Origin of the sequence: Burkholderia sp. LS-044, assembly GCF_004803625.1 — a bacterium.
Taxonomy (GTDB): Bacteria; Pseudomonadota; Gammaproteobacteria; order Burkholderiales; family Burkholderiaceae; genus Burkholderia; species Burkholderia cepacia.
Genome location: NZ_SSWO01000015.1, coordinates 113,511 through 170,378, shown reverse-complemented (window position 1 = coordinate 170,378; position 56,868 = coordinate 113,511). Strand labels below are relative to the sequence as shown.

At 65.1% G+C, this 56,868-nt stretch carries 51 protein-coding genes and 2 pseudogenes (1 of these 53 cut by a window edge); 20 read left to right on the top strand and 33 right to left on the bottom strand.

The genetic code is table 11. From position 1 onward, the window contains the following. Window positions 1-386, bottom strand: the 5' portion of a protein-coding gene (locus tag E9536_RS31215) for an Lrp/AsnC ligand binding domain-containing protein (protein ID WP_059696097.1). The gene continues 115 nt to the left of window position 1, outside the view; only the first 386 of its 501 coding nucleotides appear in the window; its start codon is at window positions 384-386; the stop codon falls past the left edge of the window. 191 nt (window positions 387-577) lie between these two features. On the opposite strand from E9536_RS31215, the gene E9536_RS31210 reads away from it, so the two are divergent. Then, window positions 578-1,594, top strand: a complete 1,017-nt coding sequence (locus E9536_RS31210; protein WP_136471966.1) for a 1-aminocyclopropane-1-carboxylate deaminase — start codon at window positions 578-580, stop codon at window positions 1,592-1,594. A 352-nt stretch (window positions 1,595-1,946) separates the two neighbouring features. Here the strand turns inward: E9536_RS31210 and E9536_RS31205 are convergent. The 7 genes and pseudogenes from E9536_RS31205 to E9536_RS31175 all read right to left on the bottom strand — a co-directional run bounded on the left by E9536_RS31205 (window position 1,947) and on the right by E9536_RS31175 (window position 12,491). Then, window positions 1,947-4,951: pseudogene (locus E9536_RS31205) on the bottom strand (ATP-binding protein). Window positions 4,952-5,031: 80 nt separating this feature from the next. Beyond that, a complete protein-coding gene (locus E9536_RS31200; protein WP_059696104.1) occupies window positions 5,032-5,691 on the bottom strand; it encodes a response regulator in 660 nt (219 codons plus the stop codon). 338 nt (window positions 5,692-6,029) lie between these two features. Next, a complete protein-coding gene (locus tag E9536_RS31195) occupies window positions 6,030-6,218 on the bottom strand; it encodes a hypothetical protein (protein WP_081066157.1) in 189 nt (62 codons plus the stop codon). A 119-nt stretch (window positions 6,219-6,337) separates the two neighbouring features. Then, window positions 6,338-9,415 carry an ATP-binding protein gene (locus tag E9536_RS31190; protein WP_136471964.1) on the bottom strand — a complete coding sequence of 1,026 codons (3,078 nt, stop codon included), beginning with the start codon at window positions 9,413-9,415 and terminating at the stop codon, window positions 6,338-6,340. A gap of 398 nt (window positions 9,416-9,813) precedes the next feature. Continuing rightward, window positions 9,814-10,839 carry a hypothetical protein gene (locus tag E9536_RS31185; RefSeq protein ID WP_136471962.1) on the bottom strand — a complete coding sequence of 342 codons (1,026 nt, stop codon included), beginning with the start codon at window positions 10,837-10,839 and terminating at the stop codon, window positions 9,814-9,816. A gap of 116 nt (window positions 10,840-10,955) precedes the next feature. Then, a complete protein-coding gene (locus tag E9536_RS31180; protein ID WP_027789930.1) occupies window positions 10,956-11,783 on the bottom strand; it encodes a hypothetical protein in 828 nt (275 codons plus the stop codon). 120 nt (window positions 11,784-11,903) lie between these two features. Beyond that, a complete protein-coding gene (locus E9536_RS31175; RefSeq protein ID WP_027789931.1) occupies window positions 11,904-12,491 on the bottom strand; it encodes an SEL1-like repeat protein in 588 nt (195 codons plus the stop codon). Between the two features lie 358 nt (window positions 12,492-12,849). Here E9536_RS31175 and E9536_RS31170 point away from each other — a divergent pair, with 358 nt between their 5' ends. From E9536_RS31170 to atsR, 3 genes are read left to right on the top strand one after another with little or no spacing between them, the layout of a single operon-like run. Then, window positions 12,850-13,722, top strand: a complete 873-nt coding sequence (locus E9536_RS31170; protein WP_027789932.1) for a helix-turn-helix domain-containing protein — start codon at window positions 12,850-12,852, stop codon at window positions 13,720-13,722. Window positions 13,723-13,771: 49 nt separating this feature from the next. Then, entirely contained in the window at window positions 13,772-14,275 is a 504-nt protein-coding gene (locus E9536_RS31165; RefSeq protein WP_027789933.1) for a molybdopterin-dependent oxidoreductase, read from the top strand. Continuing rightward, window positions 14,272-16,092 (top strand): hybrid sensor histidine kinase/response regulator AtsR, encoded by a 1,821-nt coding sequence (gene atsR / locus E9536_RS31160; protein ID WP_136471960.1) that lies wholly within the window; start codon window positions 14,272-14,274, stop codon window positions 16,090-16,092. The genes E9536_RS31165 and atsR overlap by 4 nt, the downstream gene beginning before the upstream one ends. 65 nt (window positions 16,093-16,157) lie before the next feature. Here the strand turns inward: atsR and E9536_RS31155 are convergent, their stop codons facing one another. Next, a complete protein-coding gene (locus E9536_RS31155) occupies window positions 16,158-16,577 on the bottom strand; it encodes a secondary thiamine-phosphate synthase enzyme YjbQ (protein WP_059696117.1) in 420 nt (139 codons plus the stop codon). A gap of 10 nt (window positions 16,578-16,587) precedes the next feature. Continuing rightward, a complete protein-coding gene (locus tag E9536_RS31150; protein ID WP_006485487.1) occupies window positions 16,588-16,914 on the bottom strand; it encodes a thioredoxin family protein in 327 nt (108 codons plus the stop codon). 226 nt (window positions 16,915-17,140) lie between these two features. On the opposite strand from E9536_RS31150, the gene E9536_RS31145 reads away from it, so the two are divergent. After that, the gene (locus tag E9536_RS31145; RefSeq protein ID WP_136471958.1) at window positions 17,141-17,842 is read left to right on the top strand and encodes a flavin reductase family protein; all 702 of its coding nucleotides are present in this window, start codon (window positions 17,141-17,143) and stop codon (window positions 17,840-17,842) included. Between the two features lie 145 nt (window positions 17,843-17,987). Here E9536_RS31145 and gcvA read toward each other — a convergent pair whose 3' ends face one another. After that, window positions 17,988-18,920: a transcriptional regulator GcvA gene (gcvA, locus tag E9536_RS31140; RefSeq protein WP_060086076.1), complete on the bottom strand. Its 933-nt coding sequence runs from the start codon at window positions 18,918-18,920 to the stop codon at window positions 17,988-17,990. A gap of 138 nt (window positions 18,921-19,058) precedes the next feature. Here gcvA and E9536_RS31135 point away from each other — a divergent pair, with 138 nt between their 5' ends. Both E9536_RS31135 and E9536_RS31130 read left to right on the top strand, forming a co-directional pair. Next, complete coding sequence (locus E9536_RS31135; RefSeq protein ID WP_136472015.1) at window positions 19,059-20,261, top strand: MFS transporter; 1,203 nt, start codon at window positions 19,059-19,061, stop codon at window positions 20,259-20,261. Window positions 20,262-20,275: 14 nt separating this feature from the next. Further along, the gene (locus E9536_RS31130; protein ID WP_060174189.1) at window positions 20,276-21,172 is read left to right on the top strand and encodes an oxidoreductase; all 897 of its coding nucleotides are present in this window, start codon (window positions 20,276-20,278) and stop codon (window positions 21,170-21,172) included. Window positions 21,173-21,357: 185 nt separating this feature from the next. Here the strand turns inward: E9536_RS31130 and E9536_RS31120 are convergent, their stop codons facing one another. Beyond that, window positions 21,358-21,930, bottom strand: coding sequence for a YbhB/YbcL family Raf kinase inhibitor-like protein (locus tag E9536_RS31120; protein ID WP_059696124.1), 573 nt, complete (start codon window positions 21,928-21,930; stop codon window positions 21,358-21,360). 472 nt (window positions 21,931-22,402) lie between these two features. On the opposite strand from E9536_RS31120, the gene E9536_RS31115 reads away from it, so the two are divergent. The 3 genes from E9536_RS31115 (at window position 22,403) to E9536_RS42245 (ending at window position 24,428) form a co-directional block, all read left to right on the top strand. Beyond that, a complete protein-coding gene (locus E9536_RS31115) occupies window positions 22,403-22,735 on the top strand; it encodes a DUF2322 family protein (protein ID WP_124533798.1) in 333 nt (110 codons plus the stop codon). A 743-nt stretch (window positions 22,736-23,478) separates the two neighbouring features. Further along, window positions 23,479-24,219: a hypothetical protein gene (locus tag E9536_RS42250; protein WP_247873539.1), complete on the top strand. Its 741-nt coding sequence runs from the start codon at window positions 23,479-23,481 to the stop codon at window positions 24,217-24,219. A 20-nt stretch (window positions 24,220-24,239) separates the two neighbouring features. Continuing rightward, window positions 24,240-24,428, top strand: coding sequence for a hypothetical protein (locus tag E9536_RS42245; RefSeq protein WP_247873538.1), 189 nt, complete (start codon window positions 24,240-24,242; stop codon window positions 24,426-24,428). Between the two features lie 358 nt (window positions 24,429-24,786). Here E9536_RS42245 and E9536_RS31105 read toward each other — a convergent pair whose 3' ends face one another. From E9536_RS31105 to E9536_RS31065, 8 genes are all read right to left on the bottom strand, one after another. Next, on the bottom strand, window positions 24,787-25,452 hold the full coding sequence (locus E9536_RS31105; protein WP_168799599.1) for a hypothetical protein: 666 nt from the start codon (window positions 25,450-25,452) through the stop codon (window positions 24,787-24,789). Between the two features lie 59 nt (window positions 25,453-25,511). Beyond that, window positions 25,512-25,946 (bottom strand): hypothetical protein, encoded by a 435-nt coding sequence (locus E9536_RS31100; protein WP_226190594.1) that lies wholly within the window; start codon window positions 25,944-25,946, stop codon window positions 25,512-25,514. A 119-nt stretch (window positions 25,947-26,065) separates the two neighbouring features. Continuing rightward, the gene (locus tag E9536_RS31095; RefSeq protein WP_136471956.1) at window positions 26,066-27,202 is read right to left on the bottom strand and encodes a hypothetical protein; all 1,137 of its coding nucleotides are present in this window, start codon (window positions 27,200-27,202) and stop codon (window positions 26,066-26,068) included. A 35-nt stretch (window positions 27,203-27,237) separates the two neighbouring features. After that, entirely contained in the window at window positions 27,238-27,723 is a 486-nt protein-coding gene (locus E9536_RS31090) for a hypothetical protein (RefSeq protein ID WP_124533792.1), read from the bottom strand. Further along, window positions 27,714-28,400, bottom strand: a complete 687-nt coding sequence (locus E9536_RS31085) for a pilus assembly protein (RefSeq protein ID WP_155637470.1) — start codon at window positions 28,398-28,400, stop codon at window positions 27,714-27,716. The genes E9536_RS31090 and E9536_RS31085 overlap by 10 nt, the downstream gene beginning before the upstream one ends. Then, window positions 28,397-30,565, bottom strand: coding sequence for a TcfC E-set like domain-containing protein (locus E9536_RS31080; RefSeq protein ID WP_060086068.1), 2,169 nt, complete (start codon window positions 30,563-30,565; stop codon window positions 28,397-28,399). Before E9536_RS31080 ends, E9536_RS31085 begins: the two co-directional genes overlap by 4 nt. Window positions 30,566-30,799: 234 nt before the next feature. Then, window positions 30,800-31,324, bottom strand: coding sequence for a CS1 type fimbrial major subunit (locus tag E9536_RS31075; protein ID WP_124533790.1), 525 nt, complete (start codon window positions 31,322-31,324; stop codon window positions 30,800-30,802). Window positions 31,325-32,107: 783 nt separating this feature from the next. After that, the gene (locus E9536_RS31065; RefSeq protein WP_311767168.1) at window positions 32,108-33,085 is read right to left on the bottom strand and encodes a POTRA domain-containing protein; all 978 of its coding nucleotides are present in this window, start codon (window positions 33,083-33,085) and stop codon (window positions 32,108-32,110) included. Between the two features lie 308 nt (window positions 33,086-33,393). Between E9536_RS31065 and E9536_RS31060 the strand changes: the two genes are divergently transcribed. Then, window positions 33,394-34,026, top strand: a complete 633-nt coding sequence (locus E9536_RS31060; RefSeq protein ID WP_136471954.1) for a LysE family translocator — start codon at window positions 33,394-33,396, stop codon at window positions 34,024-34,026. A gap of 48 nt (window positions 34,027-34,074) precedes the next feature. Here E9536_RS31060 and E9536_RS31055 read toward each other — a convergent pair whose 3' ends face one another. The 3 genes from E9536_RS31055 to E9536_RS31045 form a co-directional block, all read right to left on the bottom strand. Further along, window positions 34,075-34,746 carry a YebB family permuted papain-like enzyme gene (locus tag E9536_RS31055; RefSeq protein ID WP_091925017.1) on the bottom strand — a complete coding sequence of 224 codons (672 nt, stop codon included), beginning with the start codon at window positions 34,744-34,746 and terminating at the stop codon, window positions 34,075-34,077. Between the two features lie 144 nt (window positions 34,747-34,890). Next, window positions 34,891-35,460 (bottom strand): hypothetical protein, encoded by a 570-nt coding sequence (locus E9536_RS31050; protein WP_091925020.1) that lies wholly within the window; start codon window positions 35,458-35,460, stop codon window positions 34,891-34,893. 228 nt (window positions 35,461-35,688) lie between these two features. Beyond that, on the bottom strand, window positions 35,689-36,147 hold the full coding sequence (locus tag E9536_RS31045) for an Lrp/AsnC family transcriptional regulator (protein ID WP_006749370.1): 459 nt from the start codon (window positions 36,145-36,147) through the stop codon (window positions 35,689-35,691). A 125-nt stretch (window positions 36,148-36,272) separates the two neighbouring features. Between E9536_RS31045 and E9536_RS31040 the strand changes: the two genes are divergently transcribed. From E9536_RS31040 to surE, 3 genes are all read left to right on the top strand, one after another. Then, entirely contained in the window at window positions 36,273-37,007 is a 735-nt protein-coding gene (locus E9536_RS31040) for an AzlC family ABC transporter permease (RefSeq protein ID WP_136471952.1), read from the top strand. Further along, window positions 37,000-37,308 (top strand): AzlD family protein, encoded by a 309-nt coding sequence (locus E9536_RS31035; RefSeq protein ID WP_059523777.1) that lies wholly within the window; start codon window positions 37,000-37,002, stop codon window positions 37,306-37,308. Before E9536_RS31040 ends, E9536_RS31035 begins: the two co-directional genes overlap by 8 nt. Window positions 37,309-37,513: 205 nt before the next feature. Further along, on the top strand, window positions 37,514-38,293 hold the full coding sequence (gene surE / locus E9536_RS31030) for a 5'/3'-nucleotidase SurE (RefSeq protein ID WP_059696144.1): 780 nt from the start codon (window positions 37,514-37,516) through the stop codon (window positions 38,291-38,293). A gap of 209 nt (window positions 38,294-38,502) precedes the next feature. Here surE and E9536_RS31025 read toward each other — a convergent pair whose 3' ends face one another. The 8 genes and pseudogenes from E9536_RS31025 to E9536_RS30990 form a co-directional block, all read right to left on the bottom strand. Continuing rightward, window positions 38,503-39,324 carry an SDR family oxidoreductase gene (locus tag E9536_RS31025; RefSeq protein WP_136471950.1) on the bottom strand — a complete coding sequence of 274 codons (822 nt, stop codon included), beginning with the start codon at window positions 39,322-39,324 and terminating at the stop codon, window positions 38,503-38,505. 14 nt (window positions 39,325-39,338) lie between these two features. Continuing rightward, window positions 39,339-39,808 (bottom strand): annotated as a pseudogene (locus E9536_RS42240) (MFS transporter); the annotation flags it as partial. Window positions 39,809-39,863: 55 nt separating this feature from the next. Further along, window positions 39,864-42,527 (bottom strand): GH92 family glycosyl hydrolase, encoded by a 2,664-nt coding sequence (locus E9536_RS31015; protein ID WP_136471948.1) that lies wholly within the window; start codon window positions 42,525-42,527, stop codon window positions 39,864-39,866. Between the two features lie 67 nt (window positions 42,528-42,594). Beyond that, window positions 42,595-45,054, bottom strand: coding sequence for a GH92 family glycosyl hydrolase (locus E9536_RS31010; protein ID WP_136471946.1), 2,460 nt, complete (start codon window positions 45,052-45,054; stop codon window positions 42,595-42,597). A 328-nt stretch (window positions 45,055-45,382) separates the two neighbouring features. Beyond that, window positions 45,383-45,850, bottom strand: coding sequence for a cupin domain-containing protein (locus tag E9536_RS31005; protein WP_027789984.1), 468 nt, complete (start codon window positions 45,848-45,850; stop codon window positions 45,383-45,385). A 240-nt stretch (window positions 45,851-46,090) separates the two neighbouring features. Continuing rightward, the gene (locus E9536_RS31000) at window positions 46,091-47,443 is read right to left on the bottom strand and encodes a pyridoxal-dependent decarboxylase (RefSeq protein WP_136471944.1); all 1,353 of its coding nucleotides are present in this window, start codon (window positions 47,441-47,443) and stop codon (window positions 46,091-46,093) included. A gap of 25 nt (window positions 47,444-47,468) precedes the next feature. Further along, on the bottom strand, window positions 47,469-47,768 hold the full coding sequence (locus E9536_RS30995) for a metalloregulator ArsR/SmtB family transcription factor (protein ID WP_021160594.1): 300 nt from the start codon (window positions 47,766-47,768) through the stop codon (window positions 47,469-47,471). Window positions 47,769-47,942: 174 nt separating this feature from the next. After that, a complete protein-coding gene (locus E9536_RS30990) occupies window positions 47,943-48,830 on the bottom strand; it encodes a LysR family transcriptional regulator (RefSeq protein WP_124533776.1) in 888 nt (295 codons plus the stop codon). Between the two features lie 132 nt (window positions 48,831-48,962). On the opposite strand from E9536_RS30990, the gene E9536_RS30985 reads away from it, so the two are divergent. Further along, a complete protein-coding gene (locus E9536_RS30985) occupies window positions 48,963-50,000 on the top strand; it encodes an aldo/keto reductase (RefSeq protein WP_124533774.1) in 1,038 nt (345 codons plus the stop codon). A gap of 34 nt (window positions 50,001-50,034) precedes the next feature. Here the strand turns inward: E9536_RS30985 and E9536_RS30980 are convergent, their stop codons facing one another. Next, window positions 50,035-51,699, bottom strand: coding sequence for an ABC transporter ATP-binding protein (locus E9536_RS30980; RefSeq protein WP_136471942.1), 1,665 nt, complete (start codon window positions 51,697-51,699; stop codon window positions 50,035-50,037). A 198-nt stretch (window positions 51,700-51,897) separates the two neighbouring features. On the opposite strand from E9536_RS30980, the gene E9536_RS30975 reads away from it, so the two are divergent. The 3 genes from E9536_RS30975 (at window position 51,898) to E9536_RS30965 (ending at window position 53,888) form a co-directional block, all read left to right on the top strand. After that, a complete protein-coding gene (locus tag E9536_RS30975) occupies window positions 51,898-52,200 on the top strand; it encodes a metalloregulator ArsR/SmtB family transcription factor (protein WP_048021417.1) in 303 nt (100 codons plus the stop codon). Between the two features lie 61 nt (window positions 52,201-52,261). Beyond that, entirely contained in the window at window positions 52,262-53,257 is a 996-nt protein-coding gene (locus tag E9536_RS30970; RefSeq protein WP_059696161.1) for a zinc-dependent alcohol dehydrogenase family protein, read from the top strand. A gap of 154 nt (window positions 53,258-53,411) precedes the next feature. Next, the gene (locus E9536_RS30965) at window positions 53,412-53,888 is read left to right on the top strand and encodes a GNAT family N-acetyltransferase (RefSeq protein WP_124533772.1); all 477 of its coding nucleotides are present in this window, start codon (window positions 53,412-53,414) and stop codon (window positions 53,886-53,888) included. 186 nt (window positions 53,889-54,074) lie between these two features. Here the strand turns inward: E9536_RS30965 and E9536_RS30960 are convergent, their stop codons facing one another. Continuing rightward, complete coding sequence (locus tag E9536_RS30960; RefSeq protein WP_059696165.1) at window positions 54,075-54,800, bottom strand: class I SAM-dependent methyltransferase; 726 nt, start codon at window positions 54,798-54,800, stop codon at window positions 54,075-54,077. 193 nt (window positions 54,801-54,993) lie between these two features. Between E9536_RS30960 and E9536_RS30955 the strand changes: the two genes are divergently transcribed. Continuing rightward, a complete protein-coding gene (locus tag E9536_RS30955; RefSeq protein ID WP_124533770.1) occupies window positions 54,994-56,001 on the top strand; it encodes a hypothetical protein in 1,008 nt (335 codons plus the stop codon). A gap of 257 nt (window positions 56,002-56,258) precedes the next feature. Further along, complete coding sequence (locus E9536_RS30950) at window positions 56,259-56,846, top strand: DUF4410 domain-containing protein (RefSeq protein ID WP_059587098.1); 588 nt, start codon at window positions 56,259-56,261, stop codon at window positions 56,844-56,846. Window positions 56,847-56,868 lie beyond the last annotated feature (22 nt).

Below are 56,868 nucleotides of genomic sequence, written 5' to 3'. Positions count from 1 at the left end.
TTGTCGCGCGTGCGGACCAGCATGAAGTAGTCGAATTCGCCCGTCACCACGTGACACTCGACACACCCCGACACTTTCTGCGCGGCCTTCTCGAATTCGGCGAACGCCTCCGGCGTCGAGCGATCCAGCACGAAGCCGATCACGACCAGCATCCCGGCACCCAGCGGCTTCGGGTCGAGCAACGCGACGATGCCGCGAATCAATCCCATCTCCTTCAACCGCTCGACGCGCCGCAGACACGCCGGCGCGCTCAGCTTCACCTTCGCGGCAAGGCTCACGTTCGAAATCGACGCATCCTGCTGCAACTGCCGCAGGATCGCCCGGTCGATGCGATCGAGCGCCGGCGCGGCGTCAGCCGGGGATGCGCTACCGCGATCTAATTTCATTGCGTCTCCCATCCATTTTGCGAATCAAAATTATCTCGACTATCCATATCTCATCGATAACGTAGGTCCTCACCATTTATTTCGCAAGCTCATTTCGCGCCGTCCTGCCTATCATTTTTCCATCGGGACACGGCGTGCGAGCAGCACCCGACCGATCCGGTTTCCTGCCCACCTTCCCTCGGAGCTTGTCGATGAACCTGCAACGTTTCCCCCGTTATCCGCTTACGTTCGGCCCGACCCCGATCCAGCCGCTCAAGCGCCTGAGTGCGCATCTCGGCGGCAAGGTCGAGCTGTATGCGAAGCGCGAGGACTGCAACAGCGGCCTCGCATTCGGCGGCAACAAGACGCGCAAGCTCGAATACCTCGTGCCCGACGCGCTCGCGCAAGGTGCCGACACGCTCGTGTCGATCGGCGGCGTGCAGTCGAACCAGACGCGCCAGGTCGCGGCCGTCGCCGCGCATCTCGGGATGAAGTGCGTGCTCGTGCAGGAGCATTGGGTCAACTACGAGGATCCGGTATATGACCGCGTCGGCAACATCCAGCTGTCGCGGATGATGGGTGCCGACGTGCGGCTCGTCGCCGACGGTTTCGACATCGGCATTCGCCGCAGCTGGGAAGAAGCAATGGAAAGCGTGCGGCAAGCGGGCGGCAAGCCGTATCCGATACCGGCCGGGTGTTCCGAGCATCCTCTCGGCGGGCTCGGGTTCGTGGGCTTCGCGGAAGAAGTGCGGGAACAGGAAGCGCAGCTCGGCTTCAAGTTCGATTACATCGTGGTCTGCTCGGTCACGGGCAGCACGCAGGCGGGGATGGTCGTCGGCTTCGCGGCCGACGGACGCGCGGATCGCGTGATCGGCATCGACGCGTCGGCGACGCCCGAGCGCACGCACGAGCAGATCACGCGGATCGCACGGCACACGGCCGAGCTGGTCGGGCTGGGGCGCGATATCGAAGCGAAGGACGTGGTGCTCGACACGCGCTATGCCGGGCCGGAATACGGACTCCCGAACGATGGCACGCTGGAGGCGATTCGTCTGTGTGCGCGGCTGGAAGGCATGCTGACCGATCCCGTCTATGAAGGGAAATCGATGCATGGGATGATCGACAAGGTGCGGCGCGGGGAATTCGAGCCGGGGTCGAAGGTGCTGTATGCGCACCTTGGCGGGGTGCCGGCGTTGAGTGCTTACGCGGAGATCTTCCGCAACGGCTGATGGGTATCCGAAGTCGATCCGGCGCGCGATGGGCCAATTCCACGCAATGATGCAGCCGCCTCCGGCATCCGCCGGCGGCGCAGTCATGCCGGATAACCGGTTGTCGAGCGCCGTGCCGTTCTGCGCGGCGGCGTGCGGTGCCCGCGTGTCGCCTCGCTTGCGGCACGGCGGCCTGTCGGACCATCGCCGCGCCCATCATGGCGTTCGCGCGTCAGTCCATGAATACGATCGACCGGCGAGCGCGTACCTCTCGACGATCCAGTGCGCACGACTGCGCAGCGTCCGCGGTCGTCGGCCGTCCACGTCGCAAGCCTCTCCCGCCGTCGCGCCGGCAAGCACGGCGTCGTTCCGTTCAATCGCCGGGCAATCTCGACAGCGCAGCCTCCACCTCCACGCGCATCGCCGGCCATTCCGGCTTGAGCGCATCGACACCGCCCGCGGCCAGCGCACGCTCGCCTCTCGCGCACGCATCGCTCGCGTCTGCGTCGCCGGCCAGCGCGAAGCCGCCTCGCATCGAATGCAGCTCGCCCTTGAGGCAATCGTCGTCGCCGCGCAGCAATGCGGCGTCGATCGTCGCCAGCGAGCGCAGCGTCGCGGCACGCAATTGTTCGCGCATCTCTTCCGTCATCAGCGGCACCTGCCGGTCGTCGCGATCGACCGCGTGCAACGCCGTCGCGCCGCGCCCCCCGTGGCGCCGCAACACCGCATCGAGTGCATCGATCGACAGCGGCTTGAGCACGACCTCCGCGACGCCAACCTGCGCGCACCGCCGACGATCCTCTTCGGTCGCGTGCGCGGTCATCGCGATCACGGGTACCGTCGCCCCCTGCTCGCGCAGGAAGTTCGCCAGCGCGAAGCCGTCGAGTTCGGGCATGCCGAGATCGGTCAGCACGACATCGAACGACTGCGAAAAGTACGCACGCATCGCCTCGACGCCGTTCGTGACGATCGTCGCATCGTAGCTCAGCGCATCGAGCTGATCCCGCAACAGCACGCGGCTCGCCGGGTGATCTTCCGCGACGAGCACACGCAGCGGCACGCCGCCGTCCGGGCGCGTCGGCCACGCTGGCGCCGTGGCGGGTTCGTCGTCGAACGCAACGCGCCATCCGGACGGCGCCCTCGCCAGCGGCAGCGATGCGGTGAAGGTCGTCCCCGCACCCGGTTGGCTGTCGACCGTCAGCGCACCGCTCATCAGGCGCGCGAGACGTCCGCAAAGCGGCAGCCCCAGCCCCGTGCCGCCGAAGCGCCGGTAAATCGACGGATCGCTCTGCACGTACACATCGAACAACGCCGGTAGCGCTTCCGCAGGAATGCCGATGCCCGTGTCGCGCACCGAGATTTCGACGCCGTGCTGCCTGCCGGAAGCGACGGCCGGTAGCGCGTCGATCGTCACGCTGCCATGCTCGGTGAACTTGATCGCATTACTGACAAGGTTCGACACGATCTGGCGCAGGCGGGTCGGATCGCCGACGTAACCGTCGGCCAGCCCCGGCGCAACACGGCATTCGAGTACGAGCCGTTTCGCTTCGGCGAGCGGACGAAAGATCGCCGCGACGTCGAGCAGCACGGCACGCAGGTCGAATGGCACGGCTTCCAGCACCATCTGGTTGGATTCGGCCTTCGACAGGTCGAGCACGTCGTTGATCACGCGCAGCAGTGCGTCGGACGACGACATGACCGTCTGCAGCCGACGCTGTTCGGTCGATGGCAATGCCGCACGCGCCATCAATTCGAGATTGCCGACGATCGCGTTCAGCGGCGTGCGAATCTCGTGGCTCATCGTCGCCAGGAAGGTCGACTTCGCCTTGTTCGCGTCGTCCGCGGCTTCGCGTGCCTCGCGCAGCTTGTCCTCGGCCTGCTTGCGCGCGGTGATGTCGGTCAGCGTACAGAGCAGTACATCGACGCCGCGATAGCGGGTACGGACGATGTGCGCGGCAAGGTAGGCCGCCCCGCCATCGGCGCGGTCGACCGACAACTCGTGCGTGACGACGCGCGGCTTCCGACCGCCCGCGATACTGTCGCGGTATGCCTGCCAGATGCGCTTGCCGAGCGACGGCGCCATGCCGGTGCCGCCATAAGCCTGTGCGGCCTCGTTGCGCGCCATCGTGTCGCCGTTGGCCAGCGCCAGCAGCATGATGCCGGCCGGCGCCGTGCGAATCAGCGTGCGGTTCAGCGCCTCGCTTTCGATCAGCCGGATCGCGCGGCGGTTGGCAGGGCGCAGCGCGCGCCGGTCGAACATGACGATCGCGAACCACACCGTTCCGATCGCGAGCAACGCGAGACCGGTTGCGACACCAAGGCGGACGGCCACGTCGTCGAACAGGCCGCGCCACGAATACGTCGCGGTCAGCACCTCGCGGAACCCCGGCATGCGGTCGCCGATGACGATACTCGTGCCGACACGGTGTGCGGCGGCCCGCTCGCCACCGGCCGCGCGCGCATAATCGAGCGCGCGGGCGGTCAGCGCGGGGGCAGCCTGCCGGCCGGTCAGGACATTCGTGTTCGAATCGACCAGTGCATAGTCATGGCCGGAGGACGAGGCGCGCAGGATGTCGTCGATCTCCGGCCGCGCGACGACGACAAACCATGCGACCGGCTTGCCCTGGCTGTCCCGCACCGCCTGCGCGAACCGCAGCACGGACCGCCCGAGCAGCGGATCCTGCCGCCGGTCCAGAAAAATCTGCCGATTGCCGGGCGCGGCAGCCGCCGATACATACTCGGCCGGCGGCTGCAACTGCCGGATCAACGCCTTCACGTCGAAACCGGCCGGCAGCGCGAGCGTCGCCTTCACCAGCGGATACCCGGCCACGATGACGAAGTCGCCGTCCGGATCGATCAGATATCCGCCCATGCCCGGGTCGCCGGGCTGCCTCGGCGGCATGACACCCGTCTTCTCGACCGGCTCGAGAAACGCCGCGAGAAACGGCGCGTAGGCCCCCCTGGCCGGGGCGACGGATCGGCCGCGAACGCGGCCACCGCCACGCGTCCCGTGTGTCCGAGAACGGCCAGCCTGCCGCGATCGTCGGCAAACCGCTTGAGTGCACCGGACGGCGCGGTCGGCAATTGCCGGGCCATCAACTCGAGGTTTTCGACATAGCGATTCTGGAGCGCCCTGACCACCTCCATCTCCGCGAGCAGGTCGGCCTTGCGTAGCAGGAACTCGGAACGGTCACGCGCAACCGACTCCTGCAGGTCGAGCTGCGCGACCAGTGCCGCGCAGACCAGCACGAACACCGTGATCGCCACACCGCTTCCGTACAGCAACCATTGCTGCTGGCGTCGCACGCGCCCCGGCTCGAACGGCTTGCGGCCCGCGGCCGCGGCATGCGCGATCAGCGTTTTCAGTTTGGTGGGCATAGGTGTCGTCGAAGTCGTCTCGGCACCGGCACCGCGTCATGCGTTGTCCGGGTCACTCGGTACTGTCCGCCGGGCGCCGTTCATGCACCGGCCTCGGGCAAGTCGGGCAGATGGCCCTCGCTCGCATAGCGAATCAGATCGGCATCGCGAACGATACCGAGCTTCTTCATCGCGCTCGATTTCTGCGAACTGATCGTCTGCTTGCTGCGATGAAGCTGGACGGCGATCTCGCCGACCGTCAGGCCGGCCCCGTAAAGCCGCACGACTTCGATCTCGCGGGCGGTCAGCGTGCGAACACCCGCCGACGGCTGGCAATCCTCCAGCAGCTTCTTGACGAACGGAGACAGATAATTGGCACCGACGAAAGCCGCATGCACCGCGCCGACCAGATGCGAAATCGCATCGGACTTGCTCAGAATGCACCCGACACCCTGCTTCTGGATCGCGAGCAGCACGCTCGGGTTGTCGATCATCGTGATCGTCACGAGGCGAAGTGCCGGGTAGCGACGCTGGAGGAAGGACAGCAGTGAAAGACCGTCGCCATACTTGCCGCCGGGCATGACGTAGTCGACGACGAGCACGTCGCTTTGCTGCTCGTCGAGCATCGCCACGAGATCGGTCGAATTCGAGACAGTGCCGAGCAGCTTGATCGTGCTGCTGCCCGCGAGCGCCTGCGACATTCCGAGTGCGGACGAAGGATGATCGTCCGCCACCATCACTCGCACAAAAAATTCATCCATTTATCTTCTTCTCCCGATACACGCGGCCTGACGTGCCATGTTGTGCGACGCGCCGGGACTTGAATCGGTCCCGCAACACGGTCGCATCGCGGCGTTCGGCGAACCCGGCGGTGCGCAGCGTAATTTTAAGATAATAGACGGGTTCCGCGGCGGCTCTGCGCTCCGGCGTGGCGGCCTGTACCCGCCACGATCCGACGCACGTGCCATCACGCACGCAGGCGCGCCCGGCGTGACGTTACGGGTCGAACCGTCGAGAGTCCGCCGCCCATGCACGTCCGATCGGCGACGCCCCCACGCCGTCGATCCATCCCGTCCCGCAAGGCGGCCGAAGCCGCGCCCTAATGCTTGACCGCGGTTTTGTCCTGCTCACCAGACCTGTCATCCGCGGCGTGCTGCCACTCGGTGATGGCCCGCCGCTTCTGCGACGGCGACATCATCATGAATTCGTTCAGCTTCGTCAGGAAATCCCGTCGGGATTTCTCCGGCAACGTCGCGAATCCAAGCAGCAGCCCGAACACCTTTCCCATATAGCGCACTGCCTTACCCTTCCTTCTTCAGTCGAATTCACGCGGCATCGAAGCAATGCGGCGTGTCTGCCTTCCCTGTTCTGACGCAGGCGATCTACGTCGCCGATGCGCCACCATTTCTATCGTCCTGGCCAGTGTGCCGCCGCAGCGGCCATTACGCCCGAAGCAGGCCGCCCGTCCGCCGCGCCCGCGGGCAACACGATCCCGCGCCGCCGCGCGATGCGTACGAGGCCGCGGCGCAGGTCGGCCAGCGTCACCGGCTTGGTCAACACGCACGCGACGTTCGATGCCGCGTAGCGCCGGGCATCGTCGGGCGCCAGATGCGATGCCACGATGATCATGTCGCACGGCAAGGCGCGCGCATGAACGGCTTCCGCCAGTTCCCGGGCCGACATGTCGGGCAGGTCGGCACCGAGCAGCAGCACGTCCCACGTGCCGTTCGCGAGCGTGTCGAGCGCCGCGCCGCCGGACGACACGCACCGGACCGTGCAACCGAGCACATCCAGCTGCTCGCGGAAAATCGACCCGTTGACCGCCGCATCGTCGGCCACCAGCACACGCGGCACACGCGCACTGGAGGCCGGCAACAACGGCTGCCAGAAATCGGTCGCGCGCCCCGGCCCGCGCGGCGACTCGGCGGTAGCGACTCGCGCCTGCGCGATCGCCATGCACAGCCCGTTCAGCGAATAACTCGACACGCGGATCGTCCGGCCCGCGACATCCGGCTGCAGCGGGCCGTCCGGCGTAGCCAGCACGACCGGCGTCTCCCCGCCGAGACTGTCGAGCTCCTCGCGCCGCCATTGGTCGGAGTCGCCGAAGAGCACGATCGCGTGTGCACGCGCGAGGCACCCGGCGGCAATCCCGATCGGACTCGGATGCATCGCGACGTCGAAACCCCATGCCCGCAGATGGGGAAATGCAAACGCACGCCACGCGTCCTCCGGCGACACGACGATCAGCGTCTGGCCGGCGCCCGCGCCGGCCGGGGATTTCGGCGCAATGCCCGCGCGCAGCGGCAAGCGCACGGTAAACAGGCTGCCGACGCGCGGCGCGCTGTCGACCGAAATCGTGCCGCCCATCGCCGCGACCAGCCGATCGCACAGCGCGAGCCCGAGCCCCGTGCCGCCGTAGCGCCGCGTGATCGATGCGTCGACCTGCGAGAACGGCTTGAACAGCCTGTTCTGCTGCGCGAAGTCGATCCCGATGCCGGTATCCTCGATGCCGATCGCGATCTCGGGCGCACCACGCGCACTCCGCCCGACCGCCACGCGCGCGACGATACGCCCGTCGCTCGTGAACTTGATCGCGTTGCTCAACAGGTTGCCGACCACCTGTGCGAGCCGCGTCGGATCACCGCGCATCCGCTGCGCGCCGCTCGCATCGATATCGGCGAACAGCGACAACCCTTTTGCCTTTGCGACCGGTGCGAAGGCCGCGAGCTCGCGTTCGATCACCGCGATCACGTCGAACTCGATCGACTCGACCGACATCGCGCCAGCTTCGATCTTCGAGAAATCGAGCACGTCGCTGACGATCGCGAGCAGCCCTTCGGCCGACGCGCGCAACGTCCGCACGCGGCTCTGCTGCGATGCGTCGAGCGCCGTGCGCTCGAGCAGCTCGAGGTTGCCGAGGATCACGTTGAGCGGTGTGCGGATCTCATGGCTCGTCGCGGCGAGAAACGACGACTTGGCCGCATTCGCCGAATCGGCCGCGCGCACGGCTTCCTCGAGCTGACGAACGAGGCGGCGCTGCGCGCTCGTGTCGGCGAACGTCGCAATCAGCACGTCCTCGCCCTGATAACGTGCGCTGTGCGCGATGACCTCCAGGTGCAGCGGCGCATCGCCGCGTGCGTCGAGCATGAGTTCGGTCGTCATCGTCCGGCCTGCCCCGCCGTTCGCGACGAACGCGTCGTACTTCTCGAGTACCTGCGCGGACAGCGCATGGTGATCGCCTTCATGCGGCAGCAGCATCTGCGTGAGCGCGTCGCTCGCGAGCATCACGCGCCGGTCGGACAGCGACACGAGGCCGATGCCGACCGGCGCCATCGCGATCACGCTGCGACACAGCGCCTCGCTGTCGAACACGCGGGCCGAGCGTGCATACACCGGCACAAGCACGCGCCGGTGAAAGCGCACGAGCAGCAACCACATCACGACGATCGCAACGAGGGTCGACGCCGCGAGCGCGCCGGCCTGCACGCCGATGCCGGCCACCACGTCGCCCCACGACAGCGCATAGGCGATCGTCCAGCCGGTTGCCGCGAGCTTGCTGCTGAACACGATCGCGCCGTCGCGAAAGAGCGGCTCGGCGGACACGGCGCCACGATGCGCGACATCGAGGTTCAACAAGCGCTCGGTGAGTGCGTTCGTGCGTTCGACGTCGGGATCGATCGCGATCAGCCGATTGTCCGCCGACGTGACGAAGAACGTGCCGGCCAGGGCCCGCCCGGGCAGCCATGACAGCAGGTATTCGGGTGCGTATTCGGTGACCAGCACCGCGAACGGCTGGCCGGCGGCGCGCGCCTCGGCGGCAACGCGGATGCGCACCTGCCTGGTGACGGGGTTGACGTAGGGCGGCAGCCAGCGGACATTCGGCCGACCGTCGTTCGGGGCCGGCGGCGAGCCGTCGAAATCGACGCGCAACGCATCGAGCACGTGTGCACGTGCGCCGGCCGATGCCAGCGCGGGATTGTCGCGCGTCAGGTGCGGCACGAGGCCGAAGACGCCCGTGCGCGTGCTGTAGTGGTAACCCTCGAGCGTGCGCCCGCGATTGAGCGAACTCGCCGCGCAGATGCGCGACAGCAGGAACGACAACGCGAGATAGCGCGCGACCTCGTCGCGCTGCGCCGTTTGCCCCGGCACGCCGACCACGAGCGACGGATACGGCTTGATCGCGAGCTGCTGGCCGTCGGCGAAGAACGTGTGCACGACGTCGGCCGGCGCCGCGCCGATCTCTCGCCAGATGAGTTGCGTATTCGTGACGCCGTTGCGGAACGACGTCTCGGCCACCTGTATCTCGTCCGAGGCTTCCTCGACACCGTTCAGGAAATTGCGCCGCTCGCCGTCCAGATAGCCGTAGACGATCGACGTGATCCCGAGCCCGCAGGCGATCAGGATCAGGATCGTGACGACGATGCCGCCCCCGAACATCGAAATGCTCTGGTAGCGGCGAATGGACTGAAGCGTGCTGTATGACATGACTCGGCGTGACGGAGCCCTGGGCGCGGACCTGCAGCAGATCCCCTGCGGATGGACGTCACGATGGAAACAATCGGGATAGCGATGTCCCGATCATGCCAAACGACACTGCGAAAATCAGGCGTGCATTATCCTTTTAGTACACGTCCTATTTGTTTGAATGATTGTTTTGAACTTGAACGAAACTCGACGGCGGAATCGTGTGTCGCGCACCTGTCCGTCCGGATAGGTTGCTTCATCGAATCGCCGCAGGCACGCCCGAAATGAAATACCGCCGGCAAGCCGGCGGCAAAAGATGCGTCAACGAATCTCGCGACGCACCGAGGCACCCGATTCGACCCGCGCGGAACGACCCGGCAGGATCGCCCGCGCACCGCCGTTGTGCCGGCAGCGCCCGCTCAGTTCTGCGTGAGCGGATTGAGCGTCGTGCACAGGAAGCCCGTGCAGTTCGTCGGCTTGAAATAGAACGATGCCGTCACGATCGGCGGCGTCGTGCCGAGCGCGATATCGCTCAGGTAAGCGGAGCCTTGCGCACCGAAACCGTTCGCCTGCTGCACGAAGCTCGCGCCGGTCGACTGGATCGCGGCCGACTGGTAGGTGAAGGTCGGCGATTGAGTCTGGTCCTTCACGTAGACCCACGAGATCGTGCTGCCGAACAGCATCCCGCCCTTCGCGCGATAACCCTTCGCGCCTTCGCTGTTGGCCTGCGCGATGAAGTCGCTGACGTTCGTCGTCGGCGTGAGGGCGTCGTACGTGTAGGTCGCGCCCGACGCATTGTTCTTCATGTACACGTTCGCCTGTACCGAGCCGATCACCATCGGGCCCAGGAACCAGTAGCCCGACTGGCCCTGGCCGTTCGCCTGCGTGAGGAACGCGTTCGGGTCGGCAGGCAGGCCGGTCGTCGTGTACGTGTAGGTGGCCGACGAACCGCCATCCTTGCGATACAGGTAGCCGTACGTGAGCGGCCCTTCGTAGCGATAGCCGTTCGTGCCCTGCGTGTTGGCCTGGTTGAGGAACGTCGTCCAGTCGCCCGGCGTGGATTGCAACTGGTACGTGTAGGTCTGCGCGGTGCCGTCGTTCACGAAGATCGAGCGCGAACCGCCGCTGGATGCGTTGTAGTAATAGTCGCCCAGATAGCGGTAGCCCTTTGCGCCTTCACTGTTGAGGAGCGTCAGGAAACTCGCCTGATCCGCCGCGGTCGGCTGCGCGTCGTAGCGCCACGTCATCGTGCCGCCGCCCGAACCGCCCGAGCCACCGCTGCCGCCGTTGCCGCCGCTTCCACTACCGCCTGTGCCACCAGTGCCACCAGTGCCGCCGTTGTTGCTCGTCCCCGATCCGCCGGACGCGGCGGGCGAGGAATTGTCGTCGCCGCCGCAAGCGGTCAGCGCCAGACAGGTCAATGCGATCAATGCAGCGGCTTTCATCGGGGTCACCTCGAAGCAAAAAAGATGAGCGAAGCCGGTACGAGCGGAATCACACCACGCGTACGGACAGTCTCGAATCGGAAATCGGCCCGCGGCGCGCCGCGGGCCGGTCAACGTCAGTTGACCTGCAACTGGCCGCCGCGGCCGAGGCCGCCCTTGACGTCCTGCGCCTTGTAGCTGCGCAGTGCGACGACCATCTTGTTGTACGCGTCGATGAACGCGACGACCGTCGCCTTGCCTTCCGGCGTCGACGAGAAGCCCGCGAGCGCACCGCCCACGCCGCCGCCGAAGCCGCCCAGCGCGGCACCGTAGTTGGTCGCCGTCGAGCTGCCTTCCGATGCCGCGATCTGCACGGCCGAGCGCACGTCGAACAGCGTCAGCGTGACGACCGATGCCTTCGTCTGCAGGTGGCCGGCCACAGCCGCCACCGCGCTGTTGCCGATCAGCCCGCCGATCATGCTGCCGATGCCGCCGATCGGCGAATCGTTGATGACGATCTGCGGTTCCATGTAGTAGTCGGCCGCGACACGCTGGCCCTTCTGCTGCTTCGAGCCCGCGCGGTATTCGCCCGAGTTGCGCTGCAGCTGCGTGATGCGCGACAGGCGCGCGTCGCTCTTCTGGTTGCCGATCGACGTGATCACGAAGCAGTTCGACTGCTGGACGGCCAGGCGCAGCAGCGGGTCGATCGTCGTCATCTTGGTCGCGCTGCCGAACGGGCCCCACCAGTCGGCATTGCGGCCGTCATCGACCGCGATCGTGCCGAGCGGCGACGCGCAGCGCTGCAGCCCCGTATCGGCGCCGGCGCTCGTGCCGCCCGCGGCGGCACCGGTCACGCCCGCGTTCTGACCGCCGGGCGTCACCATGCCGCCGCAGCCCGCCACGGACGCGCAAAGCGCTGCGACCAGCGCACCTTGAGTGAGACGTTGGGAAAGGTTGGTCTTCATGTCGTTGTCGATCGATTAGAGTCGTTGTTCGGCTTATGTGTTCGTGCGAACTTCGATAAGCCCCCCGGCTGGCGCGCGATGGTGGTCTCCCCGCTGCTGCCCCCGTTGCTTCAGGCCCGGTCAGTAGTACCAGTACGTCTGCTGCCAGACGCCGTAGTACGGATAGCCCGAGTACCAGTAGCCGTAATAGACGTCACGCCACTGCGTGCGCCATTTCCAGTCTTCTTCGTCTTCCTTCTTGGCCTTGCGTGCAAGGTCGAGCAGCTTCTTCGACTCCTTGTCGCCGCGGCCGGCCGCGATCGACAGCCACTTCTCCGCTTCGCGCGCGTCGGAGCCCATTTCCTCGAGGCCGAACAGGTAGAAACTGCCGAGCGCCTTCTGCGCCTGCAGGTCGCCGCGCTCGGCGGCCTCGCGCATCCACTTGAGGGCCTGGTAGCTGTCCTGGCGCACGCCGTCGCCGCGGAAGTAGCGCAGGCCGAGGTCGTACGCGGCCTTCGGCTGGGTCTTCGCGGTTTGCTTCAGCGCGGCGATGCGCGGATCTTCCCGGTCTTCCGAATCGTCCTTTTTCTGATAGGAGACCTGATCTTTCGGGCGGTAAGAACAACCCGTGTCGTCGCAGATCCGCACCGTGTTGCCGGTGACGGACGGATCCTGCGCGCACGCGGCCAACAGCAACAGCAGCCCCGGTGCGAGTAGACGGCGGAACATTGGTACTTTCCTCAAGTTTTATTGGCGCCGCAATTCTTCGAGCCTTTCACCCCCGTGAGCTCGCACCCGGCGGCGCGCGGCGCAACGGATACAATCCGTCGACGCCGACACGCACCCCAAGGCTCTCTCAGGTTCTCTCTTCGAATCGTTCAGTCACCGCTTCATTGTTGTCGCTTTTCGTTGTACCGGCTCCCGCCGGCTGCGATCTCCAAACATGACGCGACAAACAAAGGTGACGTGGTGAGCAATAATAATGGAGAAAAACAGCATGTCAAGGTGATTCGCTTTTTCAAAGTTTGCGTGTCACGTCAGTTTTGATATGCTCTCCCTCGCCAAAACCCCTGGAGACCCCATCGAGATGTCCAACAGCGAGCAGGCCAACGTCGATCTGATCACCGCCAACAAGGTGCGCGACCTACTGAACCGGAACGGCATTCCGCCGCGAAGTCACAACACGACGATCGCGAACGTGCTCGGCCTCAGCTTCTCTGTCGTCACCCGCAAGATGAAGGGCCTGATCCCGTGGAACCTGTCGCAGTTGCAGGACATCGCGACGCATTTCGGCGTGCCGCCCGCGATCCTGCTCGACGACAAGGGCACGCAGCCGGCCGCCGCCGAGATGATCGACGCGACGCTCGTGATCGAGTCGCGGCGCTTTCGCTGCCGCGCCGCGATCTCGACCAAGGCCAGCAGCCAGATCGAGACGGACTTCGTCGCGCTGCAATGGCAGGGCGAGTGGCTCATCACCGAGCGTCAGCACGCGCGCGAGGGCCGCACGTATCCGGTCGACGTGATCGAGCTGCGCTCGTCCCAGCCGAACGTGTATGCGGCGCGGATCGCCGTGGTCGACGATTCGCAGGACGTCGCCGAAACCGTATGTGAATATTTCATCGAAAAAGGCGTGAACGCGATCCCGTACTTCGACGGCGCATCGTTCCGCAAGGCACTCGAGGTAGAGGATTTCGACGGTTACATCCTCGACTGGATGCTCGGCGACCAGACCGCCGCCGAACTCGTGCGCGGCATCCGCTCGAGCGAGAACAGCGGCGCGCCGATCTTCCTGCTGACCGGCAAGATCTCGACCGGTGAAGCCAGCGAAGACGAAATCGCGCACATCGTGTCGCACTACAACGCGCGCTGCGAGGAAAAGCCGGTGCGCCTGCCGATCCTGTTCGCCGAAGTGGCGCGCGAACTGAAGATCACGCTGCCGGCCGCGGCCGCCGCGAACTGAGACCGGAAACACAAGCCACCACACCACGCGACAAGACCGAGGGAATGACATGCGAATTCCGACCATCTGGACCAAGAGCCTGCTGACGGCCTGCCTGCTCGGCATGGCCGCCGCGGCGTGGGCCGCCTCGTCGTTCACGTTCACCGTCGACGGCAAGATCGACAGGCACAACCAGCCGGGCAAGACGGCCTACGTCTTCTCCGAACAGGCACTGATGGCGCTTCCCCAGCACACGATCGTCACGTCGACGAGTTGGACGCCGAAGGCGACCTTCACCGGCCCGCGCCTGTCCGACATCCTGAAGACCGTCGGCGCGCACGGCACGCAGATCGAGTTCCGCTGCATCGACGAGTACACGTTCACGATTCCCGTGTCCGACGCCGACCGCTACGGGGTGATCCTCGCGCGGACGATGAACGGCAAGGTGCTCGACAACGACAACTATGGCCCGCTGTGGATCATGTATCCGCGCGACCAGTATCCCGACGAACTGAAGACGCCGCTCGGCGAAGCCAAGTTCGCGTGGCAGATCATCGGCCTGACGGTGAAATGAAACGCGGGCGATGGAAAAATAGAAAAATCATCCTGGTCCTCGGCTCGCTGTGGATCATGGGGTTCGCCGCGTGGGCGTTCCTGCTGTGGGACCTCCTCGCCACCTCGGTCAACGAGGGCGTACTCGAAGGGCCCCGCGAAGGCGTGTTCTGGACCGCCGCGCAATACCGGAACGTCTATACGCGGTTCGACCGGCAACTGATCCTCTACGCGACGCACGAGGACGACGACTTCAATCACGTCCAGATGCAGCTCGACAGCCTGTCGGTGTCGTTCGGCTTTCTGCAGCGGCCGTCGGAAGTGTCCCAATACTGGCTGCGCATCCCGCGCGCGCGCAACGAGATCGACGCGCTCGGCGAATTCATGACGCGCCTGAAGCGCGACGTACCGCCGTTGCGCGATTCGCCGAAGCGCGCACGGCAGGTGATCGACGACGTGAACGCGTACTGGCCGAAGGTCAACGGCCTCGCGAACTATTTCCGCGCGATCGAGATGGCGCAGCGCGACTTCACGTTCCATCAGCTGAAGGAAAAGCAGCGCGCGATCCTGATCCTCGGCATCGTGCTCGGCGTGATCCTCTGCGCGCTGTTCCTGCTGCTGTTCTATACGATGCGCACGCGTGACGACCTGCTCGAACGGCAGGACGCGGCGCTCGACGCGGAACGCAAGGCGTCCGATCGCGCGTTCGAAATGATCGAGGCGAAGAACGCATTCCTCGGGATGGTCAGCCACGAGTTGCGCACGCCGCTGCAGGCGATCTGCGGATCGGTCGAGATCCTGCTCGCGCGCCCGCAGTCGGACGCGAACCTGAAGACGATCCGGCGGCTGCAGAATTCCGCGCTGTCCCTCGAGGCGCTCGTCAAGGACCTGACCGACTACATCAAGCTGCGCTCGACGAAGCGCCTCACCGAGCGGGAAACCGTCGGCATCGCGTCGCTGCTCGCCGAGGTGCTCGACCCGCTGCGCGAGAAGATCGCGGCCAGGCGGATCACGGTCACGCAGCGAGTCGAGCCGCAGCAGCTTGCGATCCGTTCCGATCGCAAGCTGCTGCGTCAGGTGCTGTCGAACCTGATCGAGAACTCGGTCAAGTACACGCTCGGCGGATCGATCGACGTGTCGATCACGCTCGCCGACGCGCCGGCCGGCCAGCAATTGAAGATCGCCGTGCGCGACACGGGCGCCGGCATCGCGAAACAGCACCTGTCGAAGATCTTCGAGCCGTTCTATCGCGCGAACGACGCGGTCGGGCTGCATGTGGACGGAATCGGCATGGGGCTCGCCGTCGTGCGCGAAATCGTGACGACGCTGCGTGGGCATGTGGACGTGCGCAGCACGGTGGGCGAAGGCAGCGAGTTCGTCGTGACGCTGCCGGCCGAAGTGCCCGGCATCGACACCGCCGGCAATGCGGCCGGCGACGCGCCCGCGCTGCCGCACGCGGCCGCGTACCGCGACCGGCGCGCGCTGGTGGTCGACGACGACGACAACGCACGCGAAACGCTTGGCGCGATGCTGTCGGCGCTCGGCATCGACGTCGATCTGTGCAGCACCGGGCAGGAAGGCGTCGCGCGCTTCGGTGCGAGCCGCTACGACATCGTCGTGCTCGATCTCGAGCTTCCGGACCTGAGCGGTTTCGACGTCGCACGGCGCATTCGCGCGGTGGCACAACCCGACGACGACGGCCGACATCCGGCGATCCTCGGCGTCAGCGCGTATGAATCGGCTGCGCTGGGCGAAAACAAGCGGGTATTCGACGCATTCCTGCCGAAGCCCGTCCACCTGCGAGAACTCGGTGCGCTCGTCGACAAACTGCTCGCGTAAGCCCGCGATGCCGTGTGCGCATAGGCACCGCATTGCGAGCCGCGCGTGACGTCACCCGTCGAGACTCATTCGCCGATCAGATGCAGCACGATGTCGCGCCGGTGCGCGGCGCGGCGATGCTCGAACAGGTAGATGCCCTGCCACGTGCCGAGCACCATGCGCCCGTGCTCGACCGGGATCGACAGCTGTACCTGCGTGAGCGCCGTGCGCAGATGCGCGGGCATGTCGTCGGGCCCTTCGGTGTCGTGCTCGTAGCGCGTGGCGTCCTCCGGTGCGAGCGTCGCGAAGTAGCGTTCGAGATCGCGCTGCACCGACGGATCCGCATTCTCCTGGATCAGCAGCGACGCCGACGTATGGCGGCAGAACACCGTGAGCAGGCCGGTGCGGATCGCCTGCTGGTCGACGAATGCGCGCACCTGCGGCGTGAATTCGACGAGGCCGCTGCCGCGCGTGTCGACGCCGATGTGCGTGATGGCCTGTTGCATCTCGGTGACCTCAGGCGAGCGCGGCGAAGCCGTCGGCTTCGATCTGCTTCGCGTCGGCCGGACGCACGACGCGCGCGACCTCGACACCGTCGCGCAGGAAGACGAGTGTCGGCCACAGCTTCACGCCGAACGAGCGGCCGAGCGGGCGGCCCGGGCCATCCTCGATCTTCAGGTGCCGCACCGCAGGATGCGCGGAGAACGACGCAGTGATCGCGGGCTGCGCGCCTGCGCAGATCCCGCACCAGTTCGCGCCGAATTCGATGACGGTGGCGCCGCCCAGTGCGTCGACTTCCGCGCGCGTCGGTGCATTGGCGGTGTAGCGTTGCTCGGTATCCATCAGGCCCTCGTGTGCGTTGGCGGAACGTGGCCGCGCCCGCGTGCGTGGTGCGGCGGTCGCGGCCTGCGATTTCCTACTCTAGCGGAAAAGCGCGCGTGATGCCGGCCTGCCCATTGCGGCGCCCACGCCGCCTGCGCCCCTCCGGAATGACACGACAAGATTCGGAGCGCCGTGCCGCCGCGACAGGATCAGCATGCGGACTGATTCGTCACCGAGGGCACCCGCCATGAATGCGCCGCATTGCGTCACCGAACCGAACATCCTCTATTTCGGCACGCCCGTCGTGCTGGTCAGCACGCTGAACGAAAACGGCACGCCCAATCTCGCGCCGATCTCGTCCGCGTTCTGGCTCGGCTGGCGCGGCGTGATCGGCATCGCCGCCAGCTCGCAGACCACCCGCAACCTGCTGCGCACCGGCGAATGCGTGCTGAATCTGCCGTCGTCGGCGCAGGCGGACGCGGTCGACCGGATCGCGCGCACGACGGGCACGCATCCGGTGCCCGACGGGAAGCGCGCGAGAGGCTACGTATTCGAGCCCGACAAGTTCGGCACGGCCGGGCTCACCGCAACCGCGTCGCAAACCGTCGCGCCGCCGCGCGCGCTCGAATGCCCGGTGCACATGGAAGCGGTCGTCGCGGCCACGCACGGGATCGGCGACGAGGCGCCGGACCTGCGCGGCCACATCCGCGTGTTCGAGTTGCGCATCCAGCGTGTGCACGTGCATCCCGACCTGCTGATGGAAGGCCACGCAGACCGCATCGATCCGGACAAATGGTCGCCGCTGATCATGAGCTTCCAGAAGTTCTACGGGCTGGCGCCGCGGCAGGTGCATGCGTCGCGGCTCGCGGAGATTCCCGAGCGCGCGTATCGCAGCCCCGATATCGAGCGTTCGCGTGAAGCGGGCATGTTGACCAGCGCTGGACGGTAACGAAGCGCCCGGCGCAATGGCCGTGAACCCCGTGCTTCGTCGTGCCTCCACCGGCGGTATCGATGCGGCTGCGCCGACCCCGCACCGCCTCGTACTGCCGGCCCTGTGCATCGCCGTGCCGATCGCGCGGATCGACACCGCGAACCTATCCCGCCTCGCGGCCCGCCATGCGTTCCATCCATTGCTCGAACGCGGACACCGCGGCATCGTCGGCACGATCGGCGTTCGTCACCAGCATGTAGTCGTCAGCACGCCATACGGGCGACGCGATCGGACACACGAGGCGCCCCTCGGCGAGATCGCGCCCGATCAGCGGCAGTGAGGCCAGGGCCACGCCGAGCCCCTCGATCGCCGCGCCGAGCTGAAGATTCACGTGATCGAATTCGACATGACGCGCGGCGCGCAGATCGGAAGCCCCCGCTTCCTGCAACCAGTGCGACCAGGCGGAGCGCGTCGTGGCCGAATGCAGCAGGGTGTGATGGCGCAGGTCGGCCACGCTCTGTATCGGTTGCCGGCGCAGCAATGCGGGATTGCAGGCCGGCACGCGCAGGTCGGGCATCAACGGGCGCGATACGACGCCCGCGCCCTGCTCGGGACCGGAACGAACACCGATATCGAAAGCGTCGGCGACATAGCGCAACTTGCGCGATGTCGTCGACACCCTCACGTCGATGTCGGGGTAGCGCGAATGGAAATCGGCGAGCCGCGGCAGCAGCCAGCACAGCGCAAAGCTCATCGGCACATTCACCCGCACGACGCCCGATATCCGGTGCTTGAACGTGTCGTGGCGCAGCCGCCCCACCGCGGTACCGAGGCGCTCGAACACGTGGCTGACGTCATGCAGCAGCGCGGCCCCTTCGTCGGTCAGCACGACACCGCGCGGACGACGGTCGAACAACGGCAGGCCGAACCAGTCCTCCAGCAGCCGGATCTGCTTGCCTACGGCCCAGTGGGTGACATGCAGTTCCACCGCCGCCCCCGCGAAGCTGCCGTGCCGCGCGACCGCATCGAAAGCGCGCAGCGCATTGAGCGGAGGCAACTCGCCCCGATGCTTCGCCGTGTCCTGGTTGTCGTTCATGACGTGACTTTTTCTCTCCGTTGACGCGATTTTAGTTCAATTGAAATGGCCGCTGCGTCACCCATAAAATTGACACATCGAGCGTGAAAACGATGCCACGAGCGGCTTCCACCGACCGCTCGCACGGAGCAAATGACGATGCGCCTGCCGGTTTTTTCCCCTCCCGCGACGCGGGAGACTGCGCCACCCCGACGGCGCGTGCTGTGGCTGTCCTGCATTGCGCACGCAATGCACGATGGCTATACGGACATGATCTACGCGCTGCTACCCGTGTGGCAGTCGGAATTCGGGCTCGACTTTGCGGCCCTGGCCATCCTGCGCGGCATCTATGCCGGCACGATGGCGACGCTCCAGTTGTCCGCGGGGCGCCTCGCGCAACACCTGGGCAGCGGCACGACCCTCGCATTCGGCACACTGCTCGCCGCGCTCGGTTATGCGCTCGCGGGCCTGTCGGGTGGCCTGCTCGGTCTGGGCGTGGCGCTGGCGATTTCGGGCGGCGGATCCAGCACGCAGCATCCGATCGCATCGGGCGCCGTCTCTCGCCTCTACGGACGCGACGCGAGAGGCCCGCTGAGCATCTACAACTTTGCCGGCGATCTGGGGAAATCCGCACTGCCGGCCGCCATTTCGCTGCTCGTGACCATGATGCCGTGGCGTCACGCGCTATGGATCGTCGCCGGATTGGGCTGCGTCGTGGCCGCCGTCATCGCGCTCTGGTTTCCCGCCGTGCCGCGTGGCGCCGGCAAGACGGCGGCCAAAGAACAAGCGTCCGCTCAACGCAGCAGCACTGGGGGAAGCGGATTCCCCACCCTGTTTTCCATCGGCGTGCTCGATACGGCGGTACGCATGGGACTGCTGACATTTCTGCCTTTCCTGCTCAAGGCAAAAGGTGTCTCGCCGCAACTGCTGGGAACGGCGCTTGCACTCGTTTTCACAGGCGGTGCGGCCGGCAAATTCATGTGTGGCTGGCTGGGCGCGCGTCTGGGTATGGTCAGGACGGTGCTGCTCACGGAGGGTGGTACAGCCGTGTGCATCGTCGCGGTGATGTATCTCCCTTTGGCACTTGCCATGGTGCTGCTGCCGATTCTGGGTATGATGCTCAACGGCACTTCGTCGGTGCTGTACGGAACCGTTCCGGAGATGTCCGCACCCGAGCGCACCGAGCGCGCATTCGCGATTTTCTACACAGGGACGATCGCATCCGGCGCGATATCGCCTGTTCTCTACGGTTTCCTGGGCGACAGGATCGGTGTGCATGGCGCCACGTATGCGACCGCGCTGACCGCCCTCGCGATTTTTCCGCTCGCCCTCGCACTGCGCCCGCATCTGGCGGATGACTGAACAGGATGAACACCATGACGAACGCTGACTACCCGACCGTCGCCCTCGTCGGTCCGGGCGCAATCGGAACGACCGTCGCCGCGGCCCTTCATGAAGCCGGCCGCACGCCGGTGATTTGCGGCCGCTCGGCGCACGAACAGTTGAAGCTGCGCTTCGACGGCGGCGAGATCGTCGTGCCCGGGCCCGTACTGACCGATCCGCACGCGGTCGAGGAAAAGTTCGATCTCGTGTTCGTTGCGGTCAAGTCGACGCAGATAGCGAGTGCAGCACCCTGGGTCTCCGCGCTATGCGATGCGAATACCGTCGTCTGCGTGCTGCAAAACGGCGTCGAGCAAAAAGCCGCGTTCGCACCGTATGCGTCCGGCGCCACGGTCGTGCCTTCGGTCGTCTGGTTTCCGGCGCAGCGCGAATCGGGCGCATCGGTGTGGCTGCGGGGCAAGCCTCGGCTCACCCTGCCCGATACGCCGGCGAGCAACGTGGTGGTCTCCGCTTTGCACGGCACGCGCTGCGCGCCGGAGGTGGCGGAGGATTTCATCTCGCTCGCCTGGCGCAAGCTCTTGCAGAACGCAGTGGCGGGACTCATGGTGCTGACCGGTCGCCGCGCCGGCATGTACGCGCGAAGCGACATCACCGAACTGTCGCTCGCCTACTTGCGGGAATGTCTCGAGGTCGCGCGGGCGGAGGGCGCGAAGCTGGGCGATGAAGTGCCGCAGGAAATCGTCGATGGATTGCATGGCTTTCCGCCCGATTTAGGTACGTCCATCCTTGCCGACCGACAAAGCAACCATCCGCTCGAATGGGACTGCCGGAACGGCGTCGTGCAGCGCTACGGACGAACGCACGGCATTCCGACGCCGATCAGCGATCTGGTCGTTCCGCTTCTCGCTGCCGCCAGCGATGGTCCGGGCTAGTCGCAAGCAAACCCCAGGGGATACGATCGACGCGAGACTCACCGCCTTACCGGTCATAGAATTCGGCCGCAGGTCACCGGCTCGCGCCGCACTGTTTCTCGTCAGCAGCGACGGGCGTTTCGTCAACGGCGTGAACCTGAGTGTCGACGACGGGAGGTCGCCGCGATGACCTCCCGCCAGGACGCTCACTCTGCCGCCCGGTGATACATCGCAACGTAGCGAGCCCGGGCAATCACTTTTCCGTGCATCTGATATGCCACGAGGGCCGGGCTCGACGTGGCGTTCACGTCGATACTCGGAACAGAGAGCGCCGATGCCGTAACGATGTATCGGTGCGACTCCCCCTGAGGCGGGCAAGGCCCGCCGTATTTCGCCGCGCCGAAGTCGGTCAGCGTTTCGATGGCCCCCGCAGGCATCCGCTTCGGATCGCCGGAGGCGCCCTTTTCGATCGACGTGTCGGATGCCGGAATATTGACGACGCCCCAATGCATCCAGCCCAGTCCGCCCGTCGGGGCATCGGGGTCGTGAATGGTCACGACGACGCTCTTCGTTCCGTGAGGAAGATGGGACCACGAAATGCGTGGCGAGACGTTTCCGCCGTGGCAGCCAAATCCGCCGTAGACCTGTTCGTTCTCGAACCGGCCATGGTTCAGGTCATCGACTTTGACGGAGAACGTTCCCGCGACAGCGATGGTCGGCACGATCGACAAGAGCATCGCGGAGCAGAGGGTCGATCGCGGCAAGAAATTGAATGTCATGGTTGCTCCGTTGAAAAGAACGGCGTTTCCGCAGCAGGCAAGAACGATCCAGCTGGACGAAGCGGACGGGTTGCCGGTTTCGTTGCGGCAGATACGTCGGGTTGGAACATGCAACAAGCGTTGTACAACCCGCGCTCAAACAAATTGTAGATTTGGATTCCCGACGTCAGTAGCGTCGCCAACGCGTTCACCGTGTTGTCTTGATGGCAACAATTGACGACCGGCATGTCTTGAAATTGCGATCGCGACTGTCACGCTGAAGCGGCGGCGGCACGAGAAGCAGGCATGGCAAACCGGCCGACTGCACGTCGCGGAGCATTCCCGCGTGCCCGCAATCGGCCGCCGCGCGCGCCTACGATCGGACAATCAGACTCCGTGCAGATCGCCCGGTTGCGTCGAAAAGTGCATCGCGGCGAATCAGATAACATACAGGCCGCCACCTTTCCACGATCAAACCGACGGAGTGTTTTCAGTGATTCAACCGACCCCTGTATTCAAGGACAACCTCGCGCAATTGCCGGCCATCGACGGCATCGCGCGCATCGATCTCGTCGACGCGAACGGCGACGTGGTCGCGACCATCGAGAACCAGCCGGGCAAGCAGGGCTCGCTCGCGGTGTACCACTACCTGAAGCAGGCATTCGGCACGCTCGACGCGCAGGCGGCCGAGCATGGCCTGGCCGTGTTCGCAGAACACACCGCCGACGCACGCAACCGCCCCGGCGCCCATCCGAACGTGGATCGCCTGCTCGCGATCGTCGCCGGCGGCGACGCGCTGCGCATCGACGTCGTCGCGAAGGGCTGAGCGACGGACGGGGCAATGATGCCGCGTGTCGATGCGCGGCACGTACATGCATCTCGCCAACAGGCGCGAATGGTTGCAGGATCGCCATTGCGCCCGCACCTGCGGTAACGCTCGTGCCCGCATTCGATGCGATCGATGACGGCCTCGCCCCCCGTCATTTCCACGATTTGTTATCCCGATTTAATCCCTCCTTCGCGAAGATCGCCGGCCATCTCGAAGGCAAATCGTGCCGTCCGTCATTCGAATACGCCGAAGCTCTCGCGACACATCCTCCGCCCTTCGAGCATGCAGGTCCATCTCAGGGCCGCATACCGACCATGCATCGATCATGCCGTCGTGCTCGAGCAAACACGGCATCGATAACCCCTGCGATCGATGCCCGGTCGTTCGCAACACACGCATCGCGAAAACTCCCTCGCATCGCATTAGTACGTGTATCAATTGATGACGAACGCATTAATACTCGTCCCATTTAAATCGCATCCCAGGTTACCCAAAATTGCCATGGGTTGAGTCGAATCCAACGCATCGCCCTCCCCGGCACGGACCTGACCGTATCAAAAATCCGGCCAATGCGATGCACGCGATCGACCTCTAAGGCAGGCAGCGTCCCTTCCCCTCGTCAACCACTCCCGTGAAACGGAAGCAACGGCACCGCCCGGATTTGTCCCGGCGCGGTAAGGCTCGTTGCGTCCTGCGCGAGGCATCGGACGCCGCATCGAATACATCGGTAGCGAAGGTATATGCATACGGCACTCGAACAGCAGCACGCTGCCGCTCCGTCGGCGATCCATGGGTTCCTCACGCGCATCGTCGACATCACGATGATCGCGCTCGGCACCGCGGCGGCAGCCTGGTTTTCTCCCGGCGACGGCATCGATCCGTCCGACAACGTGGCGATCGTCGCGAGCACGGCGGTGTTCGCGATGATCCTGTTCCCGGCGTTCGGCGTGGCACGCATACCGCGCGATCGTGCGACCTGTCGCATCGTATTCCTTACCGTCTCGGCATGGCTGCTCGCGCTCGCCGGCTCGGCAATCGTCATGTTCGCGATGCGCGGCGCGTTGCCGGTGCCGCCGAGCGGATTCCTGCTCTGGGCGACGGCAAGCGGCATCGCACTCGTCGCGTTTCGGCTCGCCGTATGCGCGACACTCGAACGGATCGTCCACGTGGGCGAACGCACCCGGCCAGTCGCGATCGGCGGCGGCGGCGCACATTGCGCCGCCGTGCTCGAACGGATCGCGCAATCGCCGTCGGCGCGCTATCGCGCGGCAGCCTTGCTCGATCCGGACCGCTGCGCACAACCCGGCGCGAACGGCATCGAAGCCCTTTTCCACGCTCGACGCGTTCGCCGCGCACGTGCGGGCGAATACGATCCCGGAAGTCTGGATCGCGCTGCCGATCACCGAAACCAGCGCCATCGTTCGCATGCTCGATACGCTCCGGCACGACCTCGTCGACGCCCAGCTATTCGATCTATCTGATTCATCCGTACGTGATCGGTGTGGCGGACAAGCTCGTCGGGCTACGCGCCGATCTCCACACGTGGGCGGGTATCGCCGTCACGTGCACCGTGCTGGGCGCGGTCTGCCTGTCAGGCTACGTCTGTCATGTCTGGATCGAGCAGCCGATGCTGACGGTGCTGAGCCGGAGATTCCGGCGTGCACGCGGCACGGTCGAGCCGTCGGCGTAATGGCGGGCCGGAGGTGGCATGCACCGTGAGAGATGGGATGGGTCGCGCTCGAATCGCTGTTTTGCGTATCGCAAGAACCGGGAGTCTTCTCGCCAGTCAGCGTCACGCCGGTGCGAGAGCACAAGCGGGCAACGTCGCCGGATTCGGCGGCTGCCACAAGGGAAAGGGGAAACTCGTGGAGGTATCGCCGAGTTTCTGAACCGTCAGGAAACCGGAACTCCATACCGCGCTCGTCAACGATTCCGGGACTGTCGGTCGGCTCGCGCATCAGCGCTAAGGGATACGCCATGCCATGCCGGGCATACGGACAACAATACGCGAACGGAGCGGTATGCCCGTTCCGCATCGAAATGTCGGATTATCCCGCGTTGCCGTCACACGCCGGATGCCCCGGAATCTTCACGACCCGCCCATGCACAGGTAACGGCACACCCGGATAGACATTGAAATCGTCGAGCTTATGACCGTCCGCCTCGGCACCCGTTACGGGATAGCGCACGTTTCCCGTCGCAGTCACGAGCGCGCCACCAGCCTCGCACGTGACGGAAAGCGTCTGGCGCTCCTTCTCGGGCAACTGGCGAACCAACCCGCTGAATCCGAGATTGACGACGATATTGGCAGTCGCCGCCTTTTTCTCGGTTCCCAGCACCTTGACGATCGGCTTGACGTCGAGCCGGTAAACAGTCTCCGTCTCGACCGCGCGCAATGGCTTGAGCGTGATCGTCTTCGTTTGGCCAGGCGAAAGCGACATGCGAAACGGAAACGCATAGATGGACGGATTCGTCGATTCGCCGACCGGCTCGAGCCGCTCATCCTCCAGCGGCACGCCCGGGTTGAGCAGACGCGACAGCGAAATACTCACGTATTCGGGCCGATCGCTGTTGTTGACCACTTGCAAGGTCATCGCCTTCGCGTCGACTTTCACTTCTTTCGGCATCAAGTCGATCGCGGCAAGCGACGGCATCGACATGGACAGGCAGGCCGCCGCGCAAACGCCGAAGAATACGGAAGATAGCTGCTTCATGTACATGTATCCGTCAATCAATGGAAGATGTGGGTGACGCCTGGAGTGACAATGCTTCGTCAGGGCGCCTTGATGACCGGCTCAAACGTCATCGACAACACACCGGAGTAGGTGCCTACCGTGCTTTTGAAATCGCCTTCCGGCGGATAGGCCGAAATCGCGAGAGCATAGTAGCCCGCCGAATCCGTACCGGCCACGGGCGGCTCCGGGTTCTGGAACTGCACGCTCTGGCCGACCGACAGTGCCTTCGGTTCCGCGCCTTCGTTGCCGAGGAGCACCTTCGGCGACCGGAACACCTGCGCGGCGTTGGACTGGTTGCGAATCGTCAATGGGTCGTCCATGCGAACCTGGAACACACCGCTCGTCGATACGACTTTCAATCGCGCCTGCACCTCATACGGCGTCGTCCAGCCGCCGAGCTGCTGCATTTCCAGCCCCTTGTCGAACCATCCACCCTTGTCGTCGGTCACGGTCAGCACATCCCGCTTGGTCACGTGTGCGGTGATCCTGCTCGAAGTCTTTCCCGTGAGGTTCACGGTTTGCGAAAACGCGACGGCCGGTACGAACAACAGCGCGATCAGCCCGTTACGGAGTGTCGACATCAGGCGGTCTCCTATGATTTGGTGACGACGGTGAACGTCAGCACATCGCTGTAATCCCCCGCTTTCACGGCCGCGCCCACCGTCGTCCTGAACGTCGGGACGAAGCAGGTTTTACCTGCACTATTGAGTGTTAGCGCCACTTTGCTTGCATTCGGCAGCGACACCGTCGACGAACCGCTGTCCAGCTTCACGCTGTAGGGCACGAGTTGAGTCGCATCGTTCAGGTTCTTGAGGCTGTATTGGTTGCCGGCGATGCCGTTGGCGTTGCCTGCATTGATAATGAATTGCTTGCCACTCACGGCAGCACCTTGATATGTAAAGCAAATCTGATTCGAACTGCCGGACAAAACCTTATCGGCAGTTCCCTCCGGCAACTCGCCCAGATTCCAGTCCGGCGCCGTCACGCTAATACCTATGGCCGGTGGCGGTGGCACCTCTGGGTCAATCACCTTGCAATTGGTACCGCCGTCGTAACGGCTGAAATAGGCTGCGCCCGTTATCTCTCCAATATCATTGCTGATAGTAAAATTACCGGCCCGCACGGAGACGGCAGGCCAGTCAGCAATGCGGCTGTTATCGATTAAAACTTCGACATTGGCGGAAAACGGTGATTTAATTATCCACTGATCTCGCGGGACCTCAGCGTCAGGATAATTACCATAATACATAACATAATCATTCCCGATGTATCTACCCAAATTCAAAACGCCATTCAACCGTATATTGGTTGCAGTCGCTCCACTCGGCTTCATCTTGCCACCCTTGTCATACGTGTACACCAAAAATCCACGCGACAAGAATTCCCCGAAACCATTATTACTATTAAATCCCTTCTTGAAATCAACAACCATACTTAGCGTACTAGTTCCATTCCCGTTATCCCTCCAGGCACAAGCCCGATAGCCATTAATGACCGAACCAGTTTCAAGAATGATTGCTGCTCGTACCGAGCCAGAATAAAAACACCACCCCATCAATAAAAAAATAACAATCCAGCTTCGAATTCCGAAATGCGACCTCTTTAGCATCATTTTATCTCCCAAGTTCCGCCGACCCTTGCTCCACCTCGACAAACGATCCTTTGTACCGATTTTTCGATATCCATAACCTGCATTTCCGGGACGACATGCGGGCGCATCCACGTTCATTGAGTCGCGTGAAAATATCAACGCCAACTATCAGTTCATTCGTGCATCCGACGAGGCATTTGATAAATAACGACGCCGTACCCGACACTCACGACGAGCGGCGCCTCTATCCCTGACCCGTCGACCGAGTCCACGACAACCCGCTCTCTCGGACGGAACGTCAGACGCCATGCCTGCGCATGCTCGGGCATACCAAGTTCTTTTAACGCCACGCGATATTTCTGCCCGGGCGCAAGCGCCAAGCGGTCGGGAAATACCAGCAACGTCGGCCGTGGCACTTCGGTAACAAGAACAAGACGCTCCGGGCTTTCCCCCGGGTTCATCACCAGTTGTTGCGTCACATCGAGATACAACGGCGTGTCCCCAACGTTTTCCGCCCATAGCTCGGGCACCGGCGTGTCCGGCGCCAATGTCAGCTCCGTGCGCGACAACTTCAGAACACCCGCAGCCATGCTGCTGGTGCAACACAGCGCTGCGAGCATGGCCAGCGCCCGATGCCGCATGCGCGTCATCACGGGCATTCCAGCGTCACCGGCTTTTCGTCGACGCGTAACGACATGCGCTTGGTCTCGAAATGCTGCGGCGTACCGGGGAACACCGCGATGGTCTGCGAAGAAGCTGCCTTGTTGATCGCCACATCGTTGAAAATCTGGCGAATATTGCCAGTGTTCTCCAGCGTCACCCCGCCGCGCTCGCAGCGATGCGTCCAGCCCGCCTGCTGCTTGCCCGGCGGCGGCATATGCCGCACGAGCACGCCGTAACCGATCGCGACCGACATCGGCGCCGTAATCTTGTCTTGCGGCGCGTCATCGACCTTGAGCGACCGTACCGGCACGATGTACAACCGGTACAGCGCCTCCTGCGCCGGCTCCGCGAGCGATTTCAGGACGATTGCGCGCGTCTGGCCCGGGCCGAGCGTCAACCTGTCCGGGCTGGCCAGCAAGCCGGGGTGCTCGAGATCGCCCAGCGCGACCTTGTTTTCCGGCGTCATGCCCGGGTTCGTGACCTTCTGCACCGACACGTTCAGATAGAGCGGCGCATCGCCCATGTTCTTCACCGTCACCTTCTGCTCGTGGGCGTTGAACACCTTCGTCGTCGCGGGCATCACCATCAGCTCACCTTCGGCATGAGCCGGTTGGACAGTCGCCAGCAACAGCCCGCACAGCGCGGGAAGCATGGTTCGCAAATTCATCCTCATTTCGTTTCCTCTCCTGCATTCGTATCGGTCGTGAGCTTGCAGCTGTAATTGCTGCCCTTCGCGTTATTCAGGTCGCAGCTATAGCGGCGATCGTCGCGCTGCACGGTGACCACGCTCAGCATCTTCTTGCTGACGATCGAGAACAGTCCGTTCCGATGGACCGTATCGCCGGTTTCCATCACTTTCCCGTCGATGGGCTTGCCGTCGGCGTCCGTCAGGAAGCCGCTGTAGATCATGTTGATGTCGACCCGCGCCTTCGCCGAATACACCTGCCCCGGATGCGCGCGGACGATGTTCGCCGGCACCTCGATGTTCATGTCGAGATCCTGGCTGCTGCTCATGACACGCGCGAACGCGACATCGTTGTATGCGTTCAGCGGCACCGCATAGGTGCTGTTGCCCGCAACCGGCGCACCCTCGACGTTGAAGCCGTACTTCACGCCGTCGAGCTTCGGCGTCTTCAGCAGCATCGCGCTGCCGCTCGGGCTGTAGCGCCCGAACGCGACGCCGTCCTTGTTCGCCGCCACCATGCCGCGGTAGTTGAAGTCGACGTTGCTGCCCGCGCTACTGTGGCCGAGGTTCAGCGACGCATCGCCGCGCGTGCCGGAACGGCTGCCGTATACATTGACGCCGTAGTCGTTGCCGATGCGGTTCGCGTTCAACCCGATCGACGACGTGCCGTAGCTGTCCTGGAAATCCTTGCGGACGTCGCCGCTCAACTGCGTCTGCCCGCCGGAATGCGCGGCGCTGAAGCTCGCCTGCACCTTGTCCAGCATCATGGTCATGTTGAAGTACACGCCATAACCGCCGTTGCCGCGCTGGAAGCCGCCCTTCTGCACACCCAGTGCGAAGGTGCCCCACAGGCCGTTCGGGCGATAGTTCCAGCGCACCTCCGCCTGATGGGCCGCACCGGAATTCGACTGCTGGTAGTTGTAGCCGACGGTTGCCTTGCGGATGGTGCGGCTGTAAGACACGGCCGTGCTCGGCTGCCCCCGGTAGAAGCGCGACACGTCGGTGTTCTGGTAACGGCTCACCATCAGGCTGCCGAGCGCTTCGCTCGCCAGCGAAATGTTCGCGTAACCGCCGACGCCCCGCTCCCCGCTCAGCACGCCGAGCGTGGGTGCGACGTCGATGCCGGCGATTTGCGTCGGGCGCGTCACGTTCACTTCCGCGGCCCATTTCCCGTCGCGCCCCGCCAACATCGACGCGTTCACATAGAACTGCTTCAGGTTTCGACTCAGGCCGGCCTCGACCAGAAACCCGCCTTCGTCCATGTCCTTGCCGGCCGTCACATGCCACGAATTGCCGCCGCCCACCGCGCCGAAGTTGAGGTTGTTGATTTCGCGGGTTTCGCGGGCAACCACGTTGCCGTTGCGGTCGACGAGACGCACTTCCACCGAGTAGTAGCCGCCCGGAAGATCGGCGAAGCTGATCTCGTTGCGGCCGATCGCGGCCGGCCGCTTCATGATCAGGCGGCCGCCGCGGTAAAACTCGTAATTCCCTTCCGCGGTCGCATAGAGAATCAGCGACCCGGCATTGTTGTTGACCTGCAGGTGTGTCTGGCTGCCGACCGTCACGAACTGGTCGAAGCTCGGCGAAAGCAGCGTACTGACCGACCCCGACGCATAGTCGATGTTGTTCTGCTTGCCTGCCCGCACATACGTGCCGGCAAAGTTCTTCTGCAGGTAATACGACGATACGCCGCGCGTGCCGCCGCTGCCGTAGCGCGACGACGTCTGGTTCGCGAACCAGCTCACGTAGCCGAAGCTCTGCGACGGCAGGCCGACCCAGGTGTTGCCGTTGAAGTTCACGGCCCGGTAGCCATCCGACGCGGCGCGCAAGTCCAGTGACTGATTGTTGACGATGCCAAGGCTCGTCTGCGGCGCGACATAATCTTCGCGCTTGTCGCGAATCGAAATCGACCGCTTCATCTTGTCGACGGTGACGTAGTAACCGTCGACCTCGACGTCGCAGCCCTTGCTGCAACGCTTGTAATCCAGTTTCGAAACGACGTTCGTTAAGGTGCGGACATCCTCCGCGGAAACGCCGTTTTCCTCATACTTGCCCGCATCGAACGTGAGGGCGCCATCCTCCGGCGAAAAGCCGATGAACCCCGGTAGCGTCCGCCCTTTAAACGTCGCTACATAATTCGCGCTGTCGTCCATCTCGGCCGCACTGAACCCTTCAGGCACTCCGTACGAGACCTTAAGCTGTGCGAATGAATGCGACGAAACAAAAAGAAACGCACCCAGCCACAGCTTGTTGAATCGGAAGGGAACTTGATCGGCGAACACGTTATCTCTTATGGCGGGTTTGGAAGGATGGACACGCGATTTACTCTTGAAGCGGTGTAAAAAAGAAGCCCCTGACGGGGCTTCTCATCAGCCCGCTTACCTGGCTTACGGAGCCGCTGTCGCGACCGGCTCGAACACCATCACGAGATCGCCGCTGTAGCTGCCGTTGGTCTTCGAGCCGTCCGCCACCGGCGCATCGACGTTGATCTTCAGGTCATGGGTTTCGTCGAAGCCGCCATTGCCCGCGACAGTTTGCGTGATCTTCTGCGGCGAACCGAACTTGACTTCGGCGTCGCCCGCCGCGCTGCTCAGTTGGACCTTCGCATTCCGCATTTCGTATTTACCGCTCGACATCTTCAGCGGCTGCGCCAGCGAGATGTTGAAATCGGCGCTCTTCGTCCACACGCGAACCGGCAGCGTCTTCGAGAACTTCGACTGCGTGTAGTCGTTGGCTTGGAGTTCTTCCGTGCCGTACCAGGTCGAGCCGTCCGGCTTCGACACGAAGATGCCGTCGTTAATCTGCGCAGTCAGCGTGATCTTCTTCGACACCGAATCGGCTTGTGCCGTATGCGCCATGCCGAACAGTGCGCCAGTTACGCCCAATGCCAGAACGAGTTTGCTGAGTTTCATCGAATGATCTCTATTTAAGAATTTCGTTTCAGAAATCGAATTTCGATTAATTAATCGAAATTCGATGTGTGGAAGATCAATTCCACTGACGCTATTTTCTATGACTCGTGCGGGGCGTGATATAGGACGAATTTTAATCAACCGGTCAATTCTGTTCGTACTTGTACGAAAATACAAAATTCATCTTTTTAGATCGTTGATTGTTAGACGGATCTGACAATTCGAGGCCGAAGTCACCCGCAAAACCCTTGCTTCGGTCGCTCACATGGCCAACTGCGCAAGCCTTGCGCCAATCACTTCCGTGCCCGAACTGCGACGTCTGCTTTAAAGGACCGACGCCGCGCCGGCGTTCGTATGCCCGCTCCACACGCGCGGAATACGACGGTAGACACGTAGCTGAAGCCGGACGCTGTCGGTATCGGATGGCCGGGGCGCGATCCGGATCGGCGGCGAATCGAAGCTCGACTGGATACGCCGGTGCGTACCGCTGGAGCGCGGGATTCCATCGCGCGATACGTTCGGTCGGGTATTCGCGGCGCTCGATCCGCCAGAGTTCGAAGCCTGTTTCGTTCGCTGGATGCGAGGGCTCTGTCAGGTACGGACCGATAAAGTAGTCGCCATCGACGGCAAAAGCGCGCGCGGCTCGCTCAGCGTGAATCAGCGTGGCATCAACCTGGTTTCAGCACGGGCACGCTGAAGCGCATCTGCCTCTGCGCAGCGTGCATGTATCGGGATGTGCAGCAGCGATGCACGGCACGGTGGCCGTCATCCGGGAACCGACGATCAATATCCCGGATTATTTTCCCGCGTCGACGCGGGCCCGACCGGTACCTGGTAGGCGGCACGGTAGTAGCGCTGCAACCTGTTGCTGAGGAGCCCGCGCACGCTCAGGCAATCGCCGAGCCGCAGCGGTGAATTGACGTCGACACTGGCGCCGAGACGGTAGCGCTCGAGCGCTACGTCGCCGAAGTTGTCGAATTCGAGCGATCCGGACGCGAGCGGCCCTTTGTCGGCGTCGACGACGAGATCGGTGGTGCCGGGCATTTCGCCCGGACGCAACGTGCCGCGCGCACTGACGCCGGCAAGGTCGTCGAGCAGCAACAGGCGGCGCTCGAGATCGGGCCCGCGTACGACATCGCCCGGACGCAGCGCCGAGAGCGGCTGGCGCACCGCGACGTCGAACACGCGAGAATGGTTCTGGATCGTGACTGCGCCGTAGCGCCCTTCGGCGATCTCGATACGCACGACGCCGTCGTCGATGTCCTGGCGAGGCAGGTATGCACGTGCAAGCACGTAGCCATGGCGGCGATAGTACACGGTGATGCGCCCCGCGGCGCGCTGCAGTTCGGCGAAACTCAACGTGCCACCGGCCAGATCGGCGACGAGCGGCAGCAGTTTGTCGCTGGCGAACACGGTATTGCCGTCGAGCACGAACGCGCGAACGAACACACGAGGCCCCGACTCCGGCGCGCTCTCGGCGGCCTCTTGCGACGGCGGCACCGTCAGCTCGGGCTTGGTTTCCGCTGGCAGATCCGGACGCGACGCCTCGATGTCGCGCATCGCGCGACCCGCGTCCGGGACTTGCGCATGTGCGCCGCCGAACAGGCCTACGGCACCGCCGCAGATCAGGGCGACGCACAATGCGCGACGGGCCTGCGGCGCCACGCTTGCTCCACGCGGCACGACATATATACAGGCGCCGGGTGACCGCGTCGCCTCCACGTTACCGATTTCGACGCGACGACGGCCGACGACTTGCATAGGATCTGCTCGCATGGAACACATTCGGACCTTGCCGGCAAGGCACTCGCCATCTTTCACTCAAGCGCCGAATGCTACAGACAGACATTTCGCATGTATTTAGATCACATACGAAAATTCGTGACTAAACTGTCGAATGCCGGCGCGGCACGCATGAATTGTGCCGATGACGAAAACCGCTTCCGATTTATCGAAAGAGGGGGCCAGTGGGCCGTGCATCGAATCACGGCGCGTGCAAGGTTGACCACCTGCGGCGGCACTCCTAAACTGGCATTCCTTTTTGCGTCGCCCACATAAAAGGGATGCCGATGATCGACTTCTCCACGCTCGCGCTGTTCTCCGGCGCATGCCTCGCGCTGACCGCCACGCCGGGCCCCGACATGCTGTTGATCGCGTCCCGCAGCGTAAGCCAGGGGCGGCGCGCCGGCTTCGCCACGCTCGCGGGCATCCAGGCCGGAACCTACTGCCACGCACTCGCGGCCGCGCTGGGCTTGTCGCAGCTCTTCGTCGCAGTGCCGATCGCGTATGACGCCGTGCGCTTCGCAGGCGCCGCGTATTTGCTGTATCTCGCATGGAAGACGTTCCGTTCGGATGCGACCGCGCTGTCGCCCGTCGCGTCGCCACGCCGCCACTCGACCGCGACGATCTTCCGCCAGGGCCTGACGACGAACCTGCTGAACCCGAAGATGGCGCTGTTCGTGCTCGCGCTGTTTCCGCAGTTCGTGCACCCCGAGCACGGTTCGATCGCCGTGCAGATTCTCGTGCTCGCGACGGTGCTGAACCTGATCGGACTCGCCGTGAACGGCGCGGTCATTCTTTCCGCGAGCCGGCTGAGCCAGCGGATCGGCGCGCGCCGCCGGCCGTCGAAGCTGCCTCAGTATCTGCTTGGGTCGGTATTCGTCGGATTGGCGGCACGGCTTGCGGTGGCGGGGCGGCAGTAGTCGTAGCCGCTGCCCGATTCAGGTGCCACCCGAACGGCCACGTTCTGGCTAATTCTCGACACACCCGCGTGTATCCGCCACCACCCGCAACGCGTCGCTCTCGAGCAAGCTCGCTGGCGTCACGGTGCGACGCTGCCACGGAATCCGGCCGAAATACCAGATCCTCCAGAAGCCGAGCGGATGACCGGGATTCCGGCGCAACAACGTGTCGAAGGTCTCGACGTCGCCGAGCACGATCTGCGTCGCATCGCGCACGACTTCGCGCACGAACCGCGAGCAGAACTGCCGGCGCGACGCGAGATCGAAGCCCGTGTCGTAGACCACGCCCGTCCGGCGCATTGCGGCGTCGACAAGCCGCCGCCGCTGCTCTGCATCGAGCGGCTGCTTCAGCCGCGCGACCACGCACGCGCCGCGATCGGAGCGCGCGAGAAACCGCGACATCGTCGTCACGCGCGATAGCGGGAACGTGCTCTCGGCAACGAGCGGTTCCCCGTCGCGCTCGCCGACGACAATGCCCACGTGATTCGTCCATGAACGCGTCGCGTTCGCCACTTCGAGAAACGGCCGCACGGTCACGCGAATGAAGACGATGTCGCCGATTTCGGGTTCGGCCGGCAACGACCGTTCATTGCGACGGGAAGCGCCGACGGAGAAGAAACGCCGCCAGTCCGCGCCGGGCGAGCGGATCATGAGCGGCTGGCAGCCGGTGTCGACAACCATACTGACCTCGCGCAAGTGGATATGGCGCGAGCATGTCAGCAGCGGCCGGGCGCCGCATCCGCTTCTTGCGCGAGGCCAGGTATTCGCGCCGCCCGGTGGCGGATTTCGATACCGGCGTGAAGCGGCGCGCGGGCGCGGCTGCCTTCAGCGCGTCGCGCCCAGCGCCACGCGCAGCCGCTCCATCAATTGCGTGTAGTGCCGCAGCACGTCGTCCTTCGGCACGACATTCGCGGTCGCGAAACGGTCGGACCATACCGGTTTCCACTCGTACGAGCCGTGCACGCTGCGGTCGCCGTCGGGCGCCTGGATCAGCGAGCGGATCCGCGCATCGCGGCCCGGGCCCGTATGCATGTCGAACAGCGCGTGGATATACGTGTGATACGCGTCGTACACGTCGTCGTCGAACAGGTAGCGGTAGATGTGGAACGTGCGGTCGAGCTCGCGCTTCGCGCGGATCACGTCGTCCGGCGAGATGTCCTTCCAGTAGCCGATCCACGTGTAGAAGCACAGCAGCGCATTGAGCTGCGGCGCGACCGCGTCGTACAACGCGAGCCGCTTCTCGATCAATCGCTGGTTGGTCCATTGCACCAGTTCAAGGCGCTTCAGCCGGCGCGCGACGAGCCAGCCGAGACACGCGACCGACAACGGCGTCAGCACGCCCAGCACGAGCTTGACGATTTCCAGCGAATTCCACGGATTGTTGATTGGCTGCATGAATGGCCCGACAAGAAGAAACGCATCCGCGCCGGCGCATGTCCCGGCGCGCAGCGCCGCCCGCCCATTTGCGTCGACATTGACCGTTAGTTGCTTGCGCATCGAACGTCGCGCGACAACACGGGCGACATGCCCGAAGCGGCGCGATGCGTCAGTCTATCGGGCGATTGTCACCGAGCCGTGACCGTTCGTCGACCCATCGTCGTGAGTCGCCGCGCCCGCGTCGCGTTACGTCGGCAGCGCCGACGTCAGCTTGACCTTCTGCATCGGAATGTCCGTCTTCACGCTCAGCACGCCCGGGATGCGCGTGAGGGTTTCCATCTGGAAGCGCCGGTAGTCGTCGATATCGGCCGCGACGACGCGCAGCAGGAAATCGCAGTCGCCCGCCATCAGGTGGCATTCGACCACTTCCGGCATCTGCTGGACGGCGTCGGCGAAGCGGTTCACCGATTCCGCGTCCTGCCCCTTCAGCCACACGCGCGTGAAGATAGTCAGCCCCTTGCCGACTTTCGCGGGATTCAGCACGGCCACGTATTTCTCGATCACGCCGGCTTCCTCGAGGAGCCGCACGCGCCGCAGGCACGGCGACGGCGACAGTCCGACCTCGTGCGCGAGCTCCACGTTCTGCATGCGGCCGTCGCGCTGGAGCGCGCTCAGGATCCGGCGGTCGATGGCGTCAAGTTTCATTTGGCATCCGATTCCAAGAAATTCCCAAATCCTTCATTCGATGCCAAATTCTCCGAAAATCATGGCCACAACGCAACCCGATTCGAGTCAAAAAAGCAGACAATTCCTCCCCCGAAGGAGGAGTAATGAGCAGTAGCGTTTCAACGTCGTCAGGGCTTCGCGACAAGCCCGCCTATGTCGCCGAGATGGGTCGCGGATTGCGCGCGGCGCTGCCCGTCATGCTGGGTTTCGTGCCGTTCGCGCTGGTGCTGGGCGCGCAAGCCGCGCAGAAAGGGCTGAACCTGTTCGAAGTGCCGATGATGACCGGCATGAACTTCGGCGGCGGCTCGGAATTCGCGGCGATCCATCTGTGGACGTCGCCGCCGCACATCGCGCTTATCGTCGCGATGTCGTTCCTCGTGAATTCGCGCCACATCCTGATGGGCGCTGCATTCGAGCCGTATATCCGCCGCCTGCCCCGCCGCCGCGCGTTCTTCGCCCTGTTCTTCATGTGCGACGAAAGCTGGGCGATGTCGCTCGCCGACGCCCGGGCGCGCTCGGCCACCCACATCAGCGTGCCCTATTACGCGGGCATCTGCGTGGGGCTCTACCTGACGTGGATCTCGATGACCACGCTCGGCGCGGCGGTCGGCCCGACGATCGGCAACGTCGAGCAGTACGGCTTCGACATGGCGTTCACGGCCGTCTTCCTGGTGCTGCTGCGCGGGATGTGGAAAGGAATGCGCGCGAGCCGCCCGTGGTTCGTGAGCCTCGTCGTCGCGGCGGCCACGCACCTGGCCGTGCCCGGCGCATGGTACGTCGCGGCCGGCGCCTGCGCGGGGCTGATCGCCGCGCTGCTGTGGGAGCCGCGCGATGCCTGATTTCCCGGATGTCAGCACGGTCGCGACGATCGTGCTGATGGCATCGACGACTTACCTGTCGCGCATCCTCGGCTACGTGCTGCTGCGCAATCGCACGCTGAGCCCGCGCATGGCGTCGGTGATGGAGAACGTGCCCGGCTGCGTGCTGATCTCGGTGATCGCGCCGGCCTTCGTGTCGACGCGCCCGGCCGACCTGCTCGCGCTGGCCATTACGCTGATTGCGGCGACACGCCTGTCGATCCTGCCGACCGTCATCGTCGGCGTCGTGTCGGCCGGCCTGCTGCGGTACCTGCTCGGATAAACGCGGGTAGCGCGGGTAACGCGGATCCGACCCGCCGCATGGGCGGTCTGTCGAACCCGAGAACGGGCGCACGATGCGCCCGTTTTCGCATGCGCGCACGGTGCAAGGCACTGCGTGGCACGCAGGCGTCGCGACGGGATGCTAGCCTTGCGGGTGTACCCGCGATGCCTTCTCCCCTCATTGCCTACCTGCGAGGATCGTCCCGATGCAAGAAACCCGCCCGCTGTTCGATCGTGTCCTGCTCACCAACGACGACGGATTCGACGCCCCCGGCCTTGAAGTGCTCGAACAGGTCGCCACGCAACTGGCGCGCGAAGTGTGGATCGTCGCGCCGGCGGAAGACCAGAGCGGCACGTCGCATTCGCTGAGCCTGCACGAACCGCTGCGCGTGCATCGCAAGGGCGAGCGCCGTTTCGCGGTGCGCGGCACGCCCGGTGATTGCGTCGCGATCGCGATCAGCCACCTGATGAAGGATGCGCGGCCCGACGTCGTGCTGTCCGGCGTGAATCGCGGCGCGAACCTCGGCACCGAAACGGTGTTCTCCGGCACGGTCGGCGCCGCGATGACGAGCATGCTGGTCGGCGTGCCGGCCATCGCGCTGAGCCAGGCCTTCACCGATCGCAATGCGGTGCCGTGGGGCACCGCGCTTGCGCTCGCGCCGGACGTCATTCGCCGGCTCGTCGCCGCCGGCTGGGACAGCGACGCGTGCCTCAACGTGAATTTCCCGGCACGGCCGGCCGACGACGTGCGCGGCCTGAAGTTGACGAACCAGGGGGCCGGTACGCTGCAGGGCGTCGAGATCGTGTCGGGCCGCGATCCGCGCGAGATCGACTATCACTGGCTGAAGCTGGCCCGCGCGCCGCGCGAGGACGACCCGGATTCGGAAACGGTCGCACTCGGCGAAGGGTATGTCGCCGTCACGCCGCTGAAGTTCGAGCGCACGCACGACCAGGCGCTCGCGCAACTGCGGTCGCGCCTCGGCTGAACCGCGTACGCGGGCAGGAAAGCGGTCGCGGCAATCGCGTGCATGATTCTCGCGCGCGGCTGTCCGGCCGCGACATTGCATCACGACATCACCGCATCGCCACAACACCGCGACGCTGTATCCCCACATCACTTGCATCACTGCATCGCCGCATCGCCGCATCGCCGCATCGCCGCATCACCGCATCGCCGCATCACCGCATCACCGCATCACGTCAGGTTCATCCCCCCGTCGAGCATCACGATCTCGCCTGTCACGTAATCGGACGCGACGAGCATCGCGACCGTCTGCGCGATGTCATCCGGCGCCGCCGCCCGCCGCATCGGCGCGCGCTCGCGCCAGAACTGCTGCGCGTCCGTCCAGTCGGCTGTGAGCGGCGTATCGACGAGCCCCGGCGCGACCGCATTGACGCGAATCGCCGGCGCGAGCGTGCGCGCGAGCAGCCGCGTCGTGTGATTGAGCGCGGCCTTCGCCGCCGCATAGGGAATCGACGCGCCCTTCGGCCGCACGCCCGCATGCGAGCTGACGTTCACGACGCACCCGGCCCGCCCGTGCGACGCCGCCTCGCGCAGCGCGGCCTCCGCTTCGGCGACGAGCCGGAATGGCGCGATCACGTTGATCTCGTGCATCTCGCGCCACACGTCGGGCGTCGCCGCGGCAAGGTCGTCATGCGGAATCACGCGGCTGACGCCCGCATTGTTGACGAGGACGTCGAGCCGCCCGTGCACGGCCAGTGCGTCGCGGATCAGCCGCACGCGTTCGGCATCGTCGGCGAGATCGGCCTGCACGTAGGCCGCGCCGAGTTCGCGCGCCATTGCGCGCCCCACGTCCGCCGAACTGCGCGAATGCAGAATCACCGCATAACCGTCCGCCGCCAGGCGGCGCGCGATCGCCGCGCCGATTCCCGACGTCGATCCGGTGACGAGCGCGACCGGCCGATGCAGCCGCGACGCGCGCGGCTCGGCGAGGGTTTCGGTTTCAGGTTCCGTTTCGGGAATCGGGGCAGAAATCGGCGGAAGCGGCGCGTCCATGTCGGGGAACCCTGTCAGTGGCGTTCCCGCATCATAAGCGCGACGACGTCTCCCAGACGCGAAAGTCACCGCGGCCACCACGAGGGTCGCTCCGGCGAAGCCGAATCGGCCGGCCATCCAGCCGGCCGGCAACGCGCGGATTGCACAGCCGAGATCGCATCAGAACCGGTACACGCTCGGCGAGCGAGCGCGCCCGCCTGCCGGGCTCGGCCGCATCGGACACGGCGGCAATCAGGCCCGGACAGACCATCGCCGTGCCGCGACCGGGCAACACACTCGCCACGAGCCGCCAGCCACCAGCCATCAGCGCAACTGCCCCGTCAGCGCGGTCGGCGCACGCCTTGCCGCCCGCACCCGCATCCCGGCGACGATCAGCCCATTGCTGCCCCAACAGTCGCTCAGCGGCCCGGTGACGATCCGGCAACTGCCCCACACGGCCGGATAAGACGGCCGCAAGGATGCCGATCCGTTGGAAACCGGCGCCGCCGGATGAAGTCATTCGGCCCGCGTCGATGCGGGCCGCTTGCTGTTGCCTGCTGCTACTTCCCTGCCAACGCCAGCGAAGGTGCGAGCGCGCTGTTCGGATCCTGCCCGTTCCACTGGCTGACCCAACCATCGTTCGGCGTCGCCCCCATCACGAAATCGAGCGTGCCGCCGGCCTTCATCTCGTCGTAGGTGATGTACGGCCGATGCAGCGGCACGCCGTTCAGGCTCACCGACTGCACATAGCGATTGACCGACGACGGCGCGCCGCCGCCGGCCGTGTGCGCCGTCACGGTGAAGCGCCGCGACTTGCCGAACTTCAACGCACCACCGTCTCCGCCGCCCGATGCAACCGGAATATCGAGCGTCGCTTCCTCGAACAGCGGCGTGCCAAGGTAGAACACACCACCCACCGGATTCAGCGAATAGATGCCGAGCGCGGACAGCACGTACCACGCGGACAGCTGCCCGCAGTCGTCATTGCCGGGAATGGCCGAATCGCGCACGCGGCGCGGGTCAGCCAGCGCCGCCTTCAGGCTGTCGCCGCTGAGCAGCGCGCGATCGCCGGCCGTCAGCGTCAGCGAATACATGTCGTCCATCACCGTGCGCACGCGGTCCTGTGTCTTCGACGGCATGCCCGCGACGTCGTACAGGTACGGCAGATGGTTCGCCGGCTCGTTCCCGGCGAAGAACTGGCCGCTGCGGCCGGTCAGGTCCGGAAAGCCCTGGTTGCCGAGGAAGGTCAGCGGGTTCGCCGGATCGAACGTGCGATCGAGCTGCGCGATGAACTGGCTTTTCCCGCCGAGCAACGCAACGAGCCCCGGGAAGTCGTGGAAGATGTTCCACGTATCGATCCACGCATTCGATTCGGAGAAGTCCGTCTTCTCCGCCGCCGTCGGGTCGAAGCCCGCCACCCAGTTGCCCTGCGCATCCTTCGGCTGCGAGAACTTCCAGCCGTTGTTCAGCGTCGGGTTGAACACATTCCGGTAATTCTGGCTGCGCTGCAGGTAGGGCCGGTAGTCGGCCGTGCTCTTACCCGCCGCCTTGCCGACCGCGGCCGTCGCCCAGTCGTCGAACGCATAGTCCTGCGTCGTCGACACCGATGCGTTGTCGCCCGCATACACGTAGCCGCGCTGGCGGTACTGGTCGAAACCGTGCGCGCTCGCGCCCTGCGTGGTCGTCAACGCGGTCCAGATGTCGTCGATGCCCGCGCTCGTCAGGTGCTTCAGGTACGCGTCGGCGATCAGCGGGATCGACGGGTGGCCGGCCATCGTGAAGGTTTCCGTTTGCGCGAGCGGCCACACCGGCAGTTCGCCCTTGCCGTTCTGCCTGAACTGCGTGAGCAGCGACTTGACCCAGCCGTCGACGCGCTCGGGCTGCACCAGCGTCATCAACGGCGACTCGGCACGGAAGGTGTCCCACAGCGAGAACGTCGACGAATAGTCGAAGCCCGGATTCGCGTGCTTGCTCGTCGTCGGCGGCGACGTCGTGCCGTCGTTGGTCGAATCGGTGCCGACGTAGCTGCCGTCCGCGTTGTTGTAGACGGTCGGCGCGAGCATCGTGCGATACAGCGACGTATAGAACATCGTCCGCTGGTCGGCGCTGCCGCCCTTGATCCTGATCCGTCCGAGCGCGTCGGCCCACACGCGTTCGGCCGCGCCGCGCACCTGGTCGAACGACTTCGCCCCGACTTCCGCGGCGAGATTGGCCTGTGCATCCGCGATGCTCGACGGCGAGATGCCGACCTTCACCGTAACCGCGCCGCTGTCGTTACCGTCGGCGAACGTCAGGTAGGCCTTGAAGCCGTCGGCGCTGAACGCGACGTGTTTCGTATCGAACGGCTTCGAGAAACGCGCGACGAAATACGTCGGCTTGTTGTTCGCCCAGTTGTTCGTGATCTCCCAGCCGGCGATCGTCTGCGCGTCGATGACCTGGATCTTGCCGCTCGCAGTCGAGCCGCCGATCGGGTTGTCGATGCTGACGATCATGCTGCGCTTCTGCGCAGCCGCGCTCGGGAAATACGTGTAGCGATGCACGCCCGCGTGCGCGGTGGCCGTCATCTCCGCGAGAATCTTCGCGCCCTTCACGTTCCACGGCGTGTTGCCGCTGCCGACCGGCGCCATCTTCACGCGGTAGTAGCCGGGGCTCGCGGTTTCGTCGTCGTGGCTGAACGACGCGTTGTAGGTGATCGACGCATCGGCGGCCACCTTGGCCAGCGTCGCGGTGTCGACCGGCGCCAGCGTCGGCAGGAACCGCACTTCGCCGCCCGAGCCGATGCCGGCGCCCGACAGGTGCGTGTGCGTGAAGCCGGTGATAAGCGGATCGTCGTACTGATAGCCGGACGTGCGATCCCAGTTCCACGGCAGCGTGTGCGCGCCGCCGGTCGTGTCCGGCCCGAGCTGCACCATGCCGAACGGCACGGTCGCGCCCGGATACACGTGGCCGTGGCCGCGCACGCCGCTGCCCCAGTCCGCGTTGATGTCGAGGTTCGCGGTGCCGATCATCGGATCGACGCTGCGCAGCAGCGATCGCTTGCCCGCGCCGCCGCTCTCGCCCTGGTCGTTCTGGTTGCCCTGGTCGTTCTGATCGCCCTGGTCATTCTGGTTGCCCTGCGCGTTCGACATCTGCGCGAGCACGCTCGCATCCGTCGAAGCCTGATCGCCCCCGCACCCCGACAACACGGCAAGGCATCCGATACCCACCACATGACGTAGCTTCATCCGTTCGTCCCTCCCTCTCTCTGCGTCGATCCTGTCGGCAAGAACCGCTCGTTGATCTTCTCGACCGTTACGGCGCGCCGGCCGCCTGCGGGAACGACGGCATCGCGGATGCGTCGGTGCCCCACGTCGCCGTGCTCGCGTCGGCCGTCATCGAATACGACAGCTTTCCGCCCTTCGCGATGTGCTCGAACGGCAGCCACGCGGTCGGGTAAGGTGCGCCGTTCAGCTTCAGCGACTTCACGTAGAACGACGCGGCATCGCCCGAGCCCGCGCCCGGCGCGACGATGTGCAGCAGGCGGTAGCTGCCGTCCTGCTGCCCGACGCGCACGACGATCTTCTCGAACTGCGGGCTCGACAGCGCGACGCCGCTCACGCCCGGCACGACCGGGTAGAGACCGAGCGCGGCCCACACGTACCAGCCCGAGATCGCGCCGAGATCGTCGTTGCCGGGCAGCCCGGCCGCACCGGTGCCGAACTCGTTCGCGAGCGACGCGTGCAGCACGCGCTGCGTATGCGACGGCGCGCCCGCCCATGCATAGACCCACGGCACGGCCATCGTCACTTCGTTGCCGACGTAGAAATACGGCTGCACGGTGCCGATGTTCAGGTGCGTGAAGAACGTGTCGAGCCGCTTGACGACCGGTGCGGCGCCGCCGGCCTGCGCAATCACGCCGCCGAGATCGTGCGGCACGTACCACGTGTACTGCTCCGAGTTGCCTTCCATGAAGCCGGTGCCGTCGGTGACCCAGGCGCCCGCCGACGTCTTCGGCTGGATCGCGTTCCTGTCGAACAGGTTCTGCCAGTTGCCGCTCGACTTCAGCAGCGTGCCGGCCGCCGCCGTATCGCCGAGCGCCGTCGCGAAGCGCGACACCGCGAAGTCGCGCACCGCATATTCGAGCGTGTTCGACGCCGTCTGGTTGTCGCCCGGGCCCGACGACGGCACGTAGCCGAGCCGGTCGTAATCCGCGCGGCTGCCCATCACCGGCGTGCCGGCGCATGCGGCGCCCGGCGTCGTGCTGCGCTTCATGATCGACAGCGCGGCCTGCGTGTCGAAGTTCGTTGCGCCGAACGCATGCGCGTTCGCGACGATGATCGAGCCCGCATCGCCCGGCATCACGGCCGTCTCGGTATTGAAGTACGCCCAGCGCGGGAACGCGCCGCACGCTTTTGCATCGAGCACGAGCGACTGCACGATGTCGCTGGTCCGCACCGGATCGAGCAATGCCTGAAGCTGCATGAACGAGCGGTCGATGTCCCAGCCGGAGAAGTTCGCGTACATCGTGCGGCCTTGCTCGACCTGACGCGTCGGCGCGGCCGATGCGCCGTTCGACGCGTAGAAGTCCGGATACTGGCCGTTCACGTCGTTGAACACGTTCGGGTGCAGCGACGCGTGATACAGCGCGGTGTAGAACTTCGTCTTGTCGGCGTCGCTGCCGCCCGTGACCTGGATCGCGTTCAGGCGCGCGTTCCACGCGGCGCTCGCCGCGCTGCGTACCTTGTCGAAACGCCAGTTCCGGTTGCCCTGCGCATCGGTGCCCGGATTCTCGGCGAGCAGGTTCGCCTTCGCATTCGCTTCGCTGACGAACGAAATGCCGAGCTTCATCATCACGTCCGGGTGCTTGCGGTCGACATTGAACGTCAACGCCGCGGGGCTGTCGTTCGACAGCGCCGGCTTCACCGCGAACGGCTGGCTGAATTCCGCGTAGTAATAGACGGGCACCGCATGCCCGGCCCAGCAGAATCCGCCGCCCGCGATCGTGCCGGACAACGCGCGGTCGCCGACCTGGCTGATCGTGTCGCCCGTCGAGCCTTGCGCGCGGTTGTTCAGCACGGTCGGATCGATCGCGATCGTCGCCTGCTGGCCCTGCGCGAGTGCCGGATACGTGAAGCGCGCAAAGCCGGTGCGCAGCGTCGTCGTCAGTTCGGCCTTGATGCCGTTGCCGAGCGTGACGCCGTAATAGCCGGCCTGCGCGGTTTCGTTCGCGTGGCTGAAGCTGGCGGGGGTGCCGGCGTCGCCGGGCGCGAGCTGCGGCATCACGTTCAGGTAGCCGCCGTTCGCCCAGCAGCCGGTGCCGCTCAGGTGCAGGATGCTGAATGCGTTGATCGACGTGTCGCCGTACCAGTAGCCGCCGGAGAAGCCGGAGCCGTCGCCTTTGCGGCCGTCGTACTGGGCGGTGGGCGTCATCGGGCTCCACTGCATCATCCCGAACGGGACCGTCGGCCCCGGGAACGTGCCGCCGCCCAGACCCGAGCCGACCGGGTCGGCCGGCTGGTCGGTCGCGTAGTCGGTACCGATCAGCGGATTGACGTACTGAACGACGCGAATGTCGGCGTTCTTTTTCGATGCTGCGTTGCCGTCGTCGTTTCCATTGCCGTTGCCGCCGTTGCCGTCTTCGTTGCCTTGCGACTGCGCCGCGGCCGACAGATTCGAAGCGGCTGCCGACGGCGAATCGCCATCGCCCCCGCACGAAGCCAAGCCAACACAGAGCGCCAGCAGCGCCGCTCCCAACCCCCAGTTCCTCGACATCGCCTGTCTCCGTTTCGTTCTTGAATCAAGCTGCTGGTTCGAACTACTGAGCTTTAAATCAGGAATCTTTTCGTGACTTGTCGCGTACGCGGCCAATCGGTCGAAACTGCCGGACGCGTGTATTTATTTCCGTACCCGGATGCCCGAAAAAGACGCGCCGGCAGGTCGAAATGCCGGCACCCGGGAACGGACAATGCGCACAAGCGTGCCCAAATAAACGTGGTTTCTCTACCCCGTATTTTTACGAATTTTTATTTTGTTTATCTAAACAAAAGGCAATTGATTCTGTTTTTTATACGAAATTCGACATTGCGAATGCGATCGGCAATCAGGGCTGTTTCGGCAGCTCGACATAGTCTTCAAGCTCGCCGGCGATATAAAGCCGCTTGCCGATACGCGGGTATTCGCAGACATCGTGTTCGAGCCGCTGCCCGCCGACGAGCAGCTCCAGCGGCGCATCGCCGGTGTTCTGCACCGTATGCGCTTCACCGCCACGCGGAAAGCCGATGAAATCACCGGGCCCGATTTCACTCACGCGTTCGCCGATCGTGACCGAGCCCGTGCCGGACAGCACGTAGACGAATTCTTCTTCGTACAGGTGACGGTGATACTCGGCCGATTCGTGACCGGGCATCAGCGTGAGCAGGTGGATACCGAATTGCGTCAGGCCGGTCAGGTCGCTGAGTTGTCGTTTGAGCCGGACGGCATTGGGATTCAGCGAATGCACCGCGCGCGTCGGTTCCATCTTCGCGATATCGGCGGCCTTCAGCAGTTCCCGGGGAAAGGGAGTCGACATGGGGATCTCGCAAGCGTGAATGCATCGGTTGAACGCTGCGCCGGCGCGGCGCGCGCAGCGGCTATTGTCCGACATTTTCACGCTGGCAGCCGTGGCATCCGCACCGCCGTCGCACACGGCTCACACGCCTCCGTTCGTCGCGCGAGGGCGTCGATGCGAATGGTGCGTGCCGCGCTGCACGTCTTCGAATGCACGAAGGTTGCGCCCGCCACCGTGACGGGCGCGGACGCCGCAGGACGCTCAGCGCACGTGCACGCCGCGCAACGCCGTCAGCAACGCGACGAGCCGATCGATGTGCGCATCTTCCGTGCGCCACGACGACACGCTGATCCGGAACGCCGGCCGCCCCTGCCACACGGTCGCGCCGAACCACACGTCGCCCGATGCCTGTGCGGCTTCGAGGATCGCCGCGGTTTCGTCGTCGGTGCCGGCCCGCACGAGCACCTGGTTCAGCACGACGCGGTTCAGCACCTCGTAGCCGGCCGCACGCAGGCCGTCCGCAACCCGCGCCGCCTGCGCGCAATGCCGCTCGACCATCGTCGCCACGCCGGCGCGCCCGAGCGCACGCAACGCAGCCCACACGGGAACGCCGCGCGCGCGCCGCGAGAATTCGAGGTTCAGGTTCTTCTGCGCATCCTGTGCACCGCTCAGGTAGACGGCATCGCTGTTCATCGCGGTGGCGAGCGCCGCTGCGTCGCGGCAGATCACCATCGCGCCGTCGTACGGCGTGTTGAGCCACTTGTGGCCGTCGGTCGTCCAGCTGTCCGCGCCGTCGATGCCGTCCGTCAGCGCGCGCTTCGACGATGCGCGTGCCCACAGGCCGAACGCGCCGTCCACGTGCACCCATGCGCCGGCCGCCTTCGCGGGCGGAATCAGCGCCGCGAACGGATCGAATTCGCCGGTGTTCACTTCGCCGGCCTGCACGCAGAGGATCGTCATGTCGTCGAGCGGCGGCAACTGGGCAGGGTCGATGCGGCCGTGCACATCGACCGGCGCGACGACGATGCGCTTCATCCCGAAGCCGAGCACGCGCAGCGCCTTCTTCACCGTGATGTGCGCGAGCGCGGAAATCACGACCTTCACTTCGGGCGCGCCGATCAGCCCGTCCTCGTCGATATCCCAGCCCTTGCGCGCGAGCAGCGCGCGCCGCGCGGCCACCAGCGCGACGAGCGTGCAGGCTGTCGCGCTCGTACCGAACCCGACCGCGCTGCCTTCGGGCAACGCAAGCGCATCGACCACCCAGCGTGCGGCCTGGCGTTCGATCGTCGCCGCGACCGGCGAATTCGCGTACGACGACGCGCACTGGTCCCACGCGAGCATCAGTCGCTCGGCCGCGGCAGCAGCCGGGAGCGCCGCGCCGATCACGAAGCCGAAGTAGTTCGGACCGTTCGACGCGACCGTCGCGGGCGTGCCGTGCTCGTCGAGCAGGCGCAGCACGTCGTCGGCCGGGCGGCCCGCGTCGGGCAGCGGCTCGTCGAAGGCGGCGAGGCCGTCCAGCGCGGCCGCGTCGGGAAACGCGCGTCGCTCGCCGGTTGCGGCCAGATACGCGTGCGCGCGCCGGTCGGCGTCGGCCAGCAGTGCAAGTTCGTCCATGTCGGTTGCCTCGGGGGAAATGGAATCAGAGTTGCGAAAGATCTTGGCCGAGCTGCTGCAGCGCGCCGTCGATCCGCTTGTAGTACGTGAACTTGCCGACGCGGGTCGCCCGCACGAGCCCGGCATCCGCGAGGATGCGCATGTGGCGCGTGGTCGTGGCCGGCGCGATGCCGAGCTTCTCGGTGATGTACGTGCAGCACACGCCGAGCTCGTCGAAGTCGCCGTGCGGTTGCGGCGGGAAATGCTTGCGCGGCTGCTTGAGCCAGCGCATCACGGCCAGACGGCTTTCGTTGGCCAGGGCGCTGATGCGGGTAACGTCGTCCATGGGATGCGGTTTCGTTTGACGTTTCGAATATTAGCTAAATGACGAAGTGTGGGCAATCGGTTTGAAGGACGATTTCGGCTGGCGATGTGGTGTGCACGGGCGTTGCATCGACACGCGACGCAAAAGCAGCGGGGTCGCTGCTTAAACGTTTCGCGACAGCCCGTGTAATCTGCGTCACGCCGCAGTCAGTGCCTGCGCCAGCCGGTCGATCAGCGCGCGCACGCGCGTCGGCTGCGCGGCGCGGCCCGGATACACGATCTGCAAGTCGACGTCGCCCGGCGAGAAGTCGCGAAGGATCTCGACGAGCGCGCCGGACGTCAGATCCTGCTCGACGTCGACCAGCGACTTCAGCGCGACGCCATGCCCCGCGATGCACCACGCCCGCACGAGCGCGCCGTCGTTGGCCACGCGCCGGCCGCGTACCATCACGCGCTTCGGTTCGCCATCGATGCTGAACGGCCATTCGGCATACAGGTCCGGCCCGAAACGCATCACGAGGCAGTCGTGAGAAACGAGATCGTCCGGATGCGTTGGCGTGCCGTGCGCGGCGAGATACGCAGGCGACGCACATACCACGCGCCGCGCGCGGCCGAGCGAGCGGCTGCGCAGCGAACTGTCCGCGAGCGTGCCGCGGCGAATCGCGAAGTCGAGCCCCTGCCCGACGAGATCGACGTAACCGTCGCCGAGATGCAGGTCGACCGTCACGCCTGGATGCTCGGCCAGAAACGCATCGACAACGGGCACCACGCGCTCGCGACCGAGATCGGCCGGTGCGCTCAGCCGCACGGGCCCCGACAGCGTCTGCACGCCCAGCCGCACGCGGCTTTCGAGTTCATCGGCTTCGGCCAGCAGGCGCCGCGCGCCGTCGACGAGCGTGCGGCCCTCGTCGGTCAGGCTGATCGCGCGCGTCGTGCGCGTGAGCAGCGCCGCGCCGTAGTGACGCTCGAGCGCCGTCAGTCGCTCGGACACCGTGGCCGGCGACAGCCCGACCTCGCGGCCCGCCGCCGCCAGCCCGCCCTTCTCCACGATGCGCAGGAACAGCGCGAGATTGTCGAGCAGCATTGTTCGCTCCTTCCGAAGGATATTTTCGAAGCCTGCCCGATTATCCGAAATGTCCGCAAGCGATACAGTGCGGCAACGCTCGATGTCACGGCCGTCCACCCCAGCGCTTCGATCATCCACAGGAAACCCGCCATGGAATACCGCACCCTCGGCCGCTCCGGCCTCAAGGTTCCCGTCTTGAGCTTCGGCGCCGGCACATTCGGCGGCACCGGCCCGCTGTTCAGCGCATGGGGCAACACGGGCGTCGACGAAGCGCGCCGCCTGATCGACATCTGCCTCGAAGCCGGGGTGAACCTGTTCGACACGGCCGACGTGTATTCGGACGGTGAATCCGAGCGCGTGCTCGGCGCCGCGATCAAGGGACGTCGCGACCAGGTGCTGATCTCGACGAAGACGGGCCTGCCGACCGGCGACGGCCCGAACGACGCGGGCACGTCGCGCGCGCGACTGGTCCGTGCGGTCGACCACGCGCTGCGCCGCCTCGACACCGACTACATCGACCTGCTGCAACTTCATGCGTTCGACGCGGGCACGCCGGTCGAGGAAGTGATGTCGACGCTCGACGATCTCGTGCGCGCGGGCAAGCTGCGCTACATCGGCGTGTCGAACTTCGCGGGGTGGCAGATCATGAAGTCGCTGGCGGCGGCGGATCGGCACGGCTGGTCGCGTTACGTCGCGAACCAGGTCTACTACTCGCTCGTCGGCCGCGACTACGAGTGGGACCTGATGCCGCTCGGCGCCGACCAGGGCCTCGGCGCACTCGTGTGGAGCCCGCTCGGCTGGGGCCGGCTCACCGGCAAGATCCGGCGTAACGCACCGCTGCCCGAAGGCAGCCGCCTGCATGAAACGGCGAGCTACGGGCCGCCGGTCGACGAAACGCGCCTGTATGACGTGGTCGACTTGCTCGACGCGATCGCGGAGGAAACCGGCAAGACGGTGCCGCAGATCGCGCTGAACTGGCTGCTGCAACGGCCGACCGTGTCGTCGGTCATCATCGGCGCGCGCAACGAGGAACAGTTGCGCCAGAACCTCGGCGCGGCAGGCTGGGCGCTGACCGATGCGCAGGTCGCGAAGCTCGATGCGGCGAGTGCCGTCGAAGCGCCTTATCCGTACTTCCCGTATCGCCGGCAGGCGGCGTTCGCGCGGTTGAACCCGCCGCTGCGCGGGTAAGGGACGGTAGCGGCGACGCGGTTGCGTGCCTGTGTCAGGCCGGCACGCCTGCCCGGCCGAGCCGCACGACCTTGTCGGCCGCGCCGATGACCGAGCGCCGGTGGGTGATCGCGATCACCGTGACATCGCGGGCGAGCAGTCGCACGTGTTCCATGATGTCGCGCTCCGTCGCTTCATCCAGCGCGGAACTCGCCTCGTCGAGAAACAGTACGGTCGGGTTGCCGTACAGCGCCCGGGCGATCGCGATGCGCTGGCGCTCGCCGCCGGACAGCTTCAGCCCGCGCTCGCCCACCGTCGTGCGGAAGCCGTCCGGCAGGCCGTCGATGAACGTCAGGATCGTGGCCCTCGCAGCGGCTTCCCGCAAACGCCGAGCATCGTGCGGCCGGCCGAGCAGAATGTTGTCCTCCAGGCTTTCGTTCAGCAGCACTACGTCCTGCGGCACGACGGCGACCGCACCGTACCAGTCGGCGCGGTCGATGTCCGCGAGATCGACGCCGTCGACGAGAATGCGCCCGCCGGTCGGTTCGATCGACTTCAGCGCCAGCTTGAAGATCGTCGATTTCCCCGCCCCCGTTTCGCCGACGATGAACGTGACGGCCCCGCGCTCGGCGACGAAATCGACATCGGTCACGCCGCGCCCGTTGCCGTACGCGTAGCCGACATGATCGAACACCACGCGCCCTTCGCGCGGCACGAACGCCGATGCGTGCGACACCTGCCGCTCCTCGGGTGCCGTCCAGAGCGCCGCGAACGGCACGAGGGCCGCGCGGGAGCGCGCACTCTCGTCGATCGAGCGCGCGAGCATTTCGAACGGCAGGTTCAGTTGCAACAGCAACGTGTTGAACAGCACGATGTCGCCGATCGACAGCGCACCGGCTTCATGGCGCGGCAGCAGCAACCAGAACGTCACCGAGAACTGGACCGCGAGGCAGAGACCCAGCAGCGCGAGATAGCCGACGTGCTGCAGCACGTATGCGCGCCAGCTGTCGCGCTCGACGCGCGCTTTCTCGGAGAAACGTTCGCTCATCCACCGATGGCTGCCGAAATGCCGAAGCGTCTCCATCGCATTGATCGCGCCGCCGACGAAACGCGCATTCTCCTGCCCGGCCTCGATGGCGCGGTCGAGAAACGCGCGCGAGCGCCGCGCGGCAACGATCGCGATCGTCACTGCGACCGCGCCGTAGGCGGCCGTGATGGCTACGACCTCGAAATTGATCAGCGCGCCGAGCGTGGCGAGCGTCAGCACGATCTGAAGCGTGCCGGGGATCAGGTCCATCAGCGCGAGTTGCACGAGCACCGACAGCGCGCGGCTGCCGCGTTCGTTCGCACTCTGGATTTCAGCCGGATTGTGTTCGACGAAGAAGGCCGTGGTCTTCTTCAGGATGCGCTCGAAGAAGCGCGTGCCGGTGATGAATCCGAGATTCTTGGAACTCGTGAAGGACAGGTACTGCACCACGCGTTGCAGCGCGCTGGACAGGCCCAGCAACACCGCATAGAGCACAAAGCCCGGGATCAGCGCATGGAGCACGCCGCGATGCGACAGCGCGTCGATCAGGCGCGAGAACAGATAGGGCGCGGCGACGGCGCTCGCACTCGACAGCACGACGACCGCCGCGACCGTCAGCAGCATCCAGCGATCTGCCTTCCAGTAGGCTCGCAGCACCTCGACAATCGGATTCGGCGCGTGGTGTTCGTTCATGACGCGAAAAACCGGGGGCGACCCGGATGGCGACAGACGGCCGAAAAGTCTAACAGACCGAAAGCAAAGACACGGCGGCGTTCGGGCGGCACGACGGCAGCAACGCGGGGCCTTCGAAGACCGGTTAGCCGTGGACACTACCAAACGGCGAATGCCCCTCACATTGACATATCGGTAAATCTCGATATACTCCGCGCCATGGAATTGCTCGACATTTTCAAGGCCCTCTCGAACCGGACTCGTCTCGAGATCCTGCAAGGCTTGAAGGATCCCGTGAAAAATTTCCCTCCGCAGGACGAAGGGGACGTGCTCACGGTGGGCGTTTGCGTCAGCAGCATTCAGGAGGGTGTCGGGCTGTCGCAGTCGACGGTGTCCGATTATCTTGCCACGCTGCAACGCGCCGGCCTGGTCGAGGTCAGGCGCATCGGCCAGTGGACCTACTACAAGCGCAACGAAGCAGCCATCAGTGCGCTTGCCAAGGCCATTGGCAAAGAGCTGTAATTTTTTGCCGCATCATATCGATAATTCCCGATATCTCTTTTTATCGAAACAAGGAGTTCCAATGAAAGCGCTCATGCTCAAATCATTTGGCGGCCCGGAATCGTTCGAACTGCGTGACGTACCCAAGCCCGTGCCGCACGCGGGACAAGTTCTGGTCCGCGTCCATGCGACGTCCATCAACCCGCTGGACTATCAGGTCCGGCGTGGCGACTATCCCGACCTGGTGCCGCTGCCGGCCATTACCGGGCATGACGTCTCCGGCGTGGTCGAAGCAGTCGGGCCGGGTGTGACGGCCTTCTCTCCGGGAGACGAAGTCTGGTACACCCCGCAAATCTTCGACGGGCCGGGCAGTTATGCCGAGTACCACGTTGCCGCGGAAAACATCGTCGGGAAGAAGCCGCCGTCACTGAGCCATCTCGAAGCGGCAAGCCTGACCCTGGTCGGCGGGACGGCATGGGAAGCACTGGTCGTGCGCGCGGCGCTGCGCGTGGGCGAAAGCATTCTGGTACACGGTGGCGCGGGAGGTGTCGGCCATGTGGCGATCCAGCTCGCCAAAGCCATCGGCGCGAGGGTGTTCACGACCGTGCGCGCAGCCAACGTCGAATTCGCCCGAAGTCTGGGGGCCGATGAGGTCATCGACTACGAAAAGGACGATTACGTCGACGCCGTCATGCGGACCACGGGCGGCCGCGGAGTCGACGTCGTGTTCGACACCATCGGCGGCAACACCTTGTCGCGCAGCCCCGACGCGCTCGCACAGCTTGGCCGCGTCGTCACGATCGTGGACATCGCACAGCCGCAAAACGTCATTCAGGCCTGGGGCAAGAACGCGAGCTATCACTTCGTTTTCACGAGGCAAAACCGCGGCAAGCTGGACGAGTTGAGCGCGTTGGTTGCGCGCGGACAGCTGCGGCCACACGTCGGCGCCGTCTATTCCCTTGCCGATATTCCGCTCGCCCATGCCCGGCTGGAAAGTCCCCGCCACGGTGTTCGAGGAAAGATCGCGATCGCAGTCGAGCCGTCGACTCATCTCGACCGTGTTGCCGCGTCTTCATGAGCCTGTTGCGCGGATGCTCGACCGTTGGCCGTGGCACCATGAAATGTAGTCGTCATGGGCCTACCGATGGTGCCGCGAACACCCTATCGTAGAGACCTGCGACGCGCCGGCCAGATCGGAGGCGCGCGCCCTTCTCATCGAAAGGTCCGCCAACATGAACACCAACGAAACAGGACTGACCGTACGCGCGGTCACGGAAAACGACTACGACCAGTGGCTGCCGCTGTGGGACGGCTATAACCGCTTCTACGGCCGCTTCGACGATACGGCCCTGCCGCTGCGCATCACGCAGCTCACGTGGTCGCGCTTCTTCGACGGCTACGAGCCCGTCCATGCTTTCGTCGCGGAACGCGACGGCAAGCTCGTCGGGCTCGTGCATTTCCTGTATCACCGCAGCACGACGCACGCCGGGCCGGTCTGCTACCTGCAGGATCTGTTCACGCTCGACAGCGAGCGCGGCAAGGGCGTCGGCCGCGCGCTCATCGAAGCCGTGTACGACACCGCGCGTGCGCATCGCGCCGAACGCGTGTCCTGGCAAACACACGAATCGAACCACACGGCGATGCGGCTCTACGACACCATCGCGGAAAAACCGGGGGCCGTGCTCTACCGGAAGGAACTGTTGCGCTGAAACGGATGAAAACGGGGGTCGGAATGCTGGCCGTCTCACGTCGACAGGCCACAGTCGCCCAGGGGACACAAGATCCGTCATTCCATCGGATGCTGTATCCCCACGGCTACCAATTCAACGCGTCAATTTGTGGTCTCTTCCGTACAGGCGAACCCATCGTCGTCGCCCGACATTGACCGCCCGCGCTCACCCCACCGGCCGCGCCTTGATCCACAGAAACAGCGGCACGCGCGCCCACTGCTTCAGTTGATCCGTATCGGCGTGATCGGGCGGCGGCTCGCGCAGCGACACGATCGCGAACCCGGCCGCTTCCAGCGCGTCCATATACGCCTGCAGCGGCAGCGACCAGCCCGCGAAATGCATCGACAGCCCGTCGCGCGTTTCCACGCCGTCGAAGTGCTCGCGCCCGAAATAGCTGCCCTTCAGCACGAACGGCGCATCGGGTTGCGGCCCCGCGAAGCCGCCGCGATCGCGAAACGGATGCACGAGCGAGATGAACAGCAGCCCGCCCGGCTTCAGCACGCGGCGCGCCTCGTTCAACGCGCGCTGCATGTCGTCGAGATCCATCAGCACGTTGTATGCCATCACGAGATCGAAGCTGGCCGCGTCGAACGGCAGCGACGCCGCGTCGGCCAGCTCGTAGCGATGCGCGGAATCCGCATGACGGGCGGCGTCGAGCATCGCGGGCACCACGTCGGTCGCGGTCACGTCGTAGCCGAGCGCCTTCAGTTCGCGGCTCACGCGGCCTTCGCCGCAGCCGATCTCCAGTGCGCGGCCGGTGTCGCGGCCGATATAGGCCGCGAGCCCCGCGCGGTATTTCCAGAACGCATCGTGCCCGGGCTTGCCGGCCCAGCCGATCCATTGGTCGGCGACCTGTGTCCAGTGTTCGGTGATGGCTTTCGTGTCGGTCATGCGCGCTCCCGCCCGGTGTGCGTCGTTGGCTCAGGATGCGCATGGTAAGCCGATGCGGCGGAACGCGCGACCAGGCTGTGCCGCGCGGCCGGTTTCCGTTTCCGGCGGCGACGTTCTACAGTGACATAAAACAATCCGCGCCGCCGCGCGTCGCCCCCGCCCGGCAATGCGCACCCGATTCCGAGGACATCCCATGCCGAGCATCCTGGCCGCGCCCGCCAATCTCCCCCCGAGCCCCGTCGCGGCGGAAACGCGCATGGTGCACGACGTCGCGACGCTGAAGCCGTCCGACTACCGTTCGGCGGACGGCGTGTCGTGGGTCATCTCCACCATCACGCCGGCCGCGGACAGCGGATCGAACGTGACCGGCACGACGTACTTCGACACCGCGAAAGGCCGGACCGTCCCGGTGCCCGACGCGCGGCGTCGATACGCGAATCGCGGCACGTGGCAGGTCGTCGCGAGCTCGAGCCCTTCCGTGCCCGCCACCGGCCGCTACGACTGGCTGACGCTCGCCTGGCTGCCGATCAACCGGCGGCCGCTGCCGCAAACGCCCGAACACCTGTATTCGCCGTTCATTCGCGGCGGCACGATCGTGTATCGATGGCATCCGGCGGCGGAAGGCGGCGAGCAGTTCGGCAACGTGCGGATGATCTTTCCGGAATGGACGCAGCAGGTGGCCGATGCGTTGCGGTCTGCGCCGGCAGCGATGCCGGACGGCGCCAGCACGTCGGCCGCACCGTCGGCGCTCGATCGCCTGACAGCGGACACGAACCCGATGACCGCCGTGCTCGACTTCGGCGACGCACTGCGCGACGAGCCGGTCGAGCGAATCGTCGCGCGGCTGCCGGCGCTGCTGCGCGTGAAGGACCTGCACGAACTGTCGGCGATCGTGTTCCTGTGCCTGTCCGGATCGCGCGCCGAAGACCGGCCGCGCCTCGCCGAAGCGATCAACGGATCGATCGCGTCGACCGACGACAGCGCACGCCTGCTCGCGATTGCATATGGCGCGTTCGCGGCCGGCCGGGCACGGCCCCATCCGTTCAACGATGCAGGGCAGGCCGCGCGTATCAACGACGTGTTCGGCGCGTTGAAGCGGCGGACCACGGCGCTCGACGTGCCGGTCGCGGAAGGGTCGCCGTGGTACGAGTTCTTCACGGCATATCGGCTCGGCGCGGCGGCGCCGGGTAACAACCCGTGACGACAGGCACATAGCCGGTGCTGCCACGGCGGAAGCCGGCCTCCCGCTTGCGCGTGGACCCCATCGCTCCGGTGAGCCGCGCACCGTCATCGCCCGTCACGTGAGCGGCGCAGGTTTGCATCGGCACCGAAGGCGCGACGAATCCGGATCAAATGGCATGTTCGATCTATTCGACCATTTGAACCGGATCGCCCTGTGCTAGATTCCCGCCCGGCCATAGAGCCATCTCAAATAACCCGAACTAAAAAGACCAAATCATGAAATCTGTATTCCGTCATGCCGCTCTGGCATTGGTGACGATCGGCTTCCTGTCGGGCTGCGCCAGCAGCGTGACACGTGATGCCAGCGATCCGGCGGGGGCCGCCGTGACCGCATCGACGATGAAATTCGGCACGAAACCCGTGGTCGTGAAGGTCACGCTCGACAATACCGCGCAGGAAGCGTTGAAAGACAACCTGAAGTTCGACGCGAAGAAGCTACAGGAAAAAATCGAAAGCGCACTGGACGCACGCAAGCTGCTGGCAAAAGCGGATTCGACCGATGCAATGCACCTGAACGTCGAAGTCAACGGCATTCGCGTGCGCTCGAGCTTCTCGGCCGTCATGTTCGGCTTCATGGCGGGCAACGATCACGTCGACGGCACCGTGACGCTGCTCGACGCCGACAATCATCAGATCGACCGCTTCAAGGTATCGGCTTCGTACGCGCTCGGCGGCATCGCCGGCGGCATGGACGATACGCGCATGAGCTGGCTGTACGAGAAGTTCACCGAGCAGACGCTGACGACGCTCGAACCGGCGGCCGGCGCGCAACAGGCGAACGCCACGCAGACGAAGACGCAGTAATGCCCGACGCCCGGCCGGCCGC

What these genes read in the sequence shown, in the direction of transcription:
- E9536_RS31210 (WP_136471966.1), top strand. Translation starts at nt 578, where the DNA reads ATGAACCTGCAACGTTTCCCCCGTTATCCGCTTACGTTCGGCCCGACC.
- E9536_RS31200 (WP_059696104.1), bottom strand. Translation starts at nt 5,691, where the DNA reads ATGGATGAATTTTTTGTGCGAGTGATGGTGGCGGACGATCATCCTTCG.
- E9536_RS31195 (WP_081066157.1), bottom strand. Translation starts at nt 6,218, where the DNA reads ATGGGAAAGGTGTTCGGGCTGCTGCTTGGATTCGCGACGTTGCCGGAG.
- E9536_RS31190 (WP_136471964.1), bottom strand. Translation starts at nt 9,415, where the DNA reads ATGTCATACAGCACGCTTCAGTCCATTCGCCGCTACCAGAGCATTTCG.
- E9536_RS31185 (WP_136471962.1), bottom strand. Translation starts at nt 10,839, where the DNA reads ATGAAAGCCGCTGCATTGATCGCATTGACCTGTCTGGCGCTGACCGCT.
- E9536_RS31180 (WP_027789930.1), bottom strand. Translation starts at nt 11,783, where the DNA reads ATGAAGACCAACCTTTCCCAACGTCTCACTCAAGGTGCGCTGGTCGCA.
- E9536_RS31175 (WP_027789931.1), bottom strand. Translation starts at nt 12,491, where the DNA reads ATGTTCCGCCGTCTACTCGCACCGGGGCTGCTGTTGCTGTTGGCCGCG.
- E9536_RS31170 (WP_027789932.1), top strand. Translation starts at nt 12,850, where the DNA reads ATGTCCAACAGCGAGCAGGCCAACGTCGATCTGATCACCGCCAACAAG.
- E9536_RS31165 (WP_027789933.1), top strand. Translation starts at nt 13,772, where the DNA reads ATGCGAATTCCGACCATCTGGACCAAGAGCCTGCTGACGGCCTGCCTG.
- atsR (WP_136471960.1), top strand. Translation starts at nt 14,272, where the DNA reads ATGAAACGCGGGCGATGGAAAAATAGAAAAATCATCCTGGTCCTCGGC.
- E9536_RS31155 (WP_059696117.1), bottom strand. Translation starts at nt 16,577, where the DNA reads ATGCAACAGGCCATCACGCACATCGGCGTCGACACGCGCGGCAGCGGC.
- E9536_RS31150 (WP_006485487.1), bottom strand. Translation starts at nt 16,914, where the DNA reads ATGGATACCGAGCAACGCTACACCGCCAATGCACCGACGCGCGCGGAA.
- E9536_RS31145 (WP_136471958.1), top strand. Translation starts at nt 17,141, where the DNA reads ATGAATGCGCCGCATTGCGTCACCGAACCGAACATCCTCTATTTCGGC.
- gcvA (WP_060086076.1), bottom strand. Translation starts at nt 18,920, where the DNA reads ATGAACGACAACCAGGACACGGCGAAGCATCGGGGCGAGTTGCCTCCG.
- E9536_RS31135 (WP_136472015.1), top strand. Translation starts at nt 19,059, where the DNA reads ATGCGCCTGCCGGTTTTTTCCCCTCCCGCGACGCGGGAGACTGCGCCA.
- E9536_RS31130 (WP_060174189.1), top strand. Translation starts at nt 20,276, where the DNA reads ATGACGAACGCTGACTACCCGACCGTCGCCCTCGTCGGTCCGGGCGCA.
- E9536_RS31120 (WP_059696124.1), bottom strand. Translation starts at nt 21,930, where the DNA reads ATGACATTCAATTTCTTGCCGCGATCGACCCTCTGCTCCGCGATGCTC.
- E9536_RS42250 (WP_247873539.1), top strand. Translation starts at nt 23,479, where the DNA reads ATGCATACGGCACTCGAACAGCAGCACGCTGCCGCTCCGTCGGCGATC.
- E9536_RS31105 (WP_168799599.1), bottom strand. Translation starts at nt 25,452, where the DNA reads ATGAAGCAGCTATCTTCCGTATTCTTCGGCGTTTGCGCGGCGGCCTGC.
- E9536_RS31095 (WP_136471956.1), bottom strand. Translation starts at nt 27,202, where the DNA reads ATGAACGTGGATGCGCCCGCATGTCGTCCCGGAAATGCAGGTTATGGA.
- E9536_RS31090 (WP_124533792.1), bottom strand. Translation starts at nt 27,723, where the DNA reads ATGCCCGTGATGACGCGCATGCGGCATCGGGCGCTGGCCATGCTCGCA.
- E9536_RS31085 (WP_155637470.1), bottom strand. Translation starts at nt 28,400, where the DNA reads ATGAGGATGAATTTGCGAACCATGCTTCCCGCGCTGTGCGGGCTGTTG.
- E9536_RS31080 (WP_060086068.1), bottom strand. Translation starts at nt 30,565, where the DNA reads ATGGACGACAGCGCGAATTATGTAGCGACGTTTAAAGGGCGGACGCTA.
- E9536_RS31075 (WP_124533790.1), bottom strand. Translation starts at nt 31,324, where the DNA reads ATGAAACTCAGCAAACTCGTTCTGGCATTGGGCGTAACTGGCGCACTG.
- E9536_RS31065 (WP_311767168.1), bottom strand. Translation starts at nt 33,085, where the DNA reads ATGCAAGTCGTCGGCCGTCGTCGCGTCGAAATCGGTAACGTGGAGGCG.
- E9536_RS31060 (WP_136471954.1), top strand. Translation starts at nt 33,394, where the DNA reads ATGATCGACTTCTCCACGCTCGCGCTGTTCTCCGGCGCATGCCTCGCG.
- E9536_RS31055 (WP_091925017.1), bottom strand. Translation starts at nt 34,746, where the DNA reads ATGGTTGTCGACACCGGCTGCCAGCCGCTCATGATCCGCTCGCCCGGC.
- E9536_RS31050 (WP_091925020.1), bottom strand. Translation starts at nt 35,460, where the DNA reads ATGCAGCCAATCAACAATCCGTGGAATTCGCTGGAAATCGTCAAGCTC.
- E9536_RS31045 (WP_006749370.1), bottom strand. Translation starts at nt 36,147, where the DNA reads ATGAAACTTGACGCCATCGACCGCCGGATCCTGAGCGCGCTCCAGCGC.
- E9536_RS31040 (WP_136471952.1), top strand. Translation starts at nt 36,273, where the DNA reads ATGAGCAGTAGCGTTTCAACGTCGTCAGGGCTTCGCGACAAGCCCGCC.
- E9536_RS31035 (WP_059523777.1), top strand. Translation starts at nt 37,000, where the DNA reads ATGCCTGATTTCCCGGATGTCAGCACGGTCGCGACGATCGTGCTGATG.
- surE (WP_059696144.1), top strand. Translation starts at nt 37,514, where the DNA reads ATGCAAGAAACCCGCCCGCTGTTCGATCGTGTCCTGCTCACCAACGAC.
- E9536_RS31025 (WP_136471950.1), bottom strand. Translation starts at nt 39,324, where the DNA reads ATGGACGCGCCGCTTCCGCCGATTTCTGCCCCGATTCCCGAAACGGAA.
- E9536_RS31015 (WP_136471948.1), bottom strand. Translation starts at nt 42,527, where the DNA reads ATGAAGCTACGTCATGTGGTGGGTATCGGATGCCTTGCCGTGTTGTCG.
- E9536_RS31010 (WP_136471946.1), bottom strand. Translation starts at nt 45,054, where the DNA reads ATGTCGAGGAACTGGGGGTTGGGAGCGGCGCTGCTGGCGCTCTGTGTT.
- E9536_RS31005 (WP_027789984.1), bottom strand. Translation starts at nt 45,850, where the DNA reads ATGTCGACTCCCTTTCCCCGGGAACTGCTGAAGGCCGCCGATATCGCG.
- E9536_RS31000 (WP_136471944.1), bottom strand. Translation starts at nt 47,443, where the DNA reads ATGGACGAACTTGCACTGCTGGCCGACGCCGACCGGCGCGCGCACGCG.
- E9536_RS30995 (WP_021160594.1), bottom strand. Translation starts at nt 47,768, where the DNA reads ATGGACGACGTTACCCGCATCAGCGCCCTGGCCAACGAAAGCCGTCTG.
- E9536_RS30990 (WP_124533776.1), bottom strand. Translation starts at nt 48,830, where the DNA reads ATGCTGCTCGACAATCTCGCGCTGTTCCTGCGCATCGTGGAGAAGGGC.
- E9536_RS30985 (WP_124533774.1), top strand. Translation starts at nt 48,963, where the DNA reads ATGGAATACCGCACCCTCGGCCGCTCCGGCCTCAAGGTTCCCGTCTTG.
- E9536_RS30980 (WP_136471942.1), bottom strand. Translation starts at nt 51,699, where the DNA reads ATGAACGAACACCACGCGCCGAATCCGATTGTCGAGGTGCTGCGAGCC.
- E9536_RS30975 (WP_048021417.1), top strand. Translation starts at nt 51,898, where the DNA reads ATGGAATTGCTCGACATTTTCAAGGCCCTCTCGAACCGGACTCGTCTC.
- E9536_RS30970 (WP_059696161.1), top strand. Translation starts at nt 52,262, where the DNA reads ATGAAAGCGCTCATGCTCAAATCATTTGGCGGCCCGGAATCGTTCGAA.
- E9536_RS30965 (WP_124533772.1), top strand. Translation starts at nt 53,412, where the DNA reads ATGAACACCAACGAAACAGGACTGACCGTACGCGCGGTCACGGAAAAC.
- E9536_RS30960 (WP_059696165.1), bottom strand. Translation starts at nt 54,800, where the DNA reads ATGACCGACACGAAAGCCATCACCGAACACTGGACACAGGTCGCCGAC.
- E9536_RS30955 (WP_124533770.1), top strand. Translation starts at nt 54,994, where the DNA reads ATGCCGAGCATCCTGGCCGCGCCCGCCAATCTCCCCCCGAGCCCCGTC.
- E9536_RS30950 (WP_059587098.1), top strand. Translation starts at nt 56,259, where the DNA reads ATGAAATCTGTATTCCGTCATGCCGCTCTGGCATTGGTGACGATCGGC.